35 protein-coding genes (2 of these 35 cut by a window edge) are annotated in these 57671 nt (G+C 63.3%); 14 read left to right on the plus strand and 21 right to left on the minus strand.

Annotated elements, in window-relative coordinates; all coding sequences use genetic code 11:
• The 4 genes from BLS08_RS11640 to BLS08_RS11655 all read left to right on the plus strand — a co-directional run.
• Positions 1–199 carry the final stretch of a hypothetical protein gene (locus BLS08_RS11640; RefSeq protein ID WP_017677440.1) on the plus strand. The gene continues 275 nt to the left of window position 1, outside the view, so the window shows 199 of its 474 coding nt (coding positions 276–474); its start codon lies off the left edge, out of view; it ends in the stop codon at positions 197–199.
• 63 nt (positions 200–262) lie between these two features.
• On the plus strand, positions 263–709 hold the full coding sequence (locus BLS08_RS11645; RefSeq protein ID WP_026088608.1) for an HIT family protein: 447 nt from the start codon (positions 263–265) through the stop codon (positions 707–709).
• A 4-nt stretch (positions 710–713) separates the two neighbouring features.
• Positions 714–1487, plus strand: coding sequence for a class II glutamine amidotransferase (locus tag BLS08_RS11650; RefSeq protein ID WP_003461657.1), 774 nt, complete (start codon positions 714–716; stop codon positions 1485–1487).
• 4 nt (positions 1488–1491) lie between these two features.
• Complete coding sequence (locus BLS08_RS11655; RefSeq protein ID WP_003461655.1) at positions 1492–2016, plus strand: DUF2937 family protein; 525 nt, start codon at positions 1492–1494, stop codon at positions 2014–2016.
• A 34-nt stretch (positions 2017–2050) separates the two neighbouring features.
• Here the strand turns inward: BLS08_RS11655 and BLS08_RS11660 are convergent, their stop codons facing one another.
• The 3 genes from BLS08_RS11660 to BLS08_RS11670 are packed head-to-tail and all read right to left on the minus strand — an operon-like array spanning position 2051 to position 6488.
• Entirely contained in the window at positions 2051–3394 is a 1344-nt protein-coding gene (locus tag BLS08_RS11660) for a TolC family outer membrane protein (protein ID WP_017677438.1), read from the minus strand.
• Between the two features lies 1 nt (position 3395).
• The gene (locus tag BLS08_RS11665; RefSeq protein ID WP_017677437.1) at positions 3396–4742 is read right to left on the minus strand and encodes an HlyD family type I secretion periplasmic adaptor subunit; all 1347 of its coding nucleotides are present in this window, start codon (positions 4740–4742) and stop codon (positions 3396–3398) included.
• Between the two features lie 6 nt (positions 4743–4748).
• A complete protein-coding gene (locus BLS08_RS11670) occupies positions 4749–6488 on the minus strand; it encodes a type I secretion system permease/ATPase (RefSeq protein ID WP_017677436.1) in 1740 nt (579 codons plus the stop codon).
• Between the two features lie 666 nt (positions 6489–7154).
• On the opposite strand from BLS08_RS11670, the gene BLS08_RS11675 reads away from it, so the two are divergent.
• Both BLS08_RS11675 and BLS08_RS11680 read left to right on the plus strand, forming a co-directional pair.
• Complete coding sequence (locus tag BLS08_RS11675; RefSeq protein ID WP_055987166.1) at positions 7155–19403, plus strand: peroxidase family protein; 12249 nt, start codon at positions 7155–7157, stop codon at positions 19401–19403.
• Between the two features lie 74 nt (positions 19404–19477).
• Positions 19478–20146, plus strand: coding sequence for a response regulator (locus BLS08_RS11680; RefSeq protein WP_021490029.1), 669 nt, complete (start codon positions 19478–19480; stop codon positions 20144–20146).
• An 11-nt stretch (positions 20147–20157) separates the two neighbouring features.
• Here the strand turns inward: BLS08_RS11680 and BLS08_RS11685 are convergent, their stop codons facing one another.
• Positions 20158–21633 carry a sensor histidine kinase gene (locus BLS08_RS11685; protein WP_055987164.1) on the minus strand — a complete coding sequence of 492 codons (1476 nt, stop codon included), beginning with the start codon at positions 21631–21633 and terminating at the stop codon, positions 20158–20160.
• 556 nt (positions 21634–22189) lie between these two features.
• Between BLS08_RS11685 and BLS08_RS11690 the strand changes: the two genes are divergently transcribed.
• Both BLS08_RS11690 and BLS08_RS11695 read left to right on the plus strand, forming a co-directional pair.
• The gene (locus tag BLS08_RS11690; protein ID WP_055987162.1) at positions 22190–28282 is read left to right on the plus strand and encodes a peroxidase family protein; all 6093 of its coding nucleotides are present in this window, start codon (positions 22190–22192) and stop codon (positions 28280–28282) included.
• A 213-nt stretch (positions 28283–28495) separates the two neighbouring features.
• Positions 28496–29542 (plus strand): DUF2167 domain-containing protein, encoded by a 1047-nt coding sequence (locus BLS08_RS11695; protein WP_017677430.1) that lies wholly within the window; start codon positions 28496–28498, stop codon positions 29540–29542.
• A 122-nt stretch (positions 29543–29664) separates the two neighbouring features.
• Here the strand turns inward: BLS08_RS11695 and BLS08_RS11700 are convergent, their stop codons facing one another.
• The 3 genes from BLS08_RS11700 to BLS08_RS11710 all read right to left on the minus strand — a co-directional run bounded on the left by BLS08_RS11700 (position 29665) and on the right by BLS08_RS11710 (position 33052).
• The gene (locus tag BLS08_RS11700) at positions 29665–30843 is read right to left on the minus strand and encodes a vWA domain-containing protein (protein ID WP_017677429.1); all 1179 of its coding nucleotides are present in this window, start codon (positions 30841–30843) and stop codon (positions 29665–29667) included.
• Between the two features lie 135 nt (positions 30844–30978).
• On the minus strand, positions 30979–31824 hold the full coding sequence (locus BLS08_RS11705; RefSeq protein WP_017677428.1) for an AAA family ATPase: 846 nt from the start codon (positions 31822–31824) through the stop codon (positions 30979–30981).
• Positions 31825–31969: 145 nt separating this feature from the next.
• Positions 31970–33052: a DUF748 domain-containing protein gene (locus BLS08_RS11710; protein ID WP_017677427.1), complete on the minus strand. Its 1083-nt coding sequence runs from the start codon at positions 33050–33052 to the stop codon at positions 31970–31972.
• A gap of 127 nt (positions 33053–33179) precedes the next feature.
• On the opposite strand from BLS08_RS11710, the gene cysK reads away from it, so the two are divergent.
• On the plus strand, positions 33180–34151 hold the full coding sequence (gene cysK / locus BLS08_RS11715) for a cysteine synthase A (RefSeq protein WP_017677426.1): 972 nt from the start codon (positions 33180–33182) through the stop codon (positions 34149–34151).
• A 333-nt stretch (positions 34152–34484) separates the two neighbouring features.
• Here cysK and BLS08_RS11720 read toward each other — a convergent pair whose 3' ends face one another.
• Positions 34485–35375 carry a DMT family transporter gene (locus BLS08_RS11720; RefSeq protein WP_017677425.1) on the minus strand — a complete coding sequence of 297 codons (891 nt, stop codon included), beginning with the start codon at positions 35373–35375 and terminating at the stop codon, positions 34485–34487.
• A gap of 211 nt (positions 35376–35586) precedes the next feature.
• On the opposite strand from BLS08_RS11720, the gene aceK reads away from it, so the two are divergent.
• Both aceK and BLS08_RS26715 read left to right on the plus strand, forming a co-directional pair.
• Positions 35587–37305 carry a bifunctional isocitrate dehydrogenase kinase/phosphatase gene (aceK, locus tag BLS08_RS11725; RefSeq protein ID WP_017677424.1) on the plus strand — a complete coding sequence of 573 codons (1719 nt, stop codon included), beginning with the start codon at positions 35587–35589 and terminating at the stop codon, positions 37303–37305.
• A gap of 87 nt (positions 37306–37392) precedes the next feature.
• The gene (locus BLS08_RS26715; RefSeq protein WP_017677423.1) at positions 37393–37521 is read left to right on the plus strand and encodes a PA1414 family protein; all 129 of its coding nucleotides are present in this window, start codon (positions 37393–37395) and stop codon (positions 37519–37521) included.
• 6 nt (positions 37522–37527) lie between these two features.
• On the opposite strand, the gene BLS08_RS11730 is transcribed toward BLS08_RS26715, so the two are convergent.
• The 10 genes from BLS08_RS11730 to BLS08_RS11775 form a co-directional block, all read right to left on the minus strand.
• Positions 37528–38259, minus strand: a complete 732-nt coding sequence (locus BLS08_RS11730) for an MBL fold metallo-hydrolase (protein WP_017677422.1) — start codon at positions 38257–38259, stop codon at positions 37528–37530.
• A 115-nt stretch (positions 38260–38374) separates the two neighbouring features.
• A complete protein-coding gene (locus BLS08_RS11735; protein ID WP_017677421.1) occupies positions 38375–39715 on the minus strand; it encodes a purine-cytosine permease family protein in 1341 nt (446 codons plus the stop codon).
• Positions 39716–39894: 179 nt separating this feature from the next.
• Positions 39895–41496, minus strand: coding sequence for a 5-guanidino-2-oxopentanoate decarboxylase (locus tag BLS08_RS11740; protein ID WP_017677420.1), 1602 nt, complete (start codon positions 41494–41496; stop codon positions 39895–39897).
• A gap of 21 nt (positions 41497–41517) precedes the next feature.
• Positions 41518–42912: a YjiH family protein gene (locus tag BLS08_RS11745; protein ID WP_055987160.1), complete on the minus strand. Its 1395-nt coding sequence runs from the start codon at positions 42910–42912 to the stop codon at positions 41518–41520.
• 74 nt (positions 42913–42986) lie between these two features.
• Positions 42987–43946, minus strand: a complete 960-nt coding sequence (gene speB, locus BLS08_RS11750; RefSeq protein WP_017677418.1) for an agmatinase — start codon at positions 43944–43946, stop codon at positions 42987–42989.
• A 146-nt stretch (positions 43947–44092) separates the two neighbouring features.
• Positions 44093–44815, minus strand: coding sequence for a class II aldolase/adducin family protein (locus BLS08_RS11755; protein ID WP_017677417.1), 723 nt, complete (start codon positions 44813–44815; stop codon positions 44093–44095).
• The gene (locus tag BLS08_RS11760; RefSeq protein ID WP_017677416.1) at positions 44812–46326 is read right to left on the minus strand and encodes an amino acid ABC transporter permease/ATP-binding protein; all 1515 of its coding nucleotides are present in this window, start codon (positions 46324–46326) and stop codon (positions 44812–44814) included. Before BLS08_RS11760 ends, BLS08_RS11755 begins: the two co-directional genes overlap by 4 nt.
• A 128-nt stretch (positions 46327–46454) precedes the next feature.
• Positions 46455–47261 carry an ABC transporter substrate-binding protein gene (locus BLS08_RS11765; RefSeq protein ID WP_017677415.1) on the minus strand — a complete coding sequence of 269 codons (807 nt, stop codon included), beginning with the start codon at positions 47259–47261 and terminating at the stop codon, positions 46455–46457.
• A 44-nt stretch (positions 47262–47305) separates the two neighbouring features.
• Positions 47306–48346: an isopenicillin N synthase family dioxygenase gene (locus BLS08_RS11770; RefSeq protein WP_017677414.1), complete on the minus strand. Its 1041-nt coding sequence runs from the start codon at positions 48344–48346 to the stop codon at positions 47306–47308.
• Between the two features lie 9 nt (positions 48347–48355).
• Positions 48356–49198: a sugar phosphate isomerase/epimerase family protein gene (locus tag BLS08_RS11775; RefSeq protein ID WP_017677413.1), complete on the minus strand. Its 843-nt coding sequence runs from the start codon at positions 49196–49198 to the stop codon at positions 48356–48358.
• A gap of 421 nt (positions 49199–49619) precedes the next feature.
• Here BLS08_RS11775 and BLS08_RS11780 point away from each other — a divergent pair, with 421 nt between their 5' ends.
• From BLS08_RS11780 to BLS08_RS11790, 3 genes are all read left to right on the plus strand, one after another.
• Positions 49620–50513 (plus strand): LysR family transcriptional regulator, encoded by an 894-nt coding sequence (locus BLS08_RS11780; RefSeq protein WP_017677412.1) that lies wholly within the window; start codon positions 49620–49622, stop codon positions 50511–50513.
• A gap of 117 nt (positions 50514–50630) precedes the next feature.
• Positions 50631–52196, plus strand: coding sequence for a methyl-accepting chemotaxis protein (locus BLS08_RS11785; protein WP_055987158.1), 1566 nt, complete (start codon positions 50631–50633; stop codon positions 52194–52196).
• Between the two features lie 81 nt (positions 52197–52277).
• Positions 52278–52871 carry a tRNA-uridine aminocarboxypropyltransferase gene (locus BLS08_RS11790; RefSeq protein WP_017677410.1) on the plus strand — a complete coding sequence of 198 codons (594 nt, stop codon included), beginning with the start codon at positions 52278–52280 and terminating at the stop codon, positions 52869–52871.
• A gap of 127 nt (positions 52872–52998) precedes the next feature.
• Here BLS08_RS11790 and BLS08_RS11795 read toward each other — a convergent pair whose 3' ends face one another.
• The 3 genes in view from BLS08_RS11795 to BLS08_RS11805 are tightly spaced (at most 33 nt apart) and all read right to left on the minus strand, a layout consistent with a single transcriptional unit that may run on beyond the window.
• Positions 52999–54357, minus strand: a complete 1359-nt coding sequence (locus BLS08_RS11795; RefSeq protein ID WP_017677409.1) for an HlyD family type I secretion periplasmic adaptor subunit — start codon at positions 54355–54357, stop codon at positions 52999–53001.
• Positions 54358–54369: 12 nt separating this feature from the next.
• Positions 54370–56520 (minus strand): type I secretion system permease/ATPase, encoded by a 2151-nt coding sequence (locus BLS08_RS11800; RefSeq protein WP_086005924.1) that lies wholly within the window; start codon positions 56518–56520, stop codon positions 54370–54372.
• Positions 56521–56553: 33 nt separating this feature from the next.
• Positions 56554–57671, minus strand: the 3' portion of a protein-coding gene (locus BLS08_RS11805) for a TolC family outer membrane protein (protein ID WP_021490009.1). It continues 238 nt past the right edge of the window; 1118 of the gene's 1356 nt are visible here — the last part of the coding sequence; its start codon lies beyond the right edge, outside the window — the gene reads right to left on this strand; it ends in the stop codon at positions 56554–56556.

Below are 57671 nucleotides of genomic sequence, written 5' to 3' on the forward strand. Positions count from 1 at the left end.
GATCGCGCTTGCCGTGTATCTATTGTTCGTCGCTGTTCGCTGGCCCATCGAGCGTTGGTGGAAAGGGCGTCAGAGCGAGCATGTAACCGAGCCCGACGAAGACCCGCGCACCTTGCGCGAGCGCATGGAAGAGGACGACGACCTGCCAATTCGTGACTACGGGCGCGATCGCTCGGGGCGTATGGAACCGCGTATTTGATCTAACCCCTTGCGCCTGCCGGCCCAGGCGTTCAGCATGATGGCCTTGTGCAAGGGAGGCCTGATGGATTGCGTGTTCTGTGCCATTGCCGAGCGACGTCTACCCGCTCATCGTCTGTATGAAGACGAAGATTTCATCGTGCTGCTGGACATCTTTCCGATGCGTCCGGCCCATGTGCTGATCGTCAGCCGTGTGCATGCGCCATTTCTACGTGATCTGCCGCCACCGGTGCGTGAACGTCTGTTGACGCTGGCCGAGCGTATCGCCGCTGCGCTGCGCGATGCCGGCTTTGGTAAGAACGGCATCAACCTGCTGATCAATGACGGCCCGGATTCCAATCAGCACGTGCCCCATCTCCATTTACACCTGATTCCGCGTCGGCCGGGTGACCTGCCGGCGCTGCTCTGGCGATTGCTGGTGCGTTTTCTGCCAATGGGCCGCAAGCGAATCGAAGCGCGTCTGCAAGATGAAGCCGAGCGTCTGCGCCTGATCCTCGGCAAGGAGAATTGATTCGATGTGCGAATTGCTCGGCATGAGCGCCAATGTACCCACCGATATCGTGTTCAGCTTTACCGGGCTGATGCAACGTGGCGGCCGCACCGGGCCGCACCGTGATGGTTGGGGTATCGGCTTCTACGAAGGGCGCGGCTTGCGTCTGTTCCAGGACCCGCGGGCGAGCAGCGAATCCGAGGTGGCGCAGCTGGTGCAGCGCTACCCGATCAAGAGCGAAGTGGTGATCGGCCATATCCGCCAGGCCAACGTCGGCAAGGTCTGCCTGGTCAACACTCATCCCTTCAGCCGTGAGTTGTGGGGGCGTAACTGGTGTTTCGCCCATAACGGCCAGTTGGCGGGCCTGGAAGGCTCCACTACCTTCTACCGACCGGTCGGCGAGACCGACAGCGAGGCGGCGTTCTGCGATCTGCTCAACCGCGTGCGTCGCGCCTTTCCCGAGCCGGTATCGGTGGAAATGCTCCTGCCGGTGCTGGTGGCGTCCTGTGCCAGTTACCGCAAGCTCGGCGTGTTCAATTGTCTGCTCAGCGATGGCGACTGGCTGTTCAGCTTCTGCTCGACCAAGCTCGCGCATATCACCCGCCGCGCGCCGTTTGGCCCTGCGCAGCTCAAGGACGCTGACCTGAAGGTGGATTTCCAGTCAGAGACCACGCCCAACGACGTGGTGACCGTCATCGCCACTGAACCTCTGACCGACAACGAACAATGGTCGCTGTACCAGCCGGGCGAATGGCGCCTGTGGCGCCGCGGCGAATGCATCACTCACGGCAAGGCCTGATCTCATGCTTAGAAGCTACCTGCGCCTGACGCTGTTCGCTTTCGGCCTGTTGCTCGGCGTGCAGGTGCCGGGTTTCGTCGATGACTACGCCAAGCGGGTCGAAGCTCATCGCCTGGAGTCGCAGCAGAGTCTCAAAGGTTTTCAGGAAACGGCGCGCAATTTCTTCAAGGGCGATATGGACGCGCTGGTTGCGCACTACCGCGTCAGCGATGACCCGGTGATGCGCAGCGATGCCAAGAGCGTCGGGCACCTGGTGCAGCGCTCCGCCTTGCTCGAACGCGAATGGCAGGCCATGCAGGGCCCCTGGTACGCCCAGGCCTGGCACCTGGCGACTGGCGCGGATCACGAGCTGTTCGAGGAAACCCTGCAGGCTTACCGTTATCAGGTGCTGTTTACCCCGGATGCGATTCTCTGGGGTGTGATCAGCGCACTGCTGCTGGCCTGGCTGGCGGAGGTGCTGGTGGTGCTGTGCGGCTGGATGTTCGGCGCAGGGCAGACCAGGCGCGCTCAGCAGCGCCACTGGCGCTGAATACCTGCCCAGGGGACTCGGGCAAAACGCCGGCTCAGTAGCCGAGTGCCAACTCCGGACCCAGGTAGTCATTGACCTGGAGAATATCGTCCTCGCCGAGAAGGCCGACCGCAGCGGCCAGTTGCAGGCGTGCGAGCAGATAGCGAAGTTTGGCTTCGAGCAGATCTCGGCGGGCGATGAACACCTGTTCCTCGGCATTGAGGATATCAACATTGGTACTGGAGCCCGCGAGAAACCCCTTGCGCGCTGAATCCTGTGCCCGCTCGCTGGAAATGACGGCCTGCTGCAGGGCGCGAATGCGCGCCTGGCCGCTCTGCACGCCGCGGAACTCACGGGTTGTGGCGGAGAACACTTCCTCGCGGCTGGCATTGACTTCTTCCCCGGCCTGTTCACGGCTCGCCGTGGCCTGGCGCACCCGCGCGCTGACACCGCCGCCGGAGTAAAGCGGCATGGTGAACTCCAGGCCGATGGAACTGTAGCGGTTGGTCTGGTTGATGGTGGAGAGCGAATCGCTCTCGCTGTCGGTATAGCCCAGTACCAGGTCAAGAGTCGGCCAGTGGGCGCTGCTGGCGCGTTTGACCTCCTCTTCGGCGAGGCCATGATTGAGCTGGCGTGCGCGCAGCGAAGGGTTGTTCAATTGCGCCTTCTGTAGCCAGTCCTGGAGGTTGTCCGGTTGCAGGGGCGGGGTAGGAAATTCCGCGTGCAGGGTGGCGAGTTGATCCGGGTTGTTGCCGAGCAACTCCTGCAGCAGGCGCAGGGCGACCACCAGATTGTCTTCGGCTTCGATCACACCGGCCTGCGCCAGGTCACGTCGTGCGGTGGCCTGGTCGACGTCGGTGATGGTGCCGTCGCCCAGATCGAAGCGGCGTTTGGCAGCCGCTACCTGATGCTCGAAAGCCTTGAGCTTGGCGCGTGAAAGGTCGATGGTCTCGCGCGTCAGCAACACATCGAAGTAGCGGCTGGCCAGGCGTACGGCAACGCTCTGCGTCTTGGCATCGAACACCGCTTCGCTATAGCTGGCGCGCTGCTTGCCCTGGCGGTACTCGACCATTTTCTGGCGGTTGTACAGCGGTTGACGCAATTGCAGGCTGAGGTTTTCCGAGTCGTAGTCCAGATCGTTCTCGATGCGCCGGCCAAATGCATTCTGTTGCTCCTGGGTGCCGTCGACCTGGCTTTTGCTGGCCCTGGCCGTGATCTGCGGCAGTAACCCGGCTCTGCCGATAGCGGGGTTTTCCAGACCAGCGGCACGCTCGTGGACGGCCGCACGATAGGTCGGGCCCTGCAGTTGCAGCAATTCCCAGGCCTGTAACAGGTCCATGGAGTGGACGGGTAGGCAGGCCAGGCAGCAGAGGCCTGACAGGATCTGGCGTACGAGCATGTCATTGCTCCTTGAAGGCCCCGTCGATGCGATCGAGCATGGGCTTCATCAGATAGCTCATCAGGTTGCGTTCACCGGTCTTGATCGTCACGGTGGCCGGCATGCCGGGGCGAATGCGGTTGCTGCCCAGCTTGTCCATGCCGTCGGCGGTGACCTCGATCTCGGCCAGGTAGTAGGGCTGCTTGTTGGTTTCGTCGATAAGGCGATCAGCGGAAATCGTCAGTACGCGGCCGGGGATGTTCGGCGTCTGCGCGTGATTGAACGCGGGGAAGGCGATGTCCACCGGCAATCCCGGTTGCATCTTGTCGATGGCCTGCACCGGCACCATGGCATCGACCTGCAGCGGCTCATTGGCCGGCACCACGTCCATGATTCGCGAGCCGGCCTGGATCACCCCGCCTATGGTGGAGGCAGACAGTCCCAGCACCACGCCATCGATGGGCGAGCGGATCACCGTGTTGCTGACTTCGTAGTCCAGCGCCCGCAGACGGTCGGCGAGAGCGGCGGCCTCTTTCTGCATATCGCTGAGCTGCGATTGCACTTCCTGCTGGTAATTCTGTTCAAGCTGGAGGATGCGCAGTTTGAGTTCGGCGATCTGGTTGCGCGTACGCCCTGTGTCGGCGATGTTCTGCGCCAGCGACGCGCTCAGTTCGGCGGCGTTGCGTTCCAGTTCGAGCATGCGGTTGCGCGTCACATAGCCTTCCGCCGCCAGGCTGCGCACCCCGTCGAGTTCCTGGTTGAGCAGCCTGATCTGCGCGCTGCGCGAGTGCTGTACCTGGCGCAGGCCCTTGAGCTGTTCCTCGGCGCCGTGGATGTTCTCGCGGAGAATCTCGGCTTCGCCGGTCAACGCCGTGCGGCGGGTAGTGAACAGACGTTGCTGCAGGGCGACGGAGGCATCCAGGCGTGGGTCGTTGGCGAATCGGCTGAGCAACTCGGGGTCGAACTCGACCTGTGTGGCGCCGTCGCGCTCGGCCTGCAAGCGACTTTTCACCGTGCTGACCACTATGTATTGCGCGCTGACCATGCCCTGCTCGGCGATGGCGCGGGTGGCGTCCAGTTCGATCAGTGGCTGGTTGCGTCGTACCAGATCCCCCTCGCGCACCAGGATGGCGCCGACCGAGCCGCCGGTCAGGTGCTGGATGGTCTTGCGGTTGTCGGTGACGTTGACTGTGGCATTGGCCACCACCCCGGCATCCAGCGGCGCGAGAATGGCCCAGAGAATGAATCCACCGAAGCCTGCGAGCACCAGCGACAAGCCCCAGCGACTCGGTTTGCCGTCGTCCATGTCAACCGTGCAGGGGCTATCCGTCAGTATCAGCCCCTTGCTTTCGAACTGCAGATCGGACATGACATATCACTCCTTGGCCCGTACCGAGGCCAGAGTCGGCGACCCCTTGCCGGTGGGGATCACGTTGGCCTGGCGCAACGCAGCGAATACCTCATCGCGGCTGCCGAACATCTGCACAGCGCCTTCGCGCAGTACCAGCACCTTGTCCACCATGTTCAGCACGGCGGGGCGGTGGGAGATCAGCACCAGGGTCTTGCCGCGGTGCTTGAGGTCGAGCAGCGCTTGCAGCAACGCCGCTTCGCCGACGTCGTCGAGGCTGGCGTTGGGCTCGTCGAGGACGATCAGCGATGGCTCGCCGTAGAGTGCACGGGCCAGGCCGATACGTTGCTTCTGGCCGCCGGACAACGAGCTTCCGTCGGCGCTCAGGTGGGTGTCGTAGCCTTGCGGCAGGTGCAGGATCATTTCGTGCACGCCGGCCTGCCTGGCGGCGAGGATCACCGCCTCGCCGTCTATTGCGCCGAAGCGCGCGATGTTTTCGGCGACGCTGCCCTCGAACAACTCGACGTCCTGTGGCAGGTAGCCGAGCCAGGGACCCAGCTCAGCCTTGTTCCATTGATAGATATCGGCGCCGTCCAGGCGCACCTTGCCGCCTTGCGCCGGCCAGACGCCAACCAGCAGACGTGCCAGGGTGGATTTGCCTGAGGCTGAGGGGCCGATGATGCCTAGGGCCTCGCCGGGTGCCAGGTTGAAGCTGACACCGCGCAGGATCGGCGTGGGCGAGCCCGGTGCGCTGGCGAAGGCGTTCTCCACGTGGAGCATGCCCAGCGGCTTGGGTAGCGGCATGGATGGCTTGTGCGTAGGGAAGTCAGCCAGCAGCCCGGATAGCCGAGCCCAGGCTGCACGGCTGGAGAGCAACTGCTTCCAGGCCGAGATCACCTGCTCCACCGGCGCCATGGCACGGCCGGAGAGGATCGAGCAGGCGATCATCATGCCCGGGGTGATCGTGCCCTGGATCGCCAGCAAGGCGCCGGCACCAAGGATCAGTGACTGCAGGGTGACACGCACGAAACGACTGCCTCCGGCGATGTAGGCCGCGCGGTCGGAGGCCAGGGTCTGCAGCTCGAGAATTTTCAGGTGGTTGCCGAACCAGCGCTGGCGAATCGCCGGCAGCATGCCCATGGCCTCGATCACTTCGGCATTGCGCAGGTTGTTGTTGGCGAAACTGCCGGATACCAGCGAGGCCTGATTGGCCTCGGCCAGCGGCTTGCGCGTGCTGACTTCGGTGAGCCAGGCCAGGCCCACCAGCAGTAACGAGCCGATCAGGGTAATCAGGCCGAGCAGTGGGTGTACCAGGTAAATGACCAGCAGGAAGATCGGGGTCCAGGGGGCGTCGAAGAAGGCGAACAGGCCGTTACCGGTGAGAAACTGGCGAACTTGCGAGAGATCCTGCAGCGCCTGTGCCGGGTTGCCGCCGGCGCGGCGCAGGTTGCGCTCGAAGGCGGCGCCGAAGATGCGCTTGTTGAGCATCATGTCGAGGCGGTTGCCGACGCGGATCAGCACGCTTGAGCGCACCACCTCCAACAGCGCCATCAGTACATACAGACCGATCACCAGCACCGTGAGCATCAGCAGGGTGGTGACGTTGCTGCTGACCAGGGCACGGTCGTAGACCTGCAGCATATAAACCGCCGGGGTCAGCATCAGCAGGTTGATCACCCCACTGAAGGCGGCCAGGGCATAGAAGGTTCGGCGCAGACGAAACAACGCCTCGGCCAGCTCGGAACGCGGGGACTGCGGTACGTCCATGGGACCCTCCGGCACTGCTTGTTCGCTGGGCGTCCTGCGTGGTGTGACGGTATTTCGACGATTGGTGTGCAGGACTGTCTATTGGAGACATTTTATTGTCTCTTTGGGTGTCGCCTTCTAGGTATAGATGGATTTTTCGTCGATGTGCAAGGGATCTCAGCGTCTTATTTTTTCGATGTTTCGTTTTGTTTCATCAAAAAAATCTTTATTCAATAAAAGCTTATAGGAAATAAGGATAATTAATTAGGCGACTGACGGTATCTTGACAATCCTATCGGCTAGGACTTAAGTCTAGGCGTGTGATCCAAGCCAATAAGTCGACACGGCTTTCGTTGGCAAGCTCCTGCATGGGGTGATCACCATCGGAATCACGTTTTACCGGACGCCTGAGGCGTCTTTGCTAGGGCATTTCGCCGACCTGCAACTGCACGGGTCTCCTACTGCCTGATTTCTGACGCTAGGCTTCGTGCCAGCTTCAGCATAGGGACATACCAAATACTGATTGCACGCCGATTAGCCCAGCAGGTCGGCGTGGCAGCGTTTGGCCTCTATCCCGGGAACGCTCTGACGATTGCGTGATGCGCAACGGACAGGGTGGGCTGCTTCTGTGCCAGGGATTCCTCCGATTTCGCGCATTCAGCCGCTGGGTTTCAGAGGTGGAAGGAAATGGCCGATTTCATCAAATCCGATCTCAAGTTCATCCTGCAGCAGATTTTCATTGCTGAGGCGCATGCCGCCGGACAGAGCCTGAGCGAATTGCTGCCCAACTCCCAGGTGCCCTGGGGGCTGCGTACAGTGGATGGCAGCTACAACAATCTGGTGGAGGGCCGTACCTTCTGGGGCGCCGCCGACCAGGAGTTCCTCCTGTTGCTGGACCAACAGTTCCGCAACGACCAGGACGGCGACACCTTCGATATGAACGGTGCGGCGCCCGGTGGGCTGGTGACCAACACCGACTACGGCGCCGCCGGTAACGTGGCCGATGCCGACCCACGGATCATCTCCAACCTGATCGTCGACCAGACCATCAGCAACCCGGCGGCGGTACAGGTTTTCATTGATGCCGGGATGGGCGTGCTTGCCGACGGCAGCCAGCTGGACCCCGATGGCAACCCCTATCCCGTCGGCACCGTGCTGGATCTCGACGGTGTGGCGATTCCTGCCGGCCAGTCGTTATTTATTCCCAATACTGCGCCGGACGAAGGGCTTTCGGCCGGCTTCAATACCTGGTTCACCTTCTTCGGGCAGTTTTTCGACCATGGCCTGGACCTGGTCAACAAGGGCGACAACGGTTTCGTCTTCATTGCGCTGCAGCCGGACGATCCGCTGTACAACCCCGCCACGCCGCAGACCAACTTCATGGTCATCACCCGCGCCAGCGTCGAGGTGGATGCGGACGGCAACCGGGTGCACGTCAACCAGACCACGCCGTTCGTCGACCAGAACCAGACCTACAGCTCGCACGCTTCGCACCAGGTATTCCTGCGCGCCTATGTGCTGGTGGACGGCCAACCCATGGCCACCGGCAAGCTGCTGACCAACCGCGATCTGGGCGGCGATGGCATCTTCGGTACCGAGGACGACGTGGAACTGGGCGGCATGGCCACCTGGGCCGTGCTCAAGGCTCAGGCTCGCGATGTGCTGGGCATCGAACTGGACGATCAAGACGTCGGCCGGGTGCCGCTGCTGGCCACCGACCAGTACGGCAACTTCATCCCCGGCGCTAACGGCATGCCGCAACTGGTTACCGCCGGCGGCCTGGTCGAGGCCAGCCTGGATGCACCAGTGGACGCCTCCCTGGCGCTGACCACCGGTCATGGCTTCCTAGATGACATTGCCCATTCGGCCAACCCGTTCAACAGCCAGACCGGCGCGCCGCTGGTAGCCGATGCCGATGGTGTGGCCGGGGTCAATGACGGCCTGGCGGGCACCTACGACGATGAACTGCTCGACGCCCACTTCATGGCCGGCGATGGCCGGGTCAACGAGAACATCGGCCTGACCGCCGTGCATCATGTGTTCCACGCCGAGCACAACCGCCTGGTCGAACACACCAAGGACGTGGCCCTGCAGGCCGCCGCCGACGGTGATATCGCCTTCCTCAATCAGTGGCTGCTGCAGCCGGTCGGCGCGATTCCGGCCGATCTGTCGACCTTGGTATGGAACGGCGAACGGCTGTTCCAGGCCGCCAAGTTCGGTACCGAGATGCAGTACCAGCACCTGGTGTTCGAGGAGTTCGCCCGTAAGGTACAACCGCTGGTGGACGAGTTCCTCATCCCCAACGGTTACGATGCCACCATCAACCCGGCGATCATGGCCGAGTTCGCTCACACCGTGTATCGCTTCGGTCACTCGATGTTGACCGAGACCGTGGATCGCTTCGACCCGAGCTTCCAGAACGACAGCAGCATGGGCCTGATCGAGGCCTTCCTCAACCCATTGGCGTTCAATGACAACGGCACGCTGACGCCCGAAGAAGCTGCTGGCGCCATCGTCCGTGGCCTGACCCGGCAACTGGGCAACGAGATCGACGAGTTCGTCACCGGTGCTCTGCGCAGCAACCTGCTTGGCCTGCCGCTGGACCTGGCGGCGATCAATCTCGCCCGCGGTCGCGACACCGGCGTGCCATCGCTGAACGAGGCGCGCGCCGAGTTCTATGCCATGACCGGCGACAGCCAGCTCAAGCCCTACACCAGCTGGCTGGATTTCGCCCTGCACCTCAAGCACCCGGAATCGCTGATCAACTTCATCGCCGCCTACGGCACCCATGCCAGCATCACCGGGGTGACTTCGCTGGCGGCCAAGCGCGCGGCGGCCATGGATATCGTGTTCGGCGGTGGGGCGATTTCCGATGACGCGCGCATGGCCTTCCTCAACGGGCCGGCGGCCAGCACCGGGGTCAACGACATCGATTTCTGGATCGGTGGTCTGGCCGAGCAGATCATGCCCTTCGGCGGTATGCTCGGTTCCAGCTTCAACTTCGTTTTCGAGACGCAGATGGAGGCGCTGCAGAACGGCGACCGTTTCTACTACCTGGCGCGCCTGGACGGCCTCAACTTCCTCACCGAGATGGAGGACAACTCCTTCGCCAAACTGGTAATGCGCCATACCGACGCGGTGCACCTGCCGGCGGACATCTTCTCCAGACCGGGGCTGATCCTCGAGGTGAATCAGTCTGCGCAGTTCAACGACGGGCTCGGTAGCGCCGACCCGGTTGGCGACAATCCGCTGATCCCACTGGTGATCCGCGACAACCCGGAGACACCGGGTGTCGAAACCAACTACCTGCGTTACACCGGCGACGAGCATGTGGTGCTCGGCGGCACCGCAGGCGACGACGTGATGATCGGCAGCATCGGCGACGACACCCTGTGGGGCGACGGCGGCAATGACCGCCTGGAAGGCGGCGACGGCAACGACATGATTGAGGGCGGCGCCGGCCATGACATCATCACCGACAAGGGTGGCGATGATGTGCTCAAGGGTGGCGACGGCAATGACGTGATCCACGGCGGTAACGGCTTCAACCTGATCCTCGGCGGCCATGGCAACGACTTCATCATCACCGGTGAGGACGTTTCGGAGGTCTTTGCCGGCACTGGTAACGACTTCATCCTCGGCGCCAAGGGCAACCTGCAGACCATGGGTAACGAGGGCGACGACTGGATCGAGATCGGCACCCAGGACGGCGCGCCTGGCGACAACCTGGAACCCTTTGCCAGCGATAGCGTGAACGGCCATGACGTGTTCATCACGGGACCCGGCTTCGACGAGCTGATAGGCGAGGGCGGCGACGACATCATGGTCGGCTCCGAAGGCGCCGACCACTTCGATGGTGGCTCCGGTTTCGACTGGGCGGTGTACAAGAACGACCCCTTCGGGGTGAAGGTCGACCTGATCGTCGACGATTTCGTCGAGCCGCCGGTGGCTCCGTCCAATGCCGGTATCCTCGACCGTTTCGCCGAGGTGGAAGGTCTGTCCGGTTCGGCCCATGCCGATATCCTGCGCGGCGATAACGCCGACGCGGCGCTGATCGCCCAGGCCGGTGCCCGCGGCAGCGTACTGACGGCCGAGGGTATCGCCCGTATCGCCGGCATGCAGCAGATGCTCACCGAGTTCTTCGGGGCACCGCAGAGCTCCTTCGGCAGCGGCAACATCATCCTCGGCGGCGGCAGTAGTGACGTGCTGGAGGGACGCGGTGGCGACGACCTGCTCGACGGCGACCGCTGGCTCAACGTACGCATCAGCGTGCGCGCCGGGATGGATGCCGACGGTAATCCTAGCGGCCCGGAAATCGCGTCCTTCAACAGCATGAAGGACATGATGCACCTGATGCTCGACGGCACCTACAACCCCGGGCAACTGATGATCGTGCGCGAGATTCTCGACAGCGCCGATAGCTTCGATACTGCGTTGTATGCCGGCCCGCGCGAGAACTACACGGTGACCACGCTTGCCGGCGTGACCATCGTCACCGACAACGTCGGCGACGAAGGCACCGACCGCCTGCTCAATATCGAGCGCATCCAGTTTGCCGACAGCGCACTGGTGTGGGTCGGCGGCCAGTTCGTCGACGAAGTGGCCGGTACCCAGCAGGGCGGCAATTTCTCGCCCACGGGCACGCTGCAGATTCTCGATGCTGGCAGTGGTAATCCAGATAGCACCCCGGCGGTCGGTCAGTTGCTGCGGGTTTCGGCTGCTGGGGTCGTGGATGCGGACAATGCCGGAGGGCTGATCACCGGTCGGCCAGTCAGCTATGTCTGGCAGTACGAGGCAGAGCCCGGCTCGGGCATCTTCCAGGACATCATCGTCGAGGGCGGCGCCCGGCCGTCCACCCAGGATGGCGTTTCCTATCGCGTCACCCCCGATCTGGATGGTCTGGCAATCCGTGTGATCGCCACCTACCAGGACGATAACGGTGTGCTGGAGCGAGTGTCTTCCGCTGCCACTCAGCCGGTGGCTGGAGGCTCGATACCCTTGCCGCCGCCACCGCTGCCGGTGGAAAGCGATGTGGTCAGCCCCGGCAATGGTCTGCGCCTGATCCGCTCCGACCTGCAGTTCATCCTCGACCAGATTCTTATCGCCGAGCGCCATGCCGCCGGCGAGGACCTGATGGATATCATCCCCAACTCGCGCCTGCCCTGGGGCCTGCGTACGGTGGATGGCTCGTTCAACAACCTGGTGCCGGGGCAGCAGTACTTCGGCGCGGCGGATCAGCCGTTCCCGACCGCGACGACGCAGAACTTCATCAACGACCCGGATGGCGACAGCATCGATCTTAACGGGCCGTTACCGGGCGGTGTGTTCGTCAATGGCAACTATGCCTACGATCCGACCAACCCTGCCTCGCCGCGCGACGTGGTGGACGCCGACCCGCGGACCATCTCCAACCTGATCGTCGACCAGACCATCACCAACCTGGCGGCGGTGCAGGCCTATGTCGATGCCGGCCTGGGTACTCTGGACGCCAACGGCGTGCTGCTGGATCTCAACGGCCAGCCGATCCCGGGCGGGGTGCCGCTGTTCATTCCCAACAGTGCTCCGGACGAGGGGCTGTCGGCGGGCTTCAACTCCTGGTTCACCCTGTTCGGCCAGTTCTTCGATCACGGCCTGGACCTGGTCAACAAGGGCGGCAACGGCACGGTGTTCATCCCGCTGCAGCCTGATGATCCGCTCTATGTCGAGGGTGGCTCGGCCAACTTCATGGTACTGACGCGCGCCACCAACCAGGCGGTGCTGGCCGGTACGGACGGTGTGCTTGGCACCTCCGATGACGTGCATGTGCATGTCAACCAGACCACGCCTTTCGTCGACCAGAACCAGACCTACACCTCGCATGCCTCGCACCAGGTGTTCCTGCGCGAGTACGCCATGACCGACGAGGGCCCGGTGGCTACCGGGCGCCTGCTCAACGGTGCCGATGGCGGCCTGCCGACCTGGGCCGAAATCAAGGCCCAGGCGCTCGACATGCTGGGCATCGTGCTGAGCGATGCCGATGTGGTGAACGTGCCGCTGCTGGCCACCGACCAGTACGGCAAGTTCATCCCGGGTGGCAACGGCTATCCGCAGTTCGTCACCGGTGGTGGTCTGGTTTCCGCCGGGCCGGGTGGGGTGGAGGTGCCCAACGATGTGATTCGCACCAATCACGCCTTCCTCGACGATATTGCGCATAACGCCAACCCCTTCAACAGCCAGACTGGCGCGCTGAAGACGGCCGATGGCGACGATGCCGTGGGGCTGACCCTCGGCGGCGGGCAGAGCAGCGGCAACACCTACGACGATGAGCTGCTCGATGCCCACTTCATTACCGGCGACGGTCGCGGCAACGAGAATATCGGTCTGACCGCCATTCACCATGTGTTCCATGCCGAGCACAACCGCGTGGTGGCGCATACCAAGGACGTGGTGCTGGCCTCCAACGACATCAACTTCATCAACCAGTGGTTGCTGGAGCCGGTGAACAGTCTGCCGGGCAGCCCGGATGGCTTGGTGTGGAACGGCGAGCGGCTGTTCCAGGCCGCGCGTTTCGCCACCGAGATGCAGTATCAGCACCTGGTGTTCGAGGAGTTCGCGCGCAAGGTGCAGCCGCAGGTGGACGTGTTCTTCAACGCCACCCAGGTCTACGACAGCACCCTCAACCCGGCGATCCTCGCCGAGTTCGCCCACGTGGTATACCGCTTCGGCCACTCGATGCTGACCGAGACGGTAGATCGCTTCGACCCGAATTTCGTCTCCAGCGAACTGGGGTTGATTGAGGCCTTCCTCAATCCACTGATGTTCAACCAGTTGAGAAATCCGGACTTCGATCCACTACAGCCAGTGGGACCGGGCAATCCGGAATACATCACCGTCTCGGCGGAAGAAGCCGCTGGCGCCCTGGCGCGCGGCATGACCCGGCAGCTCGGCAACGAGATCGACGAGTTCGTCACCGAGGCCCTGCGCAACAACCTGCTTGGCCTACCGCTGGACCTGGCGACGATCAACCTGGCCCGTGGTCGCGATACCGGGGTGCCGTCGCTCAACGCGGCGCGTCAGGAGTTCTACAACATGACCGGCGATAGCCAGCTCAAGCCGTACACCAGCTGGGTCGACTTCGCCATGAACCTCAAGCACCAGACCTCGCTGGTCAACTTCATCGCCGCCTATGGTACGCATGAGGCGTTGCTGGCTCTCGACGTCAATACCCTGGCCGAGAAGCGGGCGGTGGCCTTCGCCCTGGTATTCGGCGGCACGGCGTTGATCAACGAGGGAACCGCCGAGGAGCGGTTGTTCGATGCCGATGGTGCTGGCGTCAACCGTGCCGCCTTCCTCTATGGTCCGGCGGCCACTACCGGGGTCAACGCCATCGACTTCTGGATCGGCGGCCTGGCCGAGAAGATCATGCCCTTCGGCGGCATGCTCGGCTCCACCTTCAACTTCGTCTTCGAGACGCAGATGGAGGCTTTGCAGGATGCCGACCGTTTCTACTACCTGGAGCGCCTGGCCGGTCTGAACATGCTCACCGAGATGGAGAACAACTTCTTCTCGCGCATTGTCATGGCCAACACCGATGCCACTCACCTGCCGGGAGATATCTTCTCCACCCCGGGCTTTATCCTCGAGGTGGACCAAGCCAGGCAGTACACCGGCCTGGGCGACGATGGCCGCGCCGATCCGGAAGGCGACAACCCGCTGCTGCCAGACGTTATGCGCGGGCCAAACTTCCTGCAGTACAACGGCGGCGAGCACGTGGTGCTCGGCGGCACGGACGGCAATGACACCCTGGTGGGCGGCATCGGCGACGACACCCTGTGGGGCGACGCCGGTAATGACCGCCTGGAGGGCGGCTTCGGCAACGACTTGCACATGGGCGGAGCCGGCGACGACATCATTACCGACATGGGCGGTGACGACATCATTCGCGCCGGCGAAGGCAACGACGTGGTGCATGCCGGCAACGGCATCAATCTGGTGATGGCTGGCCACGGCAAGGACTTCGTCATCTCCGGCGAAGACTCCACCGAGGTGTTCGGCGGCCCGGGCGACGACTTCATCCTCGGCACCCGCGGCAACGAGGCGCAGTTCGGTAACGAAGGCAACGACTGGCTGGAACTGGGCGGTCCCGACGGCAACGGCGGCGACAACTTCAACGAGTTCGGCCTGGACGACGTGATCGGCCATGACGTGTTCATCGGCGAGTTCGGCATCATCGACCGCATGGACGGCGAGGGTGGTGACGACATCATGTTCGGCAACGGTGGCGAGGGCGACCGCTACGTCGGTGGCTCCGGCTTCGACTGGGCGGGCTTCCGCGACGATCCGTTCGGGGTCAACGTCGACTTCCGTCTGCGCGCCTTCGATGAAACGCCGGTGGCACCGTCCGATGTGTCGGTGCTGGCGCGCTTCGAATTCATGGAAGGGCTGTCGGGCTCGCACCATGCCGATATTCTCAACGGCGACGACCGCGACGCCACGGCCATCGCTCTGTCCGGTGCCTACGGCAGCGTGCTGAGCGACGACTATATGGACATGGTCGACGGCTTGCGGGCGTTCATCAACCAACTGGCCGATCCACTGACCACCTCCGGCGAGGTCACCTCCTTTGGTGCGGGCAATATCATCCTCGGCGGCAATGGCAGCGATCTGATTGCCGGTAACGGCGGCGACGACCTGATCGACGGTGACATGTGGCTCAACGTGCGTATCAGCGTGCGTGCGAACAACGACGGTACGGGCCCGGAAATCGCCACCTTCAACAGCATGGTGCCGATGATCCCGTTCATGCTCAACGGCACCTACAACCCGGGGCAACTGGTCATCGTCCGCGAGCTGATGCCCGGTACGGTCGACCCGAACAACCTCGGGAACTCCTTCGATACGGCGGTCTACTCGGGGCTGATGTCCGAGTATGAAGTGATCGAGTGGGGCGACGGCCTGTGGGGCGTGCGTCATATCGGTCCGGCGCCCGTTGACAACGACGGTGACGGCCAGCTCGATGCGGTCGGCGCCGATGGCGCGGACATGATCCGCAATATCGAGCGCATCCAGTTCAACGATCAGGCCATGGTGCTGGTCGAAGGACGCAATGCCGAGGTGGAAGGCGTGCTGCGTATCAGCGACGGCTCGCCCAGTGTCGGCCAGGTGCTCAGCGTCTCGGCCGCGCTGGTGCGCGACGCCGACAACATCGGCGTCGGTAATCCGAACGGCGCCATCACCGGGCCGATCAGCTACTACTGGCAGGTGGATCCTGAGGGCGACGGTACCTTCGAAGATATCGTGACGGAAAACATCGGCGGCGAGGCCGCCCGTGCTACCGGCCCGAACTTCACCGTGACACCCGAGCTCGAGGGCCTGGCCCTGCGCGTCAAGGCGATCTACAAGGACGCTCACGGCGTGCTGGAGACCGTGTTCTCGACGCCAACCACGGCCGTTACTCTGGTGGGCGATCCGAACGACCTGCCGGTGGGCACGGTATCGCTCAGCAATCCGCTGCCGCTGAGTGGGCAACCCCTCTCTGCCATCCTGGACTTCACCGATGCCGATGGCTTGGCGGGTGTCGAATTCCACTATCAGTGGCAGCGCGGTGACGGGGTGAGCTTTACCGATATACCCGGTGCCAACAACGCGACGTTCCTGCCCGGCCAGGCCCTGGCCGGACAGATGCTCCGCGTGCTGGTCAGTTATACCGACAATGGCAATACCCTCGAACTGGTGACCTCGGTCGCCGTGATGCTCGGCCTGGGTATCGCCGGTACTGCCGGTGACGATCTGCTGATCGGCACGCCCGCCGTGGATATGCTCGAGGGCATGGCAGGCAACGACACCCTCATCGGTCTGGCCAGCGATGACCTGCTCTATGGCGGCGAAGGCAATGACTTCATCGATGGTGGAGAAGGCGATGACCTGATGGTCGGTGGCCCGGGCAACGATACCTATGTAGTCGACAGTGTTGGCGATCAGGTCGTTGAGCTGGCCGGCGAGGGCACGGATACCGTGCGGACCACGCTCGCCAGTTACAGCCTGGGCGATCAGGTGGAGAACCTGACTTTCATCGGCACGGGCAACTTCACCGGCGCCGGCAATGCGCTCAGTAACCTGATCATCGGCGGTACCGGGGATGACACGCTGCAGGGCGGCGATGGCAACGATACCCTGCAAGGCGGCACTGGCAATGATCTGCTCGATGGCGGCACAGGTACCGACAGCATGAGTGGCGGTGCTGGTGACGATATCTACAGGGTGGATAACTTCGCCGATCAGGTCAACGAGGCGGCCAATGCCGGCAACGATACCGTGCTCACCACACTGGCCAGTTACGTGCTGGGCGCCAACGTTGAGAATCTCAGCTTCATCGGCGTCGGGGCGTTCGTCGGAACCGGTAATACCCTGGCCAACGTCATCGTCGGTGGCGGCAGTAACGACACGCTCAACGGTGGGGCGGGTAACGACACCCTGATTGGTGGCACGGGCGCCGACATCATGATCGGCGGTGCTGGCAACGATACCTATGAGGTCGACGAAGTCGGTGATCAGGTCGTGGAAGGTGCGGGCGGCGGTACGGATCTGGTTCGCACCACGCTGACCAGCTACACCCTGGGCGCCAATGTCGAGCACCTGACCTACCTCGGCGCGGATGCCTTCACCGGTACCGGTAACGGCTTGGCCAATACCATCATCGGCGGGACGGGCAATGATGTGCTCGATGGTGGGGCTGGCAACGACTCCATGAGCGGTGGTACCGGCAACGATACCTATGTGGTCAACGCGGCTGGCGATCAGGTGGTCGAGGAGGTAGATGGCGGAACCGATACGGTCAGTACGACGCTGGCCAGCTACACCCTGGGTGCCAATGTCGAGAACCTGTTCAAGGTCAATGGCGGCAACTTCACCGGTACGGGTAATGCCTTGGCCAACCAAATCGTCGGCGGCAGCGGTAACGATGTGCTCAACGGCCTGGCCGGCGATGATGTGCTGGAAGGTGGTGTGGGCAACGACACCCTGGATGGTGGCACGGGCGACGACCTGATGATCGGTGGTGCCGGCAACGACACCTACGTGGTCGACAGCCTCGGCGACCAGCTAATCGAGGAGGAGGGAGGCGGCACCGACACTGTGCGCACAACGCTGAACAACTACACCCTGGCTGCATTCGTCGAACACCTGACCTTCATCGGTGCAGGCAATTTCGTCGGAACCGGCAATGCTCTGGCCAATACCATCACTGGTGGTGCAGGCAACGATGTGCTCGATGGTGGGGCGGGCGCAGACCGCATGGTCGGTGGCGCCGGTAGCGATTTCTACTACGTCGACAATGCCGGCGATGTGGTGGTGGAAGCGGCAGGCGCTGGCGCCGACACGGTGTACTCGACCCTGGCCAATTACACTCTGAGTGCCAATGTCGAGAACCTGATCCATGGCGGGGTCGGCAGCACTGTGGCCAACGGTAATACGCTGGCCAACGTGATGCAGGGCAATCTGGGCAACGACGTGCTCAATGGCCTGGGTGGCAACGATACCCTGCAGGGCATGGACGGCGACGATACCCTCGATGGTGGCGCCGGCAATGACCTGCTCGAGGGTGGCGGTGGTGATGACATCCTTCTCGGCGGGGCCGGCAATGACACCCTGATCGGGGGCAGCGGCAACGACTTCCTCGATGGTGGTGCGGGCAATGACCTCATGCGTGGTGGTAGCGGCAATGACATTTACGTGGTCAATGCGGTTGGCGATCAGGTCATCGAAGAGGCCGATGAGGGCATCGATACGGTACGCACCACTCTGGCCACCTACACCCTGGGGGCCAATGTCGAGAATCTGGTCAAGATCAACGGCGGAGCCTTCACCGGCAACGGCAACGAGCTGGCCAACCAGATCGTCGGCGGAGGTGCTAACGACGTGCTCAACGGCCTGGCCGGTGACGATGTGCTGGAAGGCGGTGCCGGTAACGACACGCTCAACGGCGGCGAGGGTGACGACCTGATGGTCGGCGGTGTCGGCAACGACACCTATGTGGTCGACAGTGTGGGCGACCAGGTAGTGGAGGGCGTTGGTGCAGGAACCGACACGGTGCGCACCACGCTGTCCAGTTACACCCTGGGCGACAACGTGGAGCATCTCACCTTCATCGGCGCCGGCAACTTCAGCGGTACCGGTAATGCCCTCAACAATACCCTCACCGGCGGTGCCGGAGACGACGTGCTGGACGGTGGCGCAGGCATCGACCGTCTTGTCGGTGGTGCGGGTAACGACAGTTACTACGTCGATGTTGCGGGAGATGTGATCGTCGAGGCGGCCAATGGCGGAGTGGATACGGTGTACTCCAGCAGTGCCAGCTACATCCTGGGCGCCAATGTGGAAAACCTGGTGCATATCGGCGGCAACGCCACAAATGCGGCCGGTAATGGCTTGGCCAACACGATGTCTGGCGGTGTAGGCAATGACACCCTCAGTGGGTTGGGCGGCAACGATCTGCTGTATGGCGGCGAAGGTAACGACACCCTGATAGGCGGCGCCGGTATCGATCAGCTGTACGGCGAGGCCGGCAATGACACCCTGCTGGGCGGTGACGGCAACGACCTGCTGGATGGTGACGATGGCAACGATGTGCTGATCGGTGGCCTGGGCAACGACGTGATGACCGGTGGCGCTGGCGATGACTTCATGGATGCCAGTCAGGGCAACGACATCCTGGTGTTCGGTGCGAACTTTGGCAACGACACCGTGATCGGCTTCGATGCCAATCCGGCTGGTGGTCAGGATCTGCTGAACATCGCGGCCTTCGGTCTGACGCTGGACACCTTCGCCAGCCGGGTCGCCATCGGCGATGCCGGAAACGACACGGTGGTGACCATCAATGGCGTCGATGGCGGCACCATCACCCTGGTTGGAGTCACCAATCACACCACGGTGACGGTAGCTGACTTCCAGTTGAGTTGAGTCGGGAAGCATGGTGCCTGGCTTTGCCAGGCACCATGGCGACAAGGGTATAAACCTTGAGGGGAGCATATTCGATGAGTGACAAGATCAAGGTGGGCATAGTCGACGACCATCCACTGCTACGGCAGGGGGTCGCCGCGACCCTGGGCCGGGTCGAGGACTTCGAGGTAGTGGAGCAGGGCGGTTGCGCCGACGAAGCGCGGGAAATTTCCGCGCGCTGTCAGCCCGATGTGCTGCTGATGGATGTCAACATGCCGGGCGATACCTTCGCTGCGGTACGCGCCATCAGCAAGGCGCAGCCGAAGGTCAAGGTGTTGATGCTGACGGTGTCGGAGTCCGAGGACGACGCCTATTCGGCCCTGGAGGGCGGCGCCCAGGGCTACGTGCTAAAGGGGGTCAGTGGTCCTGAGCTGATTCAGGCGATTCGCACCGTGGCCAAGGGTGAAACATTTATCACCCCGGCGCTGGCGACGCGCCTGCTGAGCAACTTCCGCAAGCACCAGACCGAGCAGCGTGGGGTAGACCTCACCCACCGCGAAGAACAGATCATCCGCGAGGTCGCCAACGGTCTGACCAATCGTGAGGTGGCGGCCAAGCTGGGTTTGAGCGAGAAGACGGTGAAGTACTACATGACCAACGTGATGCAGAAGCTGCATGCGCGCAATCGTGTCGAGGCGGTGGCGGCAGTGCGCCGCTATTGGGAAAGCCACAAGACCTGGACGGTAGGCATCGGTGCGCCGTGACGGCACAGGTGTTACTGGCAGTTTTCGTCATCGTGTAAATCGAATCTGGCCGTGACCCGGGTACCTTGCCCGGGGGCCGATTCGAGCTCGAACGTCCCGCCCAGAGACTCCACCCGATAGCGCATGCCCACCAGTCCCAGGCGCGAGCGATGTGACCCTGTCGCGGCCTGAAGACCCTGATCAATGCCTGCGCCGGCGTCCGCCACCTGTACTTCCAGTACGCCCTGCCGGCACTCGGCACTGACCCGCTGTCCCTGGCCGCCGGCATGGTGGAAGGCGTTGTTCAACGCCTCCTGTACCAGCCGGTAGACGCAGATCTTGTAGGGCAGACTCAGCGCCTCGGGTAACTCGCCGAGATCTAGCTGCACCTTGGTTTCGCTGCGCTGTTCATGGCGTTGCACCACCAGCTTGAGCAACTCGTCCAGGCTCAGCTCGTTGATCTCCGGCAGCGCCAGGCCGCGGGAGATGCCGCGGATCTCGCACAGGCTGTCCTGGGCGGCGCTGCGGATGGTCTCCAGCGCATCGTTCTGCCCCGTTGGGCAAAGTTCGGCGAGCTCGTCCAGACGCAGCAGGATCAGGGTCAGGAGCTGCGCCGGGCCGTCGTGCAGATCGGCGCCCAGGCGCCGGTGGGTCAGCTCGTTGATGGTGGCGAACTCCTGGCTGGCGGTGCTGACCCGGCGTTGCAGCGCGGCGTTCTGCTGGTGCAAGGCCTCCTGCTCGCGCATCTGCTGACGCAGGATCGCCTGCTGGCGCTCGATGATGCGGTCGCCGCGGCGGACGATGAGAAACAGCAACAGGAGCATGGCCAGGGTGGCGGCGGCGATGATCGCCCAGACCTGCTGGTGGATGCTGCCGATCTCGTGCTCCATCTCGTAGAATTCACCGATGGCGATGATCCGTCCGCTACCGAACTCGCGCAGCGGCACGTAGGTCTCGTACAGCGGTCGGTTGAAGCTGCGCTCGTAGGCGTGCTCGTCATGATCCAGCGGGCTCAGGCGGGTGACCACCTTGCCCTGCATGGCCTCGGCGATGGGGCCGGCCGGGTGATAGTAGAAGACCGGCCGTTTGCTGGTGCTGTAGACGTTGCGCCCATCGGGCAACCAGATCTTCACCGAAACGATGTGCTGTTTGAGCGACGTGTCTTTCATCAGGTTGTCGATGGCTTGCACGCTTTCGGTTTTCAGCGTGCTGGCCGAGGCCAGTTCCTGCACATATTCGTCCAGATACGCTTCCATGTAGATGGCCGCGCCTTCGCCGGCGCTGTGCGCGGCTGCCAGCCTGATCTGCTGGCTGACCAGGCTGCCGACGAAGGCCATGCTCAGGCCCAGGATCAATGCGGCGAGCAGGATGAATTGAGTCGAGCGGTTGAGCCCGGCCAGAGGGTGCCAGAGGCGCTGAGGCCAGGTGTCTGGCGATTCGACCATGGTCTGATCTGCAGGCTCGACGAAAGTCTTCGAATTTGATTCGACCTTTGCCTCTGTGGCCATTCGCCTTGCTCCCCGATGCTGGTGACAAGCGCTTTGTGCAGGCAGCCGATGCAATCAGTCGACGCCTGTCTCAACAAGCTAGTCCAGGATGCGCTGCGGGGCGGCTTTTATAGCGGTTGCCGCCTCGACTGGAGTAGCGACGATGCCCGTAGAGCGGTACCGGCATCGGCTGGACCTTAGCTTGACCTGGCCCCCCGCAGGGCCCTTGCAGTCGAGTGTGAGCGTGCTGGAGTCGCCGCGCAGGAGAGGGCGCGCAACTTTGGGCGTGCTCATCCGGGAAGGTAAAACATGGCTTTGCGCCTCGTTGTCAGAAGTCGATCGGTGGACAGTCCAGCCGATCCGTTCGCGCTGCGTTTTCACGGGCCACCACCACCCTGAATGGTCGGCGAGCTTGAAGCTTGCCGCCTATCGCGGGGTGTGCGGCGCAGTTGCCTGCCACATCCCCTCTCTTTTTGTACTTGTTCGCCAACGTCCGACCACGCCGTTGCAATGTTGCCGTATGCATGTGGTTTTCCTGACCTGAACGTCAGTTGTACTCAGCATTGAGGGAACAAAGATGGCCACTCTAACCGTCAATCAAGCCGATCTTGTTTTAATTCTCCAGCAGATCAAGATTTCCGAAGCCCATGCCGCCGGCGAGTCGCTCTATGACCTGGTAGGCAATCCACTGTTGCCTTGGGGCCTGCGTACCGTCGATGGCACCTATAACAACCTGGTGCCGGGCCAACATTACTATGGCTCGGCCGATCAACTGATGCCCCGCCTGCTCGATCCGGTATTCCGCGATGCAGAAAATGGTATCGATGGGCCGGGCGCTCCTCCCGGTTTCCCCACTGGCAGCCAAAGCACCAGCTATGCCCAGACCAGCGGCTACGTGGTCGACTCGCAGCCTCGCACCATCAGCAACCTGATCGTCGACCAGAGCCTGGGTAATCTGGCTGCGGTTATAGCCGCACTCGACTACGCCGGTTCGGAAAACTCCTTTGCCGATGCACAACAGGTAATGCAGGCTCACAACGCCTTGAAAACGGCCGAAAACGCCGCCGCTGGCAACAGCGCCCAGGTGCAGGCCAGCGCTGCTACGTTGGCCGCTTCCACGGCTGCTGCTCAGACCGCCGCCTCCACGGCCGCGGCCGCGCAAGCACAGGCCAACCAGGATGCCCAGGTCTATAGCGATGCGCTGGCTGTGGTCGCCAGTGCGGTAGAGGTGCAGAGCCTGGCCCTGCAGGCCTACATGGCTGCCATTGGTACGCCGAACGAAGGCGCTGCCCAGGCCGCCTTCCTCAGTGCGGCGATCGCCACCGCCCAGGCCCAGGCTGATGCCAATGCCAAAGCCACGGTGGCCGCCGAGTCTGCTGCTGCCGCGCAGGCTGCCAGCCAGCAGGCGCAGGCAGCAGCCACACAGCTGGCCAGCGACACTGCTGCCCACCAGGCCGTACTGGCCGAGGCTGCCGCCGACGATGCTGCGGTCGTTGCCGCTTCGGCGGCGCTGGATACGCTGCTGGACGAGTTCGGCATCGTGGTGGAAAACGGCACGGTCGTGATCCCCAATATCGCCCCGGACGAAGGCCTGACCGCGCCGTTCAACTCCTGGATGACACTGTTCGGCCAGTTCTTCGACCATGGTCTGGATCTGGTCAACAAAGGTGGCAGTGGCACCGTGTATATCCCGCTACAGCCAGACGACCCACTGTACGTCGAGGGTTCGCACAGCAACTTCATGGTGGTCACTCGCGCTACCAACCAACCCGGGGCAGATGGCATTCTCGGCACGGCTGACGATATTCGCGAGCACACCAACCAGACCACGCCCTTCATCGACCAGAACCAGACCTACACCTCGCACGCCTCGCACCAGGTGTTCCTGCGCGAGTACGTGATGGTCGACGGCAAGCCAATGGCTACTGGGCATATGCTCGACGGCCAGAACGGTGGCCTGGCCACTTGGGCCGAGATCAAGGCGCAGGCCCGCGAGATGCTCGGTATCAATCTCACCGATGCCGACGTGACCAACGTGCCGCTGCTGGCCACTGACCAGTACGGCCAATTCATTCGTGGCGAGAACGGCTTTGCCATGTTGATCATGCCGGGCAACCCGCCAGTACAGGTAGAGGGCGATCCGGACAATCCCATCAGCACCCAGGGAGCCCTGCGCACCGGTCATGCCTTCCTCGACGATATCGCCCATAACGCGGTACCGGTGATAGTCGGCGGCCAATTGGTGGCCGATGCCGATGAGGTGGCCGGCAATGCCGTGGCAGTCAACCCCATGACCGGACGCAACCTCGAGTACGACAACGAACTGCTCGATGCCCACTTCATCACCGGCGACGGCCGCGGCAACGAGAATATCGGCCTGACCGCGGTGCACCATGTGTTCCACGCCGAGCACAATCGTCTGGTCGAGGCCAACAAGCAGACCATTCTCGATACCGGCGATCTGGCCTTTATCAACGAGTGGCTGTTGGTACCGGTGAGCGAGGTGCCGGGAAGTGCCGATGGGCTGATCTGGAACGGTGAGCGCTTGTTCCAGGCCGCGCGTTTCGTCAACGAGATGCAGTACCAGCACCTGGTGTTCGAGGAATTCGCCCGTACCGTGCAGCCGTTGGTGGACGTGTTCGTATTCTCCAACACGGCGGACATCGATCCGGCCATCGTTGCCGAGTTCGCCCATGTGGTGTACCGCTTTGGCCACTCCATGCTTAACGAGACGGTGGCGCGCCTGGACAACAGCATGCAGTCCAGCGACGTCGGCCTGATCGAGGCCTTCCTTAACCCCATCGAGTTCACCCAGGGCGGCACCCTCACCGCCGATCAGGCCGCTGGCTCGATCATCCGCGGCATGACCCGGCAGACCGGCAACGAGATCGACGAATTCGTCACCGAGGCGCTGCGCAACAACCTGGTCGGCCTGCCGTTGGACCTGGCGGCGATCAACATCGCCCGCGGTCGCGACACCGGGGTTCCTTCGCTGAACAACGCCCGTGCGCAGTTCTACGAAATGACCGGCGATAGCCAGCTCAAGCCTTACGATAGCTGGATCGACTTCACCCTGAACATCAAGACACCGGCCTCGATCATCAACTTCATCGCCGCCTACGGTACGCACAGCAGCATCACCTCGGCCACCACCCTGGAGGCCAAGCGCGATGCCGCCATGGCCCTGGTGCTGGGAGGAGCGGGCGCACCGGCGGACCGCGATGACTTCCTCAACGCACGCGGCGAGTATGCCGTGAACAAGGGCGGGCTGGATCTGGTGGACTTCTGGATCGGTGGGTTGGCCGAGCAGAACATGCCGTTCGGCGGCATTCTCGGTTCCACCTTCAACTTCGTCTTCGAAGTGCAGATGGAGAACCTGCAGAACGGCGACCGCTTCTACTACCTCAGCCGTACCCAGGGCATGAACCTGCTCAACGAACTGGAAGCCAACAGTTTCGCCGCGCTGGTGATGCGCAACACCGACCTGGGCGACCCCAACGCCTCGCACTTGCCGGGGGCGCTGTTCCAGCGCGTGGACTACATCCTCGAACTGGACATGAACCGTCAGCAGTATGCCGATCCGGTGGGCAGCAACCCGATCCTCAACGCCCTGGCGCCGCTGGTTATTCGTGACAATCCAGCCACAGCAGGACCGGACAGCAATTACCTGCGCTACACCGGCGATGCCCATGTGGTGCTGGGTGGCACCAACGGTGATGACATCCTGATCGGCGGAGCAGGCGACGATACCTTGTGGGGCGACGGCGGTAACGACCGGCTGGAAGGCGGTTACGGCATCGACCATATCTTCGGTGGCGCTGGCGACGACATCATTACCGATATCGGCGATGCCGACGTGATCCATGGCGATGACGGCAACGACGTGATCCACACCGGTCCCGGCCTCGATCTGGTGTTCGGTGGCGGCGGCATGGACTTCATCTATGGCGGGCCGGACGGTAAGGAAATCTTCGGCGGGCGTGACAACGACTTCATCTTCAGCGGCGACGGGCCCAGCTTCATCCTCGGCAACGAGGGCGACGACTGGATGGAGGGCGGCGCCGGTTTCGACACCCTGGCCGGCGACAACTCGGAGTTGTTCTTCAACAGCCCGATCATCGGTCACGACGTGATGATGGGTGGCGGCAACGACAACGACTATGACGGCGAGTCCGGCGACGACATCATGGTTCAGGGCGCCGGCATCCATCGTAACGAGGGCATGTGGGGCTTCGACTGGGCGATCCACAAGGGCAATACCCTGGCGGCCTATTCCGATCTAACCACGCCGATCTTCGCCACCGACTTCGAAGACATCCTGCGCGACCGCTTCGATCAGGTCGAAGGGCTGTCCGGCTGGATTCACGACGATCAGTTGTTCGGCGACGACCGCGTGAATGACACCGCGGCCGGTGAGAACTCGTTGTTCAACCACGAGCTGACCCTGTCCGGGATGAACCGTATCGCCGGGCTGGAGGCTGTACTCGGGATGATGGCCGAGCCACGCGACAACCCGCACGATGCCTCCGACCCGGTGGTGTTCAGCGGCGGCAATATCCTGCTCGGCGGGGGCGGCAGCGATGTTATCGAGGGGCGTGCCGGTAACGATGTGATCGATGGCGACGCCTGGCTCAACGTGCGCATCAGCGTGCGCAGCAAGCTCGACCCGAGCATCGAGCTGTTCAGCGTCGATAGCATGAAGGAGATCCAGGCACGGATGTTCTCTGGTGAGATCAACCCGAGCCAGCTGCATATCGTGCGCGAGATTCTCGACGGCAATCAGGAGGGCGACATCGACACCGCGGTATTCAGCGGCGCGTTCGCCAACTACGAGCTGGTCGAGACCTTCGACGGCACCGGCAGCTATCTGGTGGTGGACAACGTCGGCACCGACGGCACCGACCTGATCCGCAACATCGAACGGCTGCAGTTCGCTGACCAGGTGGTCTGGTTGATCGACCGCCCGGCCGAAGGCACGGTGTCGATCAGCAATATGGCGCCGGCCGAGGACGAGATGCTGCTGGCTGCCGCCACCGTCAGCGATCCCAATGGCACCGAATTCGCTGTGCTCAGCTACGCCTGGCAGGCGCTGGTGGCCGGCGAGTGGGTGCAGGTCGGTACGGGGCAGAGTTTCACCCCCGGCGATGCCGAGGTCGGGCTGGCGCTGCGCGTGGTGGTCAGCTTCAACGATGACATGGGCAACCCGGAGAGCCTGGTGTCCGCGGTCACCGCGCCGGTGCTCAACGTCAACGATGCGCCGACCGGCTTGCCGCAACTCAACAATGCTTCGCCCAGTGTCGGTCAGGTGCTGATCGCCTCCACGGCGATGATCGCCGATGCCGACGGCTTGGTCGGGGTGACCTTCGCCTACCAGTGGCAGGTCGGTAGTGGCAGTAGCTTCAGCAATATCGCCGGCGCCACCGCACAGTCCTTCACCCTGACGGCGGCTCAGGCCGGCCAACAGGTGCGGGTGCAGGTCAGCTACACCGACAACCGCGGCACCTTCGAGTCGCTGACCTCGGCGGCCACGGCGGTGGTAGCCAGTGCGGTGATCATGGGCACCAACGCGGCCAATACGCTCAACGGCACCGCGCTGGACGACCATATCCTCGGCCTGGGCGGCAACGACGTGCTCAACGGTCTGGCCGGTAACGACATCCTCGATGGCGGCGCCGGCAACGACACCCTGGATGGCGGCCTCGGCGCCGATGTCATGCTCGGCGGCCTGGGCAACGACATCTATATCGTCGACAACCTCGGCGATCAGGTGATCGAGGCCGCCGGCGCCGGCACCGATACCGTGCGCACCACGCTGCTCAGTTATGGCCTGGGCGAGAACGTCGAGCACCTGACCTTTATCGGCAGCGGCAACTTCACCGGCTACGGCAACGCCCTGGCCAATACCATAACGGGAGGAGATGGCAACGATGTGCTCGATGGCGGCGCCGGCGCCGACCGCTTGGTCGGCGGGCTGGGCAACGACAGCTACTATGTCGACGATGCCGGCGACGTGACGGTCGAGACCGCTGGTGGCGGTATCGATACCGTCTACTCCACTGCCTCCAGCTATACCCTGCGGGCCAATGTGGAGAACTATGTGCATCTCGGCACAGGCGCTGCCGATGCCACCGGCAACGGCCTGGCCAACCAGATGACTGGCGGCGCGGCCGCCGACATCCTGCGCGGCCAGGGCGGCGACGATGTGCTCAGCGGCATGGGCGGCAACGACACGCTCTACGGCGGAGCCGGTGCCGACAGTCTGTTGGGAGGCGAGGGGGCCGATACCCTGTTCGGTGAGGGTGGCAACGACATCCTCGACGGCGGCGACGGTGACGACATCCTCGATGGTGGTGCGGGTAACGACATCATGATCGGCGGTGCCGGCAACGACACTCTGTATGCCGATCAGGGCAACGACATCCTCGTGTTCGGCCCCAACTTCGGTAGCGACACCATCATCGGTTTCGACGCCAACCCGGCTGGAGGGCAGGACCTGCTCAACATCGCGGCGTTCAATCTGACGGCGGCGACTTTCGCCAGTCGGGTATCAATCGCCGATGCTGGCAACGATGTGTTGGTGACGGTGGGCGGTGCAGATGGCGGCAATATCCGCCTGGTCGGTGTGACCGACCACACCAGCGTGACCATCGCCGACTTCCAGTTGGTATGAGGTGGCGTGATCCCTGGCGTTCGGATCACGCACGGTAGCCAAAGTCGGCGCCAGGTTGGCTGCGGAGCATCGCCTGCGGGGGCGGTGCTCCGTGGTCTTCTTTGCAGGGGGGCGGAGTATCGCAAAAAGTTGCGGTATGACGCATGTCGAGTTCCGTGCGCGTGGTAACGTAATACGCAGTTACATTTACCTAACCGTGCCTATGGAGTTCCCATGTCGATCAAGGATTCGATCCTGGCAGTCGCGCTGGCTGCTGTCCTGCCGTTCACCTGTGTTGCATACGCCAATCCCGAGACCGAGCCAGAAAACGCTGCGGTCGACGCCGAGGTCATCGAGACCGAGGATGCGGCGCAATACATCAGTCCTGAAGAATTCGTCGCTAGCCTGGAGTTCAAGAGCGGCCGCGTCGTCCTGGGCAACGATCTGGCCACCCTCAACCTGCCCGATACCCTGGTGTTTCTCGACGGTGAGAACGCCCAGCGCCTGCTGGTCGACGGCTGGGGCAACCCGCCGGATGACGTCCCGCCGCTGGGCATGATCCTGCCGGCAGGTGTGTCACCGTTGGCCGACGAATCTTGGGGTGTGACCGTCGAATACGAAGACAGTGGCTACGTGTCCGACGAGGATGCTGCCGATATCGACTACGGCGACATGCTCAAGGACATGCAGGCCGACATGCGCGAGGCCAATACCTGGCGTGAAGAGAACGGCTACGAGGCCGTGCAACTGGTCGGCTGGGCTGCCGAGCCGCACTACGATGCCGAAGGCAAGAAGCTGTATTGGGCCAAGGAGCTGAAGTTTGGCGACAGCGATGCCAATACCCTGAACTACAACATTCGCGTCTTGGGCCGTAAGGGTGTGCTGGTGCTGAACTTCGTCGCCAATATGGATCAACTGGCGGAAATCGAGGCCAGCGTGCCGGCTGTGCTGGCCGCGACCGAGTTCAACCCCGGTCAGCGCTATGCCGAGTTCGACCCGGATCTGGATACCGTAGCCGCATACGGCCTGGGCGCGCTGGTCGCCGGTAAGGTGGCGGCCAAGACGGGTCTGTTGGCGCTGCTGCTGGTGCTGCTGAAGAAGTTCTGGTTCATCCCGGTGGTGCTGGGCGGCTGGCTGTTCAAGCGCATTGGCATGCGCAAGAAGCAAGCTCCGGTCGACGCAGTGAGCGCTCCGGTCGCACCGGTAGCCGAGGCCAAACCGCAAGAGCCAGCGCAAACGGTGATGGATCTGAACAAACCGGACGATGCGGACAAACGCTGAGTTCAGTCCGTAGCCCGGATGCAATCCGGGGGCTCTTTCGCAGTATTCCCGGATTGCATCCGGGCTACAAAAACGCCGCGAATCCTGTGCAGGGTTCGCGGCGTTTCTCGTTGCGGCTTAGCTTATTTGGACAGGTACTTCATGCCGTCTTCCAGGCCCTGCAGGGTCAGCGGGTACATGCGCTCTTCCATCAGCTCGCGTACCAGGCCGGTGGAGGCGGTGTAGTTCCAGGTGTCCTTGGGGTAGGGGTTGATCCAGATGATCTTCTTGAATTTCTCGGTGAAGCGCTTCATCCAGACGTAGCCGGCTTCCTCGTTCCAGTGTTCGACGCTGCCGCCGGCCTGGGTGATTTCGTAGGGCGCCATGGCCGCGTCGCCGACGAACACCACCTTGTAGTCGGCGCCGTACTTGTGCAACAGGTCCATCGTCGAGGTGCGCTCGCTGGTGCGGCGCATGTTGTTCTTCCACACGCTCTCGTAGATGAAATTGTGGAAGTAGAAGTATTCCAGGTGCTTGAACTCGGTCTTGCAGGCGCTGAACAGCTCCTCGCAGACCTTGACGTGGGCGTCCATCGAACCGCCGATATCCAGCAGCAGCAGGAGCTTGACCGTGTTGCGTCGCTCCGGGCGCATCTGGATATTGAGCAGGCCGCCATCTTTCGCCGTGTGGTCGATGGTGCCGTCCAGATCGAGCTCTTCGGCGGCGCCCTGGCGGGCGAACTTGCGCAGGCGGCGCAACGCCACCTTGATGTTGCGCGTGCCCAGCTCGACCTGATCGTCGAGGTTCTTGTACTCGCGCTGGTCCCACACCTTGGCGGCCTTGCCCTGGCGCTTGCCGGCATCGCCGACGCGAATGCCTTCCGGGTTGTAGCCGCCGGAGCCGAACGGGCTGGTGCCGCCGGTGCCGATCCACTTGTTGCCGCCGGCGTGCTTCTCTTTTTGCTCCTCGAGGCGTTTCTTGAACTCCTCGATCAGCTTGTCCAGGCCGCCGAGACTCTGGATCTGCGCCTTTTCCTCGTCGCTCAGCAGACGCTCGAATTCCTTGCGCAGCCATTCCTCGGGGATCATCGCCTCGATGTGTTCGTTGAGGTTTTCCAGGCCCTTGAAGTAGGCGCCGAAGGCCCGGTCGAACTTGTCGAAGTGGCGTTCGTCCTTCACCAGGATCGCGCGCGCCAGGTAGTAGAACTCGTCCATGTCGGCGAACACGACGTTGTGCTTGAGCGCGTTGATCAGGTCGAGCAGCTCGCGCACCGACACCGGCACCTTGGCCGCGCGCATTTCGTTGAACAGGTTGAGCAGCATGGCTGCACCCTCACTTGCAGAATCATTCCCCGTTTGGGGCGCTCTGTGTAGGAGCCAGCTTGCTGGCGATCAGTGACATCGGCAGTGCGTCGGATCGCCAGCAAGCTGGCTCCTACAGTTTCAGATCAGTGTCCGTTACCGAGAAGCGCGGCGGGTCATGAAGGCCAGGCGCTCGAGTAGCTGTACATCCTGCTCGTTCTTCACCAGAGCACCGGCCAGCGGCGGGATGGCCTTGGTCGGGTCGCGTTCGCGCAGCACGGCTTCACCGATATTGTCGGCCATCAGCAACTTGAGCCAGTCCACCAGTTCGCTGGTCGAGGGCTTCTTCTTCAGGCCCGGTACCTTGCGCACGTCGAAGAACACGTCCAGCGCTTCGGCCACCAGCTCGCCGCTGATGTTGGGATAGTGCACATCGACGATCTTCTTCAGGGTGTCGCGATCCGGGAAGGCGATGTAGTGGAAGAAGCAGCGGCGTAGGAAGGCGTCCGGCAGTTCCTTCTCGTTGTTCGAGGTGATGATGATGATCGGGCGCTGCTTGGCCTTGATCGTCTCGTTGGTCTCGTAAACGTAGAACTCCATCTTGTCGAGTTCCTGCAACAGGTCGTTGGGGAACTCGATGTCGGCCTTGTCGATCTCGTCGATCAGCAGGATCACGCGTTCGTCGGCCTCGAAGGCCTCCCACAGCTTGCCTTTCTTGATGTAGTTGCGAACGTCGTGAACCTTGTCGGAATCGAGCTGCGAATCGCGCAAGCGGCTGACCGCATCGTATTCATACAGGCCCTGATGCGCCTTGGTGGTGGATTTGATGTGCCAGGTGATCAACTTGGCGCCGAAGGCCTCGGCCAGTTGTTCGGCAAGCATGGTCTTGCCGGTGCCCGGTTCACCCTTGACCAGCAGCGGGCGCTGCAGGGTGATGGCGGCGTTGACCGCGAGTTTGAGGTCGGCGGTGGCGACGTAGGACTGGGTGCCTTCGAACTTCATCGGAAAATCCTCGGAACGGTAACGCGCGGGGCCGGCCCGCAGCAGAAATTCAGAGCGCGACTATAACGCGCCGCTCCGGTGGCTGTGAACGCAGACGCAGTATTCAGTCACTGAATGGGCGGTCACCGCTGCTTACGACTACAGCTCAGCTGCCATCCTGCTGAGGTGGCGGGCGTTCGTAGCGGGGCGTGAAGGCTTCGACGAAACCATTGCGCAGGATGGCGATGAAGGCCTGGAAGGCGCTGGTCTGCTGGTTGTGCACACTGCCGCTGAGTTCGACGCGGGTGGCGAACTGGTCGCGGCGCTGGTTCTTCAGCAGTGTCTCGCTGCCACCGACGATGGCCTCCCAAAGCGAGCGCAGCACGCCTTTATCTTCGTCTTCGACGTCCTGCTCCCAGTCGAACACCTCGACGTCACGCAGCAGGGGTTTGATGTAGCCGTTGAGCTGGGCGTTCTCGGCTTGCGCTTCGATGACCAGGTCGCCGTTGCCGCGCTTGAAGTCGAAGCGGCCGTAGGCGCGGGCGAAGTCGTTGAAGCGCGTCAGGTCGATGTCCTGCGCACGCAGGCGCAGCTCGAAATCTTCGAACTGCTCGAATGGATCGAAGGTTGCCTCGGCCTCCAGTGGCGCGTGCTCCAGCAACAGCGCGCGACCTTCGAAGTGCGCGACCCGGTCGCCCGGCTCGTCACCGACATTGGTGAGGTTGTAGAGGCTGGCGTTGACCTTGTCTGCGCTCAGTTCCACCTTGGGATCGGTGGTGAAGTTGTGAAAGCTGATGCGGCCGTCTATTACCCGCAGCTCGTTGAGCGTGATCGGTAGCAGCTTGTTCAGCTGGTCGCGCCAGTCGGTGCCGGCACCGGTCTGGGTGGCCTGGTCATTTTCGCCGCCATCGACGAAGTTCAACTGCGGCCGCTCGAAGAATACTTCCGCGACCACGGCGCGTTCCGACCACAGTGCCTGCCAGCTCACCGCCAGATCGATCAGCGGTGCGTCGAGCAGTGGCACTGGCACGTCGCCGCTACTCTTGACGATGCGCAGGTCGTTGATGCGGTAGGCGCCGCGCCACCAGGCCAGGTCGATGTCAGCGATATGCCCACGGTAGTCGCCCATGTCGGCGAGCTTGTCGTTGAGGTAGTCACGGATCAGCCACGGCAGCGCGAGCTGCGCAGTCAGTACCAGCAGAACCAGGATGAGCAGGGCCCTGAGGGGCCAGCTGTAGCGTCGTTTCATCGGACAGTCCATCGGGTGACCTATCTTCGATGGACTGCACGCGCGGCATTCTGTTCGGCTGGACTGACGCTGCACCTGGGCATAGGCTGGTGCTCTTATTCATCGTCCATCTGCTTAGGAAGGAATCATGAGCCGCATTTTCGCTGATAACTCCCAGGCCATCGGCAATACGCCGCTGGTGATGATCAATCGCCTGGGGCCGAAAGGCGTGACCATCCTCGCCAAGATCGAGGGCCGCAACCCGGCCTATTCGGTCAAGTGCCGCATCGGTGCCAGCATGATCTGGGACGCCGAGGAGCGCGGTGTGCTTAAACCGGGCATGACCATCGTCGAGCCGACCTCGGGCAATACCGGCATCGGCCTGGCCTTCGTCGCCGCTGCGCGCGGGTACAAGCTGGTGCTGACCATGCCGGCCTCGATGAGTCTGGAGCGACGCAAGGTGCTCAAGGCCCTGGGCGCCGAGCTGGTGCTGACCGAGCCGGCCAAGGGCATGAAGGGCGCGATCGAGAAGGCCAACGAGCTGGTGGCCGCCAATCCTGACTACTATCTGCCGCAGCAGTTCGAGAACCCGGCCAACCCGGCCATTCACGAGAAGACCACCGGCCCGGAAATCTGGCGTGACACCGAAGGCGCCATCGACGTGCTGGTCTCCGGCGTTGGCACCGGCGGCACCATCACCGGCGTTTCGCGTTACATCAAGCAGACCCAGGGCAAGCCGATTCTGTCGGTGGCGGTGGAGCCGGTGAGTTCGCCGGTAATCAGTCAGACCCTGGCCGGTGACGAGGTCAAGCCGGCACCGCACAAGATTCAGGGCATCGGCGCCGGTTTCGTACCGAAGAACCTCGACCTGGCGATGGTCGATCAGGCCGAGAAGGTCACTGACGATGAGGCCAAGGCCATGGCCCTGCGCCTGATGCGCGAGGAAGGCATTCTCTGCGGGATTTCCTGCGGCGCGGCGATGGCGGTGGCGGTGCGTCTGGCGGAGAAGCCGGAGATGCAGGGCAAGACCATCGTGGTGATCCTGCCGGACTCGGGCGAGCGCTACCTGTCGAGCATGCTGTTCAGCGATATGTTCACCGAACAGGAATTGCAGCAGTAAAGCAGCTGCAGGCGTGGGGTGGATCAATGAAGCGCGATCCACCTACGCTTGGCCTGACCGCCAGTCCGTAGCCCGGATGCAATCCGGGGAGTCACGCCGCCTGCGCCCCGGATTTCATCCGGGCTACTTTCTAAATGGCTACTTTCGTAGGAGCCCCGCCCCGGGGCGAAGCTTTTCAATTTCGCGCGCCCAGATTCGCGGCGGGGCGCCGCTCCTACAGGTTCGTGGTTCCGCAAGGCCTCTAGGCTTTCGCCACGCCTGGCCTGACTACCAGTCCGTAGCCCGGATGCAATCCGGGAACTTTCATCGCCTGTCTCCCGGATTTCATCCGGGCTACGTTTTGGTCACGTTCGGCCGCACCACCAGCCACAGGGCCAATGCGATCAGTACGCCGCCCGGCAGATAGTCCCAGCTCAGCGGTTCGCCCAGCAGCAGGGCGCCCCAGAGGACGCCGAACGGCGGGATCAGGAAGGTGGTGGTGCTGGCTTTGATCGGTCCGATATCGGCTAGCAAACGGAAATACAGCACGTAGGCGAACGCCGTGCAGACCAGACCAAGGGCGGCCAGCGACAGCCATACCTCGATGCCACCCCAGCTTGGCGGTGGTTGCAGCGCCAGGCTGCCCGCGAACAGCGGCAGCAGGAACAGGCTGGCCCCCACCAAGCTGGCAAAGGCGGTCAGGCGATTGTCCAGGCCGCCCTGTTGGCCGATCCAGCGTCGAGTAAGGAAACCAGCGAAGCCGTAGCAGGTGGTGGCCACCAGGCAGGCGCCGGCGCCGAGCAGCAGTTGCAGGTCGAAGGCCACCGGGCCGGTGCGGGTCAGCACCGCCACGCCGAGCAGGCCGAGAAACACGCCCGCCGCCTTGCTCGGGGTGATGCCTTCATGGAAGAACAGTGCGCCGATCAGCACGCCCATCAGGGGTGTGGTGGCGTTGAAAATCGCCGAGTAACCGGCCGGCAGGATCAGTGCCGCCAGGCAATACATGGCTGAAGGTAGGCCGGCGTTGATCACGCCCAGGCCGAGGCAGATGCGCAGTTTGCCGCGAAAGTCCCAGTCACTGCGCAGCAGCAGGAGCAGCGTCAGCAGCCCCAGCGCGCCGAAGCTGGCGCGAAAGAACGCGGTCGGCATACTGCCCAGCACCGGTGCGGCAACGCGCATGAACAGGAAGCTGGCGCCCCAGATGGCGGCGAGCAGCAGCAGGCGAAGCAGGTCGGCGGTACGCACGGCAAGACATCCGGCAGGGTGGGGCCGAGAGTGTTGCCGCTGGGCGGGGTTCTGGCAATCCGCATCGCGCTTTCGAACGAGATTTGCGCCATCCCGTAGCCCGGATGAAATCCGGGAGGACTTGAGCGATAGTCCCCGGATTACATCCGGGCTACGTTTGGCCGGCGTTGAGGCTAAGCTCGCTTCACTCATTTCCTTGCGAGGTACTTCCATGGCGCAGCAATGGCCGGCCGGCGAGATCGCTCGCCTGATCCTCGATGGCTTCGACGATTACCGTGAGCATTTTCGCCAGATCACCGATGGTGCCCGTGTACGCTTCGAGCAGGCACAGTGGCAGGAGGCGCAGCAGGCCTCGGCGGCGCGCATCAACCTCTACGAAGAGAAGGTCGCAGAAACCCGCGAGCACCTGCTGCAAGGGTTCGATGCTTCGCTGCTGGACGTCGGGCAGTGGCCGCTGGTCAAGAGCGCCTATATCGCCCTGATCGATCTGCGTTTCGACGATGAGCTGGCGGAAACCTGGTTCAACTCGATCTTCTGCAGCCTGTTCAGCCATGACCAGATCAGCGATGGCTGCATGTTCATCCATACCACCCGGCCATCGCTACGCAACCAGCCCAGCGCAGCGCAGACGCGCAGCTATCGGCCGGCTGGCGAGCTGCATCTGGCGCTGCAGGCGATCTTCGACGATTACCGTTTCGACGCCCCCTACGAGGATCTGTCGCGCGACCTGCAACGTCTGCAGGAGCAGCTGCGCGCCAGCCTGCCGGATTGGGTGTGCAAGGACCCGGAGCTGTGCATCGAGCTGTTTTCCTCGGTGCTATATCGCAACAAGGGCGCCTACCTGATCGGGCGCATCTACACCCGCGAGGAGCAGTGGCCGCTGGCGATCCCGCTGCTGCACCGCGAAGGGCAGGGTATCCAGGCCGATGCGGCGATCACCGATGAGGCGGAGGTGTCGATCATCTTCTCCTTCACCCGTAGCTATTTCATGGTGGACGTGGCCATTCCGGCCGAGTTCGTCGGCTTTCTCAAGCGCATCCTGCCGGGCAAGCACATCGCCGAGCTGTACACCTCGATCGGTTTCTACAAGCACGGCAAGTCCGAGTTCTACCGCGCCCTGATCGGCCACCTGGCTAGCACCGATGATCGCTTCATCATGGCGCCCGGTGTGCGCGGCATGGTCATGAGCGTGTTCACCCTGCCGGGCTTCAATACCGTGTTCAAGATCATCAAGGACCGTTTCGCCCACGCCAAGACGGTGGACCGCAAGACGGTGATCGAGAAGTACCGCCTGGTGAAAAGTGTCGACCGGGTAGGGCGCATGGCCGATACCCAGGAGTTTGCCGACTTCCGTTTTCCCAAGGCCAAGTTCGAGCCCGAGTGCCTGGCCGAGTTGCTGGAGGTGGCACCGTCGACCGTGGTGGTGGAGGGTGACACCGTGCTGGTACGACACTGCTGGACCGAGCGGCGCATGACGCCGCTCAACCTCTATCTGGAAAGTGCCAACGAGGCGCAGGTGCGCGAGGCGCTGGATGACTACGGCCTGGCCATCAAGCAACTGGCGGCGGCCAATATTTTCCCCGGCGACATGTTGTTGAAGAACTTCGGCGTCACTCGCCATGGCCGCGTGGTGTTCTACGACTACGACGAGATCTGCTTTCTCACCGAAGTGAACTTCCGGCGCATCCCGCCGCCGCGTTTCCCCGAGGACGAGATGAGTTCCGAACCCTGGTATTCGGTGGGGCCGATGGACGTGTTCCCCGAGGAGTTTCCGCCGTTCCTGTTCGCCGATATCAAGCAGCGCAGGCTGTTCAGCCAGTTGCATGGCAATCTCTATGAGGCCGATTACTGGAAACAATTGCAGGAGGCGATTCGGGCGGGCAAGGTGATCGACGTGTTCCCGTATCGACGCAAGAGTCCGGTGATTTGACGGAGGCTGGTTGAAATCCGTTTGGCCCGGCCTAATCTTATAGGTGAGCCGCTGGCTCTTCCCTTTACTTGGCAGGAGGTCGTACCCATGCTCGCCAAGCTGCAAGAACAACTGCAAGCCCTACTGCAGGCCCTTGGCCTCGCCCCGCAACCTCAGCCGATTCGCATCAGTGAAGCCGAGCAGCAACGCCTGCGCCGCGAGCGTCAGCGTCGCTGAAACTCGTCAGTTGAGCCGATGGGCGTCGAACCAGGCGTCTATCAGCTCGCGCATCCGCTCTCCCGAGAAACTCGCGAAATGTCCGCCATGCACGGTGCGTACGGGCAGCTCGCGCAGGCGCGCAAGGCTGCGCGCGTAATCTTCCAGGTTCGAGTGGTAGGCATCTTCGATCAGTGGGCCATCGTAGAGGATGTCGCCGGAAAACAGCGTGTGCGTCTGCGCTTCCCATAGACTGATGCCGCCGGGTGAATGCCCGGGCGTATGCAGCACCTGCAATACCCGATTACCCAGATCCAGCACGTCACCATCCTCAATCAGGCGCGTGGCCGGCGCTGCCCGTACGCGGTATTCGGCGTAGCACAACGGGCAATCCGGGTGCGCCTCGAACATGTCGTCGCCGACGAAGTCGGTGGCCAGGGTATTGGCGCCGTTCGGTGCGGCGAGGATATCGGCCTCAGCCGGATGTACCAGGCGCTCATCGAATTCGTGATGCCCGGCGATATGGTCGAAGTGGCAGTGGCTGGCCACGGCCAGCAGCGGCCTGTCGGTCAGCCAGGGCAGTTGCTCGCGCAGGCTGACCAGGCCGGAGCCGGAGTCGATCAGCACGTCATGCTCGCGCCCCTGCACATGCCACATGTTGCAGCGATAGAAGGGACGCACGTAGGGCTCGTGGATCAGGCAGATGCCATCGTGGCGGTGCTCCACCTCGAACCAGCGGTCACGGCTGACGATTTTCATGGTGGTTCCTCAAACCGGGTTCGCACCCTGCGGTGGCCTCGGTGGCGGGTTGCACCCGCCCTACGGGGCGTCGTTTCCGGTAGGGCGGGTGCAACCCGCCACGTTCGCTATCACGCTACGCCAGCTGCGCCCGCGGCACCAGCACCCAGCGCCGTAGCACGGCGTAGCTGGCAGCGGTGATCAGGAACACTGGCAGCGAAGCGCCCCAGGCCAGCGGCGAGACCCAGCCCCAGTAGTAGGCCAGCACCGCGCCCAGGCCGTAGGCAATGAACGCGGCCGGGTTGAAGCCGTTCAGGTAGCGGTAGCGACCGCCGTCTTCACTGAGCAGCTCATCCACCGCGTAGTCGCCCTTGTGGATCAGGAAGTAATCGGCGATCAACACCGCAAAGGCCGGGATGAACACGCTGCCGATCACCAGCAAAAAGCTCTGGAAGTTGTCGAGGATGCCGGGGATCTGCGAGCCGAGGATCGACAGCACGCCGATGCACAGTGCCGGCTTCCAGAACGGGGTTTTCGGGCTGATGTTCAGGTACGACAGCGAGGCGCTGTACACGCACATGACGTTGGTGGTCATCACCGAGAGGAACACCACGATGGCCGCTGGCAGGCCGAAGCCGAAACCAGCCAACAGCACGGCCGGGTCGTAGGTCTGCTCCATGCCGCTCAGCACCGAGAAGCCCGAGACGGTCGCGCCCAGGCCCATGGCCAGCAGGGTGGCGGCGACATAGCCGACCCAGGTACCGATCCCCGCCACGCGTTGGCTACGGCAGTTACGGTTGTAGTCGGCGGCCAGCGGAATCCAGGAAAACGCGGTGGCGATGACGATATCGAAGGCGATGCCGGGGGTGATTTCGTTGCGCGGTTCGGTGGGCATGGCCAAGAGGCTTTCGAACTCGAACTTCTGCCCCATCACGTAGAACACCGCGCCGGCCAGCAGGAGCATGCCGATGGCGGCCCAGCGCTCGACCCGCTCGATGCCCAGGTGGCCGCGCAGGGCGATCAGCAGCACCAGAGCTTCGCAGAGGATGGTGAACAGCGGCAGGTTGGAGTAGCCGGTCAGGTGCTCCACCGCGTAGTTCAGGCTCATGCCAGCCAGCAGTGCCTGGATCCAGCTCCAGGCCAGCAAAGTCAGCAGATTGACCAACGACGGCAGCTTGGCGCCATGCACGCCGTAACTGCCGCGTGCCAGAACCATGGTGGTCAGGCCGCTGCGCTGGCCCATCAGGCCGACCAGCACCAGCGGCAAGATGCCGATAGCCGAGCCAATGAGCACGATAAGCATGGCCTGGGTGAATTTCAGATCCGGCACCAGCAGCATGCCGGTGAGGATGGTGGTGACCACCACGTTGGCGCCCAACCACAGGGCGATGGTGCCACCGAGGCCGAGGCTGCGATGCGCTTTATCGGTTGGGGCCAGACCGTCCTGGCCGAAATGCTGGCTGAGATTCTTGAACATGGAACGACTCCCCGATGCTTGATTATTGGTATTGGTGGGCGGCAGTCAGTGGTACAGCTGAATCTTGTGGTTATGCCCGTGGCCCGGATGTAATCCGGGGCGGGGATGTCGCGGCTAAAGCCCCTCCCACAGGGGCACCTCGATTTCCGTGGGAGGGGCTTTAGCCGCGATCAATGTCGTCAGGGATGAAAGGGCGCGGCCTCCTGCACTTCGATGATCAAGGGGCGGTCTTCGGACGCGCTGCGTAGCAGCTCGGCCAGGTGCGCATGGTCGCGTGCGCGCTCGGCGGCGCAGCCGAAACCACGGGCGATGGCCAGCAGGTCCGGGGTGTAGATGTCGACGGCAATCGGGGTGATGTCACGGCGCTGCATGTAGCGCTTGATCTCGCCGTAGCCGGCGTTGTTCCACAACAGCACGATGATGCCGACCCTTGCCTCTACGGCACTGGCCAGCTCGGCGATGGTGAACTGGATACCGCCATCACCCATCAGGCTGATCACCGGCCGCGCAGGTTCGGCCAGCTTGGCGCCGATGGCCGCCGGCAGGCCATAGCCGAGGGTGCCGTAGCCGGTGGAGGCGTTGAACCAGCGCCGCGCGCCGTCCAGTTCGACCAGGTGGTTGCCGCTGTACACGGTCTGCGTCGAGTCGCCGACGAAGCGGGCATCCGGCAGGGCATCGAGGATGCAATCGAACAGCTGGCGGTAATGCGCCCAGCCGCTGAAGTCTTGGTTCAGGCGCGCCTGCACGGCTGCGGTACGCCGGGCACCGGGGCTGCTCGTGTTGGCTTCGCGCGGGTCGAACTCGGCCAGCAGCATGCGCATGGCCACTCGTGCATCGCCCTGGATCGCCAGGTGCGGAGTGAAGTTGCGCTGCAGCTGTTGGGCATCAATGTCGATGCGGATCAGCCGGCCGGGCAGGCGGAAGTCACCGTCGAACACCACGTCGTAGTCGGTCTCGCCCAGTTCGGTGCCGATGGCCAGCACCACATCGGCTTCCAGCGCCAGGTTGCGCACCGGACGCAGCGACTGGTTGCTGCCCAGCAGCAACGGATGGCCCGGCGGCAACAGGCCCTTGGCATTGATGGTCAGCGCGGTCGGTATATCCAGGGCGCTGGCCAGGGCGCGCGCTTCGGATTCGGCAGCCACGCAGCCACCACCGAGCAGCAGCAGCGGGCGTTCGGCCTGCCTGAGCAGGCCGGCGGCCTCACGGATCAGCGTGCGGTTGGGCGCCGGGCGGCGCACGGTCGGCCGTGGCGCCGGGGTCATGTGCGTGGCGTCGGCGGTGATGATGTCCAGCGGCAGCTCGATATGCACCGGGCGCGGCCGCTCGCCTTCGAACACGGCGAAGGCACGGGCCAGCACGCCGGGCAGTTCCTCGACGCTCATCAGGGTATGGCTGAAGGCGGTGACGCCTGCCGTCATCGCCCGCTGGTTGGGCAGTTCGTGCAAGTAGCCCTTGCCCAGGCCGAGGCGTGCGCGCTCGTTGACGCTGGAAATCACCAGCATCGGGATCGAATCGGCATAGGCCTGGCCCATGGCGGTGAGGATGTTGGTCATCCCGGGGCCGGTGATGATGAAGCACACACCCGGCTTGCCCGAGACGCGGGCATAGCCGTCGGCCATGAAGCCGGCGCCCTGTTCATGGCGCGGGGTGATGTGGCGGATGCTGCTCGATGGCAGGCCGCGATAGAGCTCGACGGTGTGCACGCCGGGGATGCCGAACACGGTGTCGACGCCCCAGGCTTCCAGTTGCTTGACGAGAAATTCGCCGCAGGTGGTCATGGTCAGGTCCTTGTGTCGACGTCAGCCGACGATCCAGTGCGCCATCAGCGCGATGATCGGCAGGGTGATCAGGGTGCGGATGATGAAGATGACGAACAGCTCCAGCAGATTCAGCGGCAGCTTGGCCTTGATGATCAGCACGCCGACTTCCGACATGTAGATCAGCTGGGTCAGCGACACGCAGGCCACCACGAAACGGGTCAGTTCGCTCTCGATGCCCTTGCCCAGCACCGCTGGCAGGAACATGTCGGCGAAGCCCACCAGCATCGCCGGCGCTGCCTTGGTGGCTTCCGGCAGTTGCAGCAGCTCGAGAAGCGGCACGATGGGAGCGGACAGCCAGTTGAAGATCGGGGTGAACTCGGCGATGGCCAACGATACCGTACCAATGGCCATTACCAGCGGCAGCAGGCCCAGCCAGATGTCGACCACGTTGTGCACGCCGACCTTGACCATCTGCCCCGGCGAGGGATTGGCGTTGGCGCGCCTGACCGCCTGCAGCAGGCCCCAACGCAGCAGCGAGGTGCCGGCCGGCACGTCTTCCTTGATCTGCTTGCCGACGCCGGCGACGTACTCGTCCTTCTTCCACGACAGCGGTGGAATGCGCGGGGTGATGATGGCGGCAGCCAGACCGGCGACCACCACGGTCAGGTAGAAGGGCACGAACAGATGGTCGAGCTTCATGAAACTGGTGATCAGCAGGCTGAAGGCGATCGAGGCGATGGAGAAGTTGGTGGCGATCACCGCCGCTTCCCGGGCGCTGTAGAAACCCTTCTGGTACTGCTGCGCGGTGATCAGCACGCCGACGGTGCCGGAGCCGAGCCAGCTGGCGATGGCGTCGATGGCCGAGCGTCCGGGCAGGCCGAAAATCTTGCGGAACACATTGCGCACCAGGGTGCCGCAGAACTCCATCAGGCCGTAGTCGGTAAGCAGCGGCAGGATCAGGCCGGCGACCAGGAAGAAGGTGATCAACACCGGCGCCAGGTCTTTCAATACCACCCCGCCGGTATTGGCGTTCCACACCCATTCCGGGCCGAATTGCCAGAACGTCATGGCCGCGAACAGCCCGCCGAGCACGCGCAGGGCGAGCCACAGCGGCGGCAGCACGAACAGGTCGTTCAACGCGCGACGCTCGGTAAGCCAGCGTGGCTTGAGCAGGCTGCCAAACAGGCCCAGGACTGCCGAGACGATTAGCAGCCCCGTGGCGATGGCAGGCAGCTGATCGCTGACGGCAGCCTTGAGTGCGTCAGCCATGACGCCGAGGCCGATGGTGACCTTTTCTTCGTAAACGATGGGGGTGAGAAACAGCAGTACGCCGAGCAACGAGGGGATAAGGAAGATCAGTAACTGACGCACGCTGTAGGGGTTATCGGTCGGTGGCTGGTCGTCCAGCAGCGGTATGGTTTCGTCACGATTCATCTGGGCACCTTGATTGTTTTTGTATGTACCGGGCGCCTCGCGGGGCGCCCGGGCGGAGCAGTAAAAGCCGACGGTCAGCGACGCTGAACCCCCGGAAGCACGCAGAGCATTTCGTACAGCAGGTTGGCGCCGAGCAACGAGGTGTTGCCGGTGGTGTCGTAGGGCGGGGAGACCTCGACCAGATCGCCACCGATCAGGTCCAGGCCCTGGCAACCACGGATGATCTCGATGGCCTGGATGGTGGTCAGACCGCCGATTTCCGGGGTGCCGGTGCCGGGTGCCCAGGCCGGGTCGATGCCGTCGATGTCGAAGGACAGATACACCGGGCCGCCACCGACCTGCTCGCGCACTTCGGCCATCAGCGGCTCCAGCGACTTGTGCCAGCACTCCTCGGCCTGCACCACGCGGAAACCCTGCTTGCGGCTCCAGTTGAAGTCCTCGGCGGTATAACCCTGGGCGCGCAGGCCGATCTGCACCACGCGCTGGCTGTCGAGCAGGCCTTCTTCCTGGGCGCGGCGGAAGGTGGTGCCGTGGGCGATCTTCTCACCGAACATATGGTCGTTGACGTCGGCGTGGGCGTCGATATGCACCAGGCCGATCTTGCCGTACTTCTTGTGCAGGGCACGCAGGATCGGCAGGGTGATGGTGTGGTCGCCACCCAGGGTCAGCGGTTTGATGCCGAGTTCGACGATCTCGTCGTAGGCCTCTTCGATGATGCGCACGGCGTCGAGCAGGTTGAAGGTGTTGATCGCCACGTCGCCGATATCGGCCACGTTGAGCGAGTCGAAAGGAGCGGCACCGGTGGCCATGTTGTACGGGCGGATCATCACCGACTGGGCGCGGATCTCACGTGGGCCGAAGCGAGTGCCGGAGCGTAGTGAGGTGCCGATGTCCAGCGGCACGCCGACGAAGGCGGCGTCGAGCTGGCGTTTTTCCTCGGTGCTCTGGATGTGGGGCAGGCGCATCATGGTGGCGATGCCGCCGAAGCGGGGCATTTCATTGCCGCCCAGGGGCTGGTGGAAGGTCTTGTCCATGGGTGGGCCTCAGGCTCGTTCTGGTTGTGGCCGGATTCTTGGCCGGCCAGGCGCTGGGAAAAATCGGCTGGGGCAAAAACTTACTTCAGGATTGTTTGAAGTAAGGCTGTAAGCCCCGGTTCATAAGGTGCGGCGTGGCGTGCGCGTCAGTCGCGGTAGCTGGGATCGAGGCGATCGAGCCTGCGTAGCCAGGCCTGCCAGAGCAGCTGGCGCTGCCATTCGGCGCCCTGCAACTGCTCGCAGGCGTGCTGCGCCAGGTGCGCGGGAATCTCGCTGCTGGGTTGGCCACCACCGGTGGCGGCGAGCTGGATCTCGCAGGCGCGATTCAGGTAGTGCATGACGTAGAAGGCGTCGGCGACGCTGGCGCCGACGCTGAGCAGGCCGTGGTGGCGCAGCAGCAGGGCGATGTTGTCGCCCAGCGAGGCCTGGATACGCACGCGTTCGTCCAGATCCAGCGCCACGCCTTCGTAGGCGTGATAGCCCAGGCGGCCGTGGAACTCGGTGCTGATCTGGTTGAGCTGTAGCAGGCCACTATCCTGAGCGGCCACTGCCATGCCTGCCAGCGTGTGGGTGTGGATCACGCAGTGAGCGTCGTCGCGGGCCATGTGCACGGCGCTGTGAATGGTGAAGCCGGCGACGTTGTAGTCGGCGTTGCCCTCGACCACCTTGCCGTGCATGTCCACCACGATCAGGTCGCTGGCGCGAATCTCCTCGAAGAACAGGCCGAACGGGTTGATCAGAAAACGCGGCTCGCCGTCACCCGGCAGGCGTACGGAAAAATGCGTGTAGAGGGTGTCGTCCCAGCCGAACAGGGCAGCCAGGCGGTAGGCCGCAGCCAGGTCGCGGCGCAGGGTAGTGATGTCGTTCATGCGTTCTCCAGGCCGATGAAGCGGCGTACGCGCTGGTGGTTGCCGTGGTGGATGGCGGCAGGTGAGGCGTCGAGCTGGACATGACCGTCTTCCATGAACAGCACGCGGTCGGATATCGACAGGGCGAAGTCCATCTCGTGGGTGACGATCAGCATGGTCATGCCTTCGCGGGCCAGGTCGCGGATCACCGCGAGCACGTCGCCCACCAGTTCCGGGTCGAGCGCCGAAGTGGGCTCGTCGAACAGCATGATGTCCGGCTGCATGGCCAGGGCGCGGGCGATGGCCACGCGCTGTTGCTGGCCGCCGGAGAGCTGGTGCGGGTACTTGTTGGCGTGGGCCAGCAGGCCGACCTTGTCCAGCAGCGCGAGGGCCTGGCGACGCAGTTCGGCGCTATCACCCAGGCCGTGGTAGCGCGGCGCGAGCAGGACGTTGTCGACGATGGTGCGGTGGGGGAACAGGTTGAAACTCTGGAACACCATGCCGATGCGCCGCACGCCTTCGCGCTGGCGACGGTTCTCGGGGCGGTCGCCGGCCTGGATGAAACTCTCGCCGAACAGCACGATCTCGCCTTCGTCGATGCTTTCCAGGCCGTTGACAGTGCGGATCAACGAGGTCTTGCCGGAGCCGGACGGGCCGATGATGGAGATCACCTCGCCAGGTTGCACGCTCAGGTCGATGCCCTTGAGCACATGGTGGTCGCCGTAGTGCTTGTGGATGTTGCTCAGGTACAGCGCCGCCGGTGTACCTGGCTCACGAACCCGGGCGTTGCCGGTCGCCACCTGTGGCAGGCCGCTGCGCAGCTTGGCCACCTGGGCATCGCCGAGGGTGCCCGGCTTGCGCCGGCCAAGGTCGAGGTGGCGCTCCAGGTACTGCAGACCCCAGCCGAACAGGCTGACGATCAGCACGTAGTACACGGCCACGGCGCCGAGGGTTTCCAGCACCAGGAAGTTCTGCGCGTAAAGGCGCTGGCCAACCAGCAGCAGTTCGCTGAGGGAGATCACCGAGACCAGCGAGGTCAGCTTGACGATGGTCACGTATTCGTTGGTCAAGGTCGGTAGGGCGATGCGAAAGGCCTGCGGCACGACGATCAGCCGCTGGGTGCCAAGCCGGCCAATACCCAGGGCACGGGCGGCTTCGCGCTGCCCTTTGGCCACCGACAACAAGCCACCACGGTGGATTTCGGCCATGTATGCCGCTTCTGTCAGTACCAGGGCGAACAGACCGGCGTAGAACGGATTGGACAGTACCTTGCCGCTGGCCGGCATCAGTTGCGGCAGGTTGTAGACGAAGATCAGCAGTACCAGCAGCGGCACGCTGCGAAAGAACCATACGTAGATCGCGGCTGGTGCGCTGAGCCAGCGATTGGCGGCTTGCTTGGCACTGGCCAAACCGAAGCCCAGCACCAGGCCGAGCAGCCAGGCCAGGCTGCTGAGTTTCACCACCGTCCAGCACGCGGCCCAGAAGGCCGGCATGGAAAACAGGGAGAAGAAATAGCTCCATTCGAACGGCATATGGGGCACCTGTGACTCAAGCCGAAAAGGGGCAGGCCGGATCAAGGACCGGCCTGTGGGATGAAGCGGTCATTCAACGCAGCGGCCGTGAGCGAGTCATGACGATATGACTCGCCCACGGACTTACTTCAGGCTTCTTCCAGGTTGTATTTCTTCAGCAGTTCGGCGTATTCGCCGCTGGCCTTGAAGTCGTCCAGCGCGGCTTTCAGGGCGTCGAGCAGTTGGGCGTTGCCCTTCTTCACGTAGATACCCAACACCTGCGGGTAGATCGAACCCTTGGAGCTGCTGGCGATGCGGCCCCGGGATTTTTCGACGATCAGCAGCGAAGCGGCGTCGATCTCCAGGTGCGCCTGGATATGGCCGGAGAGCAGCGCCTGGGAGGTTTCCGAGGTGGTCGGGTACTGGTTGATGGTGATGGCTCCGGCGCCCTGTTCCTTGCAGTAGCCGTCGGAAACCTTCTGCAGTGCTGGAATCCACGAGGTGCCCTGTTGCAGGCCGACGGTCAGGCCGCACAGCTCTTCTGGCGTGGCCGGTTTCTTCTCGGCATCGCTGCGCACCATGATCGCGGCGCCAGTCTTGGCGTAGGGGATGGCGTCGGCTTTTTCCAGGCGCTCGGGGAGGATGTACATGCCGGAGATGATGGTGTCGAAGCGGCCGGCGTCGAGGCCGAGGATCAGGTTGGGGAAGGTAATGTCGCTGAAGCTCGCCTCCAGGCCCAGACGCTTGGCCAGGGCTGCGGAAACTTCCGGGTCGAAGCCTTTCACCTGGTCGCCTTCGTAATACTCGAACGGTGGGTAGGTAATTTCCATGCCCACCTTCAGCTCGCCGCTGGAGAGGGTCTTGGGTGTTTCGGCGGCCTGGGCGGTGGCGAACAGACCGGCGAGGGTGCAGGCCAGAGCCAGGGCTGTGCTGCGCAGCGGGGTACGGGTTGCCATTGTGTTTATCTCCAGATCAGTTTTTGTGTTGGCAGTGGGGAAAGTCACAGCGCGCTCGGCTGGTGCTTCAGGTGGCCGAAGCTGGATGGCGCGCGGGCACGTTCGGGCAGCTGCAACTGGCCGTCCTCGACGCGCTTCTTGAGGTATTGGTAGGTCTGCAGCGCCTGGCTCCACATGTGCTCGCCGATGCTGATGGCCTCGTAGCTCTGGCCGGTGGCCTCGAACTGCGGCAGCGGGCGGATCTGCGTGTGGTAGTCGCAGGCATAGAAGAACGGGAATGAGTAGCGCTCCTGGCTGACCTTGCGCACGCGGTGTGAGGTGGCGACGAAGGTGCCGGCGCTCATCACCTCGAGCATGTCGCCGATGTTGACGACGAAGGTGCCTTCGCGCGGCGGTGCGTCGATCCACTGGCCGAGGTCGTTCATCACCTCCAGCCCCGGACGGTCGGCGAGCAGGATGGTGAAGCACTCGTAGTCGGTGTGGGCGCCGATACCGGGGGCGTCCTGGGCATCGCCGTCGTAGGGGTAGTGGATCAGGCGCAGCTTCGACGGCGGGAAGTTGGCCATCTCGTCGAAGGTGTTTTCCGGCACGCCGAGAGCCAGGGCGAAACCGCGGAACAGCGTGCGGCCGAGCTGGAAGATGCGCGCGTAGTAGGCCTGCACCGCCTCCTTGAAATTAGGCAGAGTGGGCCAGTCGTTGGGCCCCAGCAGCGGCGTGCCGGCCAGTACCAGCGGGTTGTTGGCGGGGACTTCGAAGCCGATGTCGAAGGCTTCCTTGTGGTCCGGCTTGCCGACGCCGTAGCGCTCCTCGCCCTCGGGCACGAAGCCCTTGTGGCTGGCCGAGGTGCCTATGTAGTGGCGCATCTTGGCGTCCAGGGGCTGGGCGAAGTAGTCCTCGGCGGCGCGGTGCAGGCCGTCGATCAGCGCCTGTTCGATGCCGTGGCCGCTGATGTAGAGAAAACCCACCTCGCGGGCAGCGCGGCCCAGGTTCTCGGCCACGGCCAGGCGCTCGGCCGGGTCGCTGCTGAACAGACCGGCGATGTCGACCACGGGGATTTCGGTGAAATGCTTGGCGTTGGTGTTCATCACGGCTCCTCAGCGACTGGTGAAACGGTGGAAGTGCTGGCGCTCGCAGCGCGCCATCCACTGGTTGAGCTGCCACAGGTCGGCCACCGGCATGTCGGTGAAGGGCAGGTGGTGCAGGTAGCCGTCCGGGCCGAATTCGGGGGTCAGGGTGGTTGTCTGCAGGCCGCGCTTTTCCTGGCTGCTCCAGATGCTTTCCCAGTGACGCTGGTGGAAGGCCAGCACCTCGGCGTACTCCGGCGCGCCGGGGTGTGGCACCTGTGGGCCCTGGTCATAACCCACGCGGGCCTGGATGTGGTCGACCCGCTCGATGAAGGCCGAGAGGTCGTCGGCGGGGTCGTCGAGCAGGCGCTCGCAGGTCACCAGCCAGTGGCTGATATCGCTGGTGAAGCGCAGTTCGGGCACCTGGCGGATCACGTCGAGGGTGACCCAGGGGCTGTACAGCGAGCGGCCGCGGTGAATTTCGAAGCACACACGCAGACCGCAGGCCGAGGCCAGTTCGGCGGCGTGGGCGAAGAAGTCGACCTGTTCACTCAGCGCCCAGCGATCGTTGCCGGGCAGCACGTTGACCAGGCGCGGGCCGAGTTCGGCGGCCCAGTCGAGCTTCATGCGCAGGTCTTCGAGGTGCACCTGCGAGCTGTCGCTCTGACGCGGCAGAACCGGGGTGGAGGTGAATAGGGTGGCGATATAGGGGACGTTCTGCTCGCGCAGCAGACGGGCATTGATGGCGCGCTGCGCGGCGGTCTCGGGGATGCGCGCTTCGATACCGTCGAAGCCGGCACCGAGCGCTTCGTCGAGCGCTTGCTGCCAACTGCCGCGGTAACCCCAGAGGGTGCGGAAGATTTCCAGTCGCATGGCCGTCTCCTGAAGAGGACGAAGGTCAGCGGCAGATTGGCAAGGGGCGTGGTGTGGCGCCCGGTGGCGGCCGATTCGAGTCGGCGCCTGGTTATGGCAGCATTGTTGGCTCAGCCTGCGAATGGTTTAAATCGCATCGAACAAATACTTAGTTCAGTGATTGCTGAACTATTGATACGCCATGCGCTGCCCCGGATTTCATTCGGGTACTAAGCTAGCGCCGCTCCGTAGGATGCGCCGCGCGCACCTGTTGTTTCGTCGGTCTGTGCCTAGAGCAGGGCGGTGTAGTCTTGTAGCCCGGATGCAATCCGGGGAAATAGGCTGGCTGTTGTCCCGGATTTCATCCGGGCTACGTTTGCTGGATGTGCCAGGCCAGGGCAGGGCGCTACACTGGCGCTCCGTTCCTCTGCCGTGCGCCGCCATGTCCCTCGCTTTACCCGACCTGAAACTGCTGAAGATCTTTGTCGCCGTGGTGCGTCATCAGGGCTTCGCCGCCGCGCAGCAGGAACTGAACCTGTCCACTTCTGCGATCAGCACCTACATGAGCCAGCTGGAAAGCCAGCTTGGCATTGTGCTTTGCCATCGAGGCCGCGGCGGCTTCAGCCTGACCAGCAAGGGCGAGCTGTTTCACCAGGAAACCCTGCGCCTGCTCGGCGAACTGGAAGGTTTCGAGCGCTATTCGGCGGCGCTCAAGGGCGAGTTGCGCGGCACCCTCAACCTCGGTGTGCTGGACTCCACGGTCAGCGATCCGGCCCTGCCATTGGCCGAGGTGATCGGCGCCTACAGCCAGGAGCACCCTGGCGTGCATCTGCACCTGTCGGTGATGAGCCCTTATGAGCTGCAACTGGCGGTGCTGGACAATCGTCTGGATCTGGCCATCGGTGCTTTCTCCACGCGCATGAACGGCCTGGTCTACCAGCCGTTGTATCGCGAGCAACACTGGCTGTATTGCAGCGAGCGGCATGCCCTGTTCGAGCAGAGACGGATACCCGAAGAGCTGATCACCCAGCAACGCATGGTGGGCCGTGGCTACTGGAGCCAGGCCGAACTGGCACGCCATGGTTTCAAGCACAGTGCGGCCACGGTGGAGTCGATGGAGGCGCAGCTGATTCTGGTGCTCTCTGGCGCCTACATCGGCTATCTGCCGGAGCACTACGCCCAGCCCTGGGTGGATCAGGGCAAGCTGCGGGTATTGCTGCCAGCGGTATTTGGCTACCAGGCACCGTTCTCGCTGATCCTGCGCCGAGGGCGTACTCGCGAGCCGCTGATTCAGACCTTTCGCGATTTGCTCAAAACGCAACTGAATCAAATCTGAAACAGGGTCGTCTTTCTCCTCCGAAAGGCTTAGAGCCTGCAACTGGCGCGGTTATTAGGCTGTGCTAGTACTTATTCATACGTCTGTACCAACTTCAATTCGAACAGGGAAGCCTCGATGCGCCAGAACCTGCCCGTGACTCAGCGGGAAAGAACCTTCCCCGCTGATGAACGCCTGATTTCCACCACCGACCTCAACAGCAAGATCACCTATTGCAATGACGCCTTCGTCGAGATCAGCGGCTTCACCCGCGAGGAGCTGATCGGCCAGCCGCACAACCTCGTGCGCCACCCGGACATGCCGCCAGCGGTGTTCGGCCATATGTGGGACACCATCAAGCAGGGCAAACCCTGGATGGGCATCGTCAAGAACCGCTCGAAGAATGGCGATTTCTATTGGGTCAGTGCCTACGTCACGCCCGTCTACGAGAACGGCCGAATTTCCGGCTACGAGTCGGTACGCTCATTGCCAACCGAGGCCCAGAAACGTCGTGCCGAAGCCCTCTATGCCCGTCTGCGGGCCGGCAAACCACCGGTGCCGAAGCTGGAGTACTGGACCTACGATTTGCTGCGCTCCTGGCCACTGATCGCCGCGTCGCTGCTGATCGTTGCGGCGCACTGGGTGGTTTCTGGCTGGCCGTTGATGGCTTTTATCGTGCTGACACTGTTCGCGCTGGGTTCCTACCAGCTTTATCGGACTCGGCAGCTGATTCGCCGCACCCTGGCGGATCATCCGAAAGCCTTTACCAGCGGCCTGGTGGCGCTGACCTACAGCGACAACCGTGGTGCCCAGGCGTTGCTGGATATGGCGATGATCAGTGAGGAGGCGCGCTTGCAGACGGCGCTGACGCGACTGGAGGATGCTGGCGAGAACGTCAAGAAGCGCGCCACGCAGTCCGCCGAGTTGTCGCAATCCAGCGCGCAGATGCTCGATCAACAGCGTGCCGAGACCGATCAATCGGCCACGGCCATCAACCAGATGGCAGCGACCATTCAGGAAGTCGCGCACAACGTGCAGAACACCTCGCATGCTGCCGAAGAGGCGGATCGCCTGGCACGTGAGGGGCGTGATCTGGCTGTAGGCAGCCTTGACTCCATGCGCCAGATGGCCAAGGCGGTCAACGATATTGGTCAGGCGGTCAACGAACTGGCCAACTCCACGCAGTCCATCGGCAGTGTGGCTGACGTGATCACCTCGATCGCCGAGCAGACCAACCTCTTGGCGCTCAACGCTGCCATCGAGGCCGCGCGCGCAGGGGAGCAGGGTCGCGGTTTTGCAGTGGTGGCCGATGAAGTGCGTTCGCTGGCTTCGCGTACGCGCCAGTCCACCGAGCAGATTCACCAGATCATCGCTGACCTGCGTGCCGGTGCCGAGCGTGCGGTGGTCACGGCGGGCAAGGGCGAGGACATTTCCCGTGGCAGCGTGCAAAGCGTGGAGTCGGTACGCGATGCGCTGGAGGGCATCAGCTCTGCAGTGACGCGCATCACCAATATGAGTCAGCAGATGGCTGCGGCTTCCGAAGAGCAGAGCCACGTGGCCGAGGACATCAGCCGGCAGATCACTCGTATCGCTCAGCTTTCCGATCACAGTGCTGGGCAGGCGCATCAGGGCGCGGCCATCAGCCGCGAGCTGGAGGAAATGGCCGATTACCTGCACAGTCTGGCGGAGCGCTTCAACCGCTGACTCTGAAGCCGGATGCAGTCTGGGGGGCCCGGATTGCAGCCGGGCTACGCGAGTTCGAGCCGTTCTGGCACACTGCGCGGCATGCCTCGTCCGACCTGCTCCCGCTGCCAGCGCCCGCTTGGCCACTGCCTCTGCCTGCTGATTCCCGACCTCGAGAGTCGTACTCGTGTGCTCATCCTGCAGCACCCGAGCGAAGTCGGCCATGCCCTCAATACCGCTCGCCTGGCTGCGCTTGGCTTGCGCAACGCGGAGCTGCGCGTCGGTGAGGTATTCGATGATCTGCCGCAACTGCTCGCGCAGTCTGATTATCGCGCCTGCCTGCTGTTTCCCGGTGAAGAGTCCGTCGCTCTGAGTGCTTATGCACCTGACGAGAAACCCTTGCTGTTGGTGGTACCCGACGGCACCTGGCGCAAGGCGCGCAAGCTGCTGCATCTCAACCCGCTCCTGGCGGCGTTGCCGCGCGTGAGCCTGGGAGCCGTGGCCCCGTCGCGCTACCGTCTGCGCAAGGCGCCGGAAGAGGGGGCGCTGTCGACCATCGAGGCGATCGTTGCCGCGCTGGATGTGCTGGAGGCGCCACGGCGTTTCGACGCGCTGCTGCGGCCCTTCGATGCGCTGATCGAAGGCCAGATCGCGGCGATGGGAGAAGAGGTGTTCACCCGCAATCACCGGCGCTAGGGCGGTGCGCACGGCGCACCCTACGAAATCGCTTCGGCCGCGTAGCCCGGATGTAATCCGGGGAGATTGTGCGTCTCGATAATCAATCCCGGATTTCATCCGGGCTACGCGCGTGAACGGCAGGTGTTCAACGCTCGCGCATGGCTTCCGAGCGGGCCTTGAGCACGGGCTTGAGCAGGTAGGCCAGTACGCTCTTCTCGCCGGTGATGATGTCTACCGTGGCGACCATGCCGGGGATGATCAGCAGCGGGTGTTCCTCGCCACCGAGGTGGCTTTTGTCGGTGCGCACATGGATCAGGTAGAAGCTGTTGCCTTCCTCGTCGGTGATGGTGTCGGCGCTTATCAGCTCGAGGTTGGCCTTGAGCCCGCCGTAGATGGTGTAGTCGTAAGCGGTGAACTTGACCATGGCTTTCTGCCCAGGATGCAAGAAGGCCACGTCCTGCGGGCGGACCTTGGCTTCGATCAGCAGGCTGTCGTCCAGCGGTACGATCTCCAGCATGTCGCTGCCCGGCTGCACCACGCCACCAATGGTGTTGACCTTGAGCTGTTTGATCACCCCACGCACCGGCGAGGTCACGGTGGTCCGGGTCACCTTGTCCTGGATGGCGACGCTGGTGGCGGTGATCTTTTGCAGCTCTGTGCGTAATTCGTTGAGCTCCTTGAAGGCCTCGGCGCGAAATGCCAGCTCGGACTCCTCCATCTTGCTCTTGATCTCGCTCATAGCCGCTTCGGCGCGTGGGATCGCCAGGTTGGTGGCCTCCAGCGAGCCGCGTACTTCCACCACGCTGCGGCGCAGACGCAACACCTCGACCTCGGAAATGGCGCCCGAGGCCACCAGAGGTTGCGACATGTTCAGCTCCTGCTGCAACAGGCCGAGACTGGAACGGTATTGCTGGGCCTTGGAGCGAAATTCGGCGAGCTCTTGCTCCTTTTGCCGCAGTTGTTCGCCCAATGTGCGCTGCTCGCTGCGCAGTCGTTGCTGGCGCGAGCGATACAGAGCCAACTGGTCTTCGGCCAGCTGTGGCGCGTCGCGGGTGATTTCTTCGGGCAGTTGCGGTTCGCGGCCTTCGGCCTCGGCGCTCAGTCGTTCGAGACGGGCGATGAGCGCCAGTCGATCCGCTTCGGTTTCCCCGCGATTGGAGAGAAAACGCGTGTCATCCAGTCGCAGCAGGGTATCGCCCTTGTCCACCACCTGGCCTTCGCGCACGAAGATCTCACTGACGATGCCGCCCTCCAGGTTCTGGATCACCTGCACCTTGCTCGACGGAATGGCCTTGCCTTCGCCGGTGGTGACCTCTTCCAGTACGGCGAAATTTGCCCAGACTAGCGCCGCCAGCAGGCAGGCGCTGACCACCCAGATCGTGGCGCGGCTGAGCCAGGGCGAGTCTTCCAGAATGGCGCCTTCGACTTCCGGCATGAACTCGGTGTCCTGGCGTTTCTCGCGCAGGCTGCTGAAGTAGTTGCCGAGGCTCTGGGTCGCTTGCATCGCTCGTCGCTCCTACAGGCTGGCCGGGCCGACGCGGCCCTTGCGCAAGGCTTCGATCACCGCTTCCTTCGGCCCGTCCGCCACCACATGGCCGTTGTCCAGCACGGCCAGGCGATCCACCAGGCTGAGCATGGAGGCACGATGGGTGATGAGGATCAGCGTCTTGCCCTGCACCCACTTGTGCAGGCGCTGGCGCAGCAGGTCTTCGCTGGTGTTGTCCATGGCGCTGGTGGGTTCGTCGAGCACCAGGATTGGCGGGTCGAGCAACAGTGCACGGGCCAGCAACACGGCCTGGCGCTGGCCACCGGAGAGCAGTTGGCCGCGTTCGCCTACCGGGCGGTCGAAGCCTTGCGGGTGCTGGCGGGCCAGGTCCACCACGCCGGTGAGCTCGGCGACTTCTAGCATGCGCGCGTCGCTGATGTAACGGGCGCCGAGGGTCAGGTTGTCGCGCAGGCTGCCGGCTAGCAGTGGCAGGTCGTGGGCGACGTAGCCGATCTGATGGCGCAGGTCGGCGACGTCGAGTTGGCGCAGGTCGAGGTTGTCCAGCAGGATCTGTCCTTCGTCGGCGCTGTAGAAGGCCATCAGCAGTCGCGCCAGGGTGCTCTTGCCCGAACCGCTGCGACCGATGATGCCGAGGCGTTCGCCAGCGCCCAGGCGCAGGCTGACGTTGTTCAGCGCCGGTGCACTCTGGCCGGGGTAGGTGAAACTGATCTGCCGTACCTCCAGTGCCCCCTTGAGCTGGGTGCGATCCAGCGGCTGCTGCTTGTCCTGACGCTCCTGCGGCAGGGCCATCAGGGCATCGGTGCTGGTCATGGTCAGGCGTGCCTGCTGGTAGCGGGTGATCAGCCCGGCGATCTGTCCCAGTGGGGCGAGGATGCGACTACCGAGCATGTAGCAGGCCACCAGCGCACCGACGCTGAGATTGCCGGCGATGATCAGATAGACCCCCGCGACGATGGTGGCCATGCCGGCGAACTGCTGCAGGAACAGGGTGCCGTTGGTGGCCAGCGAGGCGAGGAATTTTGCATGGCCGTCCAGGCGGGTGAGGGCGCCATGGGTTTGCTCCCATTGGTGCTGGCGCTCGCTTTCGGCACCACAGGCCTTGAGCGTTTCCAGGCCACCGAGGGTTTCGATCAGCAGCGCCTGGCGTTGCGAGCCAAGCTGCAGGCTTCTTTGCACCGTGTCGCGCAGGCGTGCCTGAATGATGTAGGCGAACAGCGCGGTGATGGGGAAGGCCAACAGCGGGATGAACACCAGCGGGCCGCCGATCAGCCCGATCACCAGCAGCATCAGCAGGGAGAAGGGCAGATCGATCAGGCTGGTCAGCGTCACTGCGGTGAGAAAGTCGCGCAGCCCCTGAAAATCATGAATGCTTTGTGCAAAACCGCCCACGCTGGCCGGCCGCGCCTTCATCGACATGCCGGTGATGCGCTCGAACAAGGTGGCCGACAGCACCACGTCGGTCTTCTTGCCTGCCGTGTCGAGCAGGTGCGCGCGCAGCACCTTGAGCAGCAGTTCGAAACCGGTGCCGATAAACAGGCCGATGGCCAACACCCAGAGCGTTGCGGTCGCCTGGTTGGGCACTACACGGTCGTAGGTCTGCATCACGAACAGCGGCACCATCAGGCCCAGCAGGTTGATCAGCAGGCTGGCCAGGACGGCATCGGTGTAGAGCCAGCGCGACAGCTTGAGGGTGTCGCGAAACCAGGCTTCGATGCGTGGCACCAGCGGCGTGCGGGCTTCTTCCAGCTGATGTCGAGGGCGGGCAAAAAAGGCCCGGCCGCTGTACTCGGCGGCCAGTTGTTCACGGCTGACCCATTGTTCGCCGCCATCGGTCTCGCAGGGCAGTATCTGCGCCTGCTGCTTCGGCCCCCACTGGCGCAGGACCGCACAGCGACCGTCCTTGAGCAGCAGCAGGACTGGCAGGTTGAGGGCGGAAATGCTGGCAAGCTCGCGCTGTAGCAGGCGCCCCTGCAGCCCGGCCCGTGCCGCAGCACGCGGCAGCAGGTCGGGGCTCATGCGTTGCTCCGGCATGGGCAGGCCGGCACTGAGGGTGCCACGGCTGGCCGAGCAGCCATGTAGCCGGCAGAGGATCAACAAACCATCCAGCAGCGGATCGTCGTGACTGAGCCGCGGATCACTGGACGGGCCTGGCCGTTCCATGGTGGTCAATTTCTACTACTCCTCACGCCGGTACTACTTCATATCCGGCAAGCGTGCCTCGCTCTTCACTTCAGTGAGGGCTACAGCTTCTGCCGGGACTACGACCTGTTGCTGGCGCAACAGATCACCCATTGCCGCAACGACGCGGTACATCGAGAACTCTTCGCCGTAGCGCACCTCGGTGTAACGACGGTTGGCGGTGAACAGCTCGTTTTCGCTGTCGAGCAGGTCGAGCAAGGTGCGTTGGCCCAGGCTGAACTGCTGCTGGTAGGCCTCGCGAACCCGTGAGGTGTAGTCCGCGTAATCACGCGCCTTGGGGGTTTGCAGGCGCGCGTTCTCCATGGCGTTCCAGGCCAGCGAGAGGTTCTCGTTGAGCACGCGCAGCGCGTTGTTGCGGATGTCCATCGACTCGTTGATCTGGTGCGCAGCCGACTGCAGCCGAGCCTTGTCGCGCATGCCGTTGAACAGGTTGTAGTTCATCACCACGGCAGCTCGCCAGGTGTTGTAGTGACCCTCATCGCCCTGCACGTTGTCATCGGCCGAGGTCGCCAGCTCCAGATCGAAGCGTGGGTAGAATGGCGACTTGGCTACCTCGTACTGCTTCTCGGCGGCGTTGACGTCAGCCTGCGCTGACTTCAGGAAGGGGTTGTTGTCCATCACGGTCTGCCGCGCAGCGAGCAGATCGGCAGGCATGCCGCCTCTGATCGATGCCGGGCTTTCCAGCTGATCCGGCAGACGGCCCACGGCACTGAAGAAGCTGGCTTCGGCATCGGCCAGGTTGACCTCTTCGGTGTAGAGGTTGTTCTGCGCCAGTGCCAAGCGAGCTTCGGACTGGTCCAGGTCGGCAGTGCTGCCAACGCCCTGGCGGCTGCGCAAGCCGATCTGATCGTTGATGCGCTGGTGCGCCTGCAGGTTATTGCGCGCCAGGGTGACCATCTCGCGGCGCATCAGCACATCGAGGTACACCTCGACGGTGCGCAGGGCCAGGCTTTCGGACGTACCGAGCAGGCGGTAGGCACGGGAGTTGACCACCGCCTGAGTGCGCGCCACCTCGTTGGGCGTGTTGAACCCGTCGAACAGCATCTGCCGCAGCCGCAGTTCGGCATCGCGGTAGTTCAGGGTCTCCTTGTTGTGATCGCCAAGCGCCCGTG

The sequence above is a fragment of the Ectopseudomonas chengduensis genome (assembly GCF_900102635.1).
Classification (GTDB): domain Bacteria; phylum Pseudomonadota; class Gammaproteobacteria; order Pseudomonadales; family Pseudomonadaceae; genus Aquipseudomonas; species Aquipseudomonas chengduensis.

What these genes read in the sequence shown, in the direction of transcription:
- BLS08_RS11645 (WP_026088608.1), top strand. Translation starts at nt 263, where the DNA reads ATGGATTGCGTGTTCTGTGCCATTGCCGAGCGACGTCTACCCGCTCAT.
- BLS08_RS11650 (WP_003461657.1), top strand. Translation starts at nt 714, where the DNA reads ATGTGCGAATTGCTCGGCATGAGCGCCAATGTACCCACCGATATCGTG.
- BLS08_RS11655 (WP_003461655.1), top strand. Translation starts at nt 1,492, where the DNA reads ATGCTTAGAAGCTACCTGCGCCTGACGCTGTTCGCTTTCGGCCTGTTG.
- BLS08_RS11660 (WP_017677438.1), bottom strand. Translation starts at nt 3,394, where the DNA reads ATGCTCGTACGCCAGATCCTGTCAGGCCTCTGCTGCCTGGCCTGCCTA.
- BLS08_RS11665 (WP_017677437.1), bottom strand. Translation starts at nt 4,742, where the DNA reads ATGTCCGATCTGCAGTTCGAAAGCAAGGGGCTGATACTGACGGATAGC.
- BLS08_RS11670 (WP_017677436.1), bottom strand. Translation starts at nt 6,488, where the DNA reads ATGGACGTACCGCAGTCCCCGCGTTCCGAGCTGGCCGAGGCGTTGTTT.
- BLS08_RS11675 (WP_055987166.1), top strand. Translation starts at nt 7,155, where the DNA reads ATGGCCGATTTCATCAAATCCGATCTCAAGTTCATCCTGCAGCAGATT.
- BLS08_RS11680 (WP_021490029.1), top strand. Translation starts at nt 19,478, where the DNA reads ATGAGTGACAAGATCAAGGTGGGCATAGTCGACGACCATCCACTGCTA.
- BLS08_RS11685 (WP_055987164.1), bottom strand. Translation starts at nt 21,633, where the DNA reads ATGGCCACAGAGGCAAAGGTCGAATCAAATTCGAAGACTTTCGTCGAG.
- BLS08_RS11690 (WP_055987162.1), top strand. Translation starts at nt 22,190, where the DNA reads ATGGCCACTCTAACCGTCAATCAAGCCGATCTTGTTTTAATTCTCCAG.
- BLS08_RS11695 (WP_017677430.1), top strand. Translation starts at nt 28,496, where the DNA reads ATGTCGATCAAGGATTCGATCCTGGCAGTCGCGCTGGCTGCTGTCCTG.
- BLS08_RS11700 (WP_017677429.1), bottom strand. Translation starts at nt 30,843, where the DNA reads ATGCTGCTCAACCTGTTCAACGAAATGCGCGCGGCCAAGGTGCCGGTG.
- BLS08_RS11705 (WP_017677428.1), bottom strand. Translation starts at nt 31,824, where the DNA reads ATGAAGTTCGAAGGCACCCAGTCCTACGTCGCCACCGCCGACCTCAAA.
- BLS08_RS11710 (WP_017677427.1), bottom strand. Translation starts at nt 33,052, where the DNA reads ATGAAACGACGCTACAGCTGGCCCCTCAGGGCCCTGCTCATCCTGGTT.
- cysK (WP_017677426.1), top strand. Translation starts at nt 33,180, where the DNA reads ATGAGCCGCATTTTCGCTGATAACTCCCAGGCCATCGGCAATACGCCG.
- aceK (WP_017677424.1), top strand. Translation starts at nt 35,587, where the DNA reads ATGGCGCAGCAATGGCCGGCCGGCGAGATCGCTCGCCTGATCCTCGAT.
- BLS08_RS26715 (WP_017677423.1), top strand. Translation starts at nt 37,393, where the DNA reads ATGCTCGCCAAGCTGCAAGAACAACTGCAAGCCCTACTGCAGGCCCTT.
- BLS08_RS11730 (WP_017677422.1), bottom strand. Translation starts at nt 38,259, where the DNA reads ATGAAAATCGTCAGCCGTGACCGCTGGTTCGAGGTGGAGCACCGCCAC.
- BLS08_RS11735 (WP_017677421.1), bottom strand. Translation starts at nt 39,715, where the DNA reads ATGTTCAAGAATCTCAGCCAGCATTTCGGCCAGGACGGTCTGGCCCCA.
- BLS08_RS11740 (WP_017677420.1), bottom strand. Translation starts at nt 41,496, where the DNA reads ATGACCACCTGCGGCGAATTTCTCGTCAAGCAACTGGAAGCCTGGGGC.
- BLS08_RS11745 (WP_055987160.1), bottom strand. Translation starts at nt 42,912, where the DNA reads ATGAATCGTGACGAAACCATACCGCTGCTGGACGACCAGCCACCGACC.
- speB (WP_017677418.1), bottom strand. Translation starts at nt 43,946, where the DNA reads ATGGACAAGACCTTCCACCAGCCCCTGGGCGGCAATGAAATGCCCCGC.
- BLS08_RS11755 (WP_017677417.1), bottom strand. Translation starts at nt 44,815, where the DNA reads ATGAACGACATCACTACCCTGCGCCGCGACCTGGCTGCGGCCTACCGC.
- BLS08_RS11760 (WP_017677416.1), bottom strand. Translation starts at nt 46,326, where the DNA reads ATGCCGTTCGAATGGAGCTATTTCTTCTCCCTGTTTTCCATGCCGGCC.
- BLS08_RS11765 (WP_017677415.1), bottom strand. Translation starts at nt 47,261, where the DNA reads ATGGCAACCCGTACCCCGCTGCGCAGCACAGCCCTGGCTCTGGCCTGC.
- BLS08_RS11770 (WP_017677414.1), bottom strand. Translation starts at nt 48,346, where the DNA reads ATGAACACCAACGCCAAGCATTTCACCGAAATCCCCGTGGTCGACATC.
- BLS08_RS11775 (WP_017677413.1), bottom strand. Translation starts at nt 49,198, where the DNA reads ATGCGACTGGAAATCTTCCGCACCCTCTGGGGTTACCGCGGCAGTTGG.
- BLS08_RS11780 (WP_017677412.1), top strand. Translation starts at nt 49,620, where the DNA reads ATGTCCCTCGCTTTACCCGACCTGAAACTGCTGAAGATCTTTGTCGCC.
- BLS08_RS11785 (WP_055987158.1), top strand. Translation starts at nt 50,631, where the DNA reads ATGCGCCAGAACCTGCCCGTGACTCAGCGGGAAAGAACCTTCCCCGCT.
- BLS08_RS11790 (WP_017677410.1), top strand. Translation starts at nt 52,278, where the DNA reads ATGCCTCGTCCGACCTGCTCCCGCTGCCAGCGCCCGCTTGGCCACTGC.
- BLS08_RS11795 (WP_017677409.1), bottom strand. Translation starts at nt 54,357, where the DNA reads ATGCAAGCGACCCAGAGCCTCGGCAACTACTTCAGCAGCCTGCGCGAG.
- BLS08_RS11800 (WP_086005924.1), bottom strand. Translation starts at nt 56,520, where the DNA reads ATGGAACGGCCAGGCCCGTCCAGTGATCCGCGGCTCAGTCACGACGAT.